Origin of the sequence: Nocardia sp. NPDC057227 (genome assembly GCF_042669725.1) — a bacterium.
Classification (GTDB): Bacteria; Actinomycetota; Actinomycetes; order Mycobacteriales; family Mycobacteriaceae; genus Nocardia; species Nocardia asteroides_A.
In genome coordinates this window covers 97,214-153,935 of record NZ_JBHUXA010000012.1, presented here as the reverse complement: position 1 = coordinate 153,935, position 56,722 = coordinate 97,214, and the positions used below count along the sequence as shown (strand labels likewise).

The 56,722-nt window shown below is 69.3% G+C and carries 56 protein-coding genes and 1 pseudogene (1 of these 57 only partly in view); 33 read left to right on the top strand and 24 right to left on the bottom strand.

Going from position 1 to position 56,722, the window contains the following annotated elements:
* Together ACFUJ1_RS18725 and ACFUJ1_RS18720 are read left to right on the top strand one after the other, a co-directional pair.
* Nucleotides 1-197, top strand: partial view of an alpha/beta hydrolase family esterase gene (locus ACFUJ1_RS18725; protein WP_378647188.1) — the 3' end only. The gene continues 823 nt to the left of window position 1, outside the view; only the last 197 of its 1,020 coding nucleotides appear in the window; its start codon lies off the left edge, out of view; its stop codon occupies nt 195-197.
* A 57-nt stretch (nt 198-254) separates the two neighbouring features.
* A complete protein-coding gene (locus tag ACFUJ1_RS18720) occupies nt 255-1,643 on the top strand; it encodes a PucR family transcriptional regulator (protein WP_378647186.1) in 1,389 nt (462 codons plus the stop codon).
* Here ACFUJ1_RS18720 and ACFUJ1_RS18715 read toward each other — a convergent pair.
* On the bottom strand, nt 1,594-2,013 hold the full coding sequence (locus tag ACFUJ1_RS18715; protein WP_378647184.1) for a hypothetical protein: 420 nt from the start codon (nt 2,011-2,013) through the stop codon (nt 1,594-1,596). The genes ACFUJ1_RS18720 and ACFUJ1_RS18715 overlap by 50 nt on opposite strands.
* 669 nt (nt 2,014-2,682) lie before the next feature.
* On the opposite strand from ACFUJ1_RS18715, the gene ACFUJ1_RS18710 reads away from it, so the two are divergent.
* The 3 genes from ACFUJ1_RS18710 (at nt 2,683) to ACFUJ1_RS18700 (ending at nt 7,365) form a co-directional block, all read left to right on the top strand.
* The gene (locus tag ACFUJ1_RS18710; protein WP_378647182.1) at nt 2,683-4,722 is read left to right on the top strand and encodes a copper-translocating P-type ATPase; all 2,040 of its coding nucleotides are present in this window, start codon (nt 2,683-2,685) and stop codon (nt 4,720-4,722) included.
* Nucleotides 4,723-4,986: 264 nt separating this feature from the next.
* Nucleotides 4,987-5,349 carry a cupin domain-containing protein gene (locus ACFUJ1_RS18705; RefSeq protein WP_378647180.1) on the top strand — a complete coding sequence of 121 codons (363 nt, stop codon included), beginning with the start codon at nt 4,987-4,989 and terminating at the stop codon, nt 5,347-5,349.
* Between the two features lie 210 nt (nt 5,350-5,559).
* On the top strand, nt 5,560-7,365 hold the full coding sequence (locus ACFUJ1_RS18700; RefSeq protein ID WP_378647178.1) for an alkyl/aryl-sulfatase: 1,806 nt from the start codon (nt 5,560-5,562) through the stop codon (nt 7,363-7,365).
* Nucleotides 7,366-7,419: 54 nt separating this feature from the next.
* Here ACFUJ1_RS18700 and ACFUJ1_RS18695 read toward each other — a convergent pair whose 3' ends face one another.
* Together ACFUJ1_RS18695 and ACFUJ1_RS18690 are read right to left on the bottom strand one after the other, a co-directional pair.
* Complete coding sequence (locus ACFUJ1_RS18695) at nt 7,420-8,442, bottom strand: hypothetical protein (RefSeq protein ID WP_378647176.1); 1,023 nt, start codon at nt 8,440-8,442, stop codon at nt 7,420-7,422.
* A gap of 216 nt (nt 8,443-8,658) precedes the next feature.
* The gene (locus ACFUJ1_RS18690; RefSeq protein WP_378647304.1) at nt 8,659-9,138 is read right to left on the bottom strand and encodes a winged helix-turn-helix transcriptional regulator; all 480 of its coding nucleotides are present in this window, start codon (nt 9,136-9,138) and stop codon (nt 8,659-8,661) included.
* Here ACFUJ1_RS18690 and ACFUJ1_RS18685 point away from each other — a divergent pair.
* Complete coding sequence (locus ACFUJ1_RS18685; RefSeq protein WP_378647317.1) at nt 9,040-9,324, top strand: hypothetical protein; 285 nt, start codon at nt 9,040-9,042, stop codon at nt 9,322-9,324. The two genes, ACFUJ1_RS18690 and ACFUJ1_RS18685, sit on opposite strands and share 99 nt — an antisense overlap.
* A complete protein-coding gene (locus tag ACFUJ1_RS18680; RefSeq protein ID WP_378647174.1) occupies nt 9,297-9,482 on the top strand; it encodes a hypothetical protein in 186 nt (61 codons plus the stop codon). Before ACFUJ1_RS18685 ends, ACFUJ1_RS18680 begins: the two co-directional genes overlap by 28 nt.
* Nucleotides 9,483-9,495: 13 nt before the next feature.
* On the opposite strand, the gene ACFUJ1_RS18675 is transcribed toward ACFUJ1_RS18680, so the two are convergent.
* Nucleotides 9,496-10,059, bottom strand: a complete 564-nt coding sequence (locus ACFUJ1_RS18675) for a TetR/AcrR family transcriptional regulator (protein WP_378647172.1) — start codon at nt 10,057-10,059, stop codon at nt 9,496-9,498.
* 102 nt (nt 10,060-10,161) lie between these two features.
* Here ACFUJ1_RS18675 and ACFUJ1_RS18670 point away from each other — a divergent pair, with 102 nt between their 5' ends.
* The 4 genes from ACFUJ1_RS18670 to ACFUJ1_RS18655 all read left to right on the top strand — a co-directional run bounded on the left by ACFUJ1_RS18670 (nt 10,162) and on the right by ACFUJ1_RS18655 (nt 12,515).
* On the top strand, nt 10,162-11,070 hold the full coding sequence (locus tag ACFUJ1_RS18670; RefSeq protein WP_378647170.1) for an oxidoreductase: 909 nt from the start codon (nt 10,162-10,164) through the stop codon (nt 11,068-11,070).
* Between the two features lie 147 nt (nt 11,071-11,217).
* Nucleotides 11,218-11,541 carry a putative quinol monooxygenase gene (locus ACFUJ1_RS18665; protein ID WP_378647168.1) on the top strand — a complete coding sequence of 108 codons (324 nt, stop codon included), beginning with the start codon at nt 11,218-11,220 and terminating at the stop codon, nt 11,539-11,541.
* An 83-nt stretch (nt 11,542-11,624) separates the two neighbouring features.
* On the top strand, nt 11,625-12,056 hold the full coding sequence (locus ACFUJ1_RS18660; protein ID WP_378647166.1) for a MarR family winged helix-turn-helix transcriptional regulator: 432 nt from the start codon (nt 11,625-11,627) through the stop codon (nt 12,054-12,056).
* Between the two features lie 36 nt (nt 12,057-12,092).
* Entirely contained in the window at nt 12,093-12,515 is a 423-nt protein-coding gene (locus tag ACFUJ1_RS18655; protein WP_378647164.1) for an organic hydroperoxide resistance protein, read from the top strand.
* Between the two features lie 294 nt (nt 12,516-12,809).
* Here ACFUJ1_RS18655 and ACFUJ1_RS18650 read toward each other — a convergent pair whose 3' ends face one another.
* The 3 genes from ACFUJ1_RS18650 to ACFUJ1_RS18640 form a co-directional block, all read right to left on the bottom strand.
* The gene (locus ACFUJ1_RS18650) at nt 12,810-13,319 is read right to left on the bottom strand and encodes a DUF1269 domain-containing protein (RefSeq protein WP_378647162.1); all 510 of its coding nucleotides are present in this window, start codon (nt 13,317-13,319) and stop codon (nt 12,810-12,812) included.
* A gap of 191 nt (nt 13,320-13,510) precedes the next feature.
* A complete protein-coding gene (locus tag ACFUJ1_RS18645; protein ID WP_378647160.1) occupies nt 13,511-14,527 on the bottom strand; it encodes an aldo/keto reductase in 1,017 nt (338 codons plus the stop codon).
* A 41-nt stretch (nt 14,528-14,568) separates the two neighbouring features.
* Nucleotides 14,569-15,468 (bottom strand): helix-turn-helix transcriptional regulator, encoded by a 900-nt coding sequence (locus tag ACFUJ1_RS18640; protein WP_378647158.1) that lies wholly within the window; start codon nt 15,466-15,468, stop codon nt 14,569-14,571.
* Nucleotides 15,469-15,569: 101 nt separating this feature from the next.
* Between ACFUJ1_RS18640 and ACFUJ1_RS18635 the strand changes: the two genes are divergently transcribed.
* The 3 genes from ACFUJ1_RS18635 to ACFUJ1_RS18625 are packed head-to-tail and all read left to right on the top strand — an operon-like array spanning nt 15,570 to nt 18,969.
* The gene (locus ACFUJ1_RS18635) at nt 15,570-16,616 is read left to right on the top strand and encodes an alcohol dehydrogenase catalytic domain-containing protein (protein ID WP_378647156.1); all 1,047 of its coding nucleotides are present in this window, start codon (nt 15,570-15,572) and stop codon (nt 16,614-16,616) included.
* Entirely contained in the window at nt 16,613-18,019 is a 1,407-nt protein-coding gene (locus ACFUJ1_RS18630) for an MFS transporter (protein WP_378647154.1), read from the top strand. Before ACFUJ1_RS18635 ends, ACFUJ1_RS18630 begins: the two co-directional genes overlap by 4 nt.
* 56 nt (nt 18,020-18,075) lie before the next feature.
* Nucleotides 18,076-18,969: an aldo/keto reductase gene (locus ACFUJ1_RS18625; protein WP_378647152.1), complete on the top strand. Its 894-nt coding sequence runs from the start codon at nt 18,076-18,078 to the stop codon at nt 18,967-18,969.
* Nucleotides 18,970-19,026: 57 nt separating this feature from the next.
* Here ACFUJ1_RS18625 and ACFUJ1_RS18620 read toward each other — a convergent pair whose 3' ends face one another.
* The 4 genes from ACFUJ1_RS18620 to ACFUJ1_RS18605 all read right to left on the bottom strand — a co-directional run bounded on the left by ACFUJ1_RS18620 (nt 19,027) and on the right by ACFUJ1_RS18605 (nt 21,497).
* The gene (locus ACFUJ1_RS18620) at nt 19,027-20,133 is read right to left on the bottom strand and encodes a phosphotransferase (RefSeq protein ID WP_378647150.1); all 1,107 of its coding nucleotides are present in this window, start codon (nt 20,131-20,133) and stop codon (nt 19,027-19,029) included.
* A gap of 107 nt (nt 20,134-20,240) precedes the next feature.
* Nucleotides 20,241-20,447, bottom strand: a complete 207-nt coding sequence (locus ACFUJ1_RS18615) for a hypothetical protein (RefSeq protein WP_378647148.1) — start codon at nt 20,445-20,447, stop codon at nt 20,241-20,243.
* A gap of 148 nt (nt 20,448-20,595) precedes the next feature.
* Entirely contained in the window at nt 20,596-21,189 is a 594-nt protein-coding gene (locus ACFUJ1_RS18610) for a hypothetical protein (protein ID WP_378647146.1), read from the bottom strand.
* A complete protein-coding gene (locus tag ACFUJ1_RS18605) occupies nt 21,150-21,497 on the bottom strand; it encodes a hypothetical protein (RefSeq protein WP_378647144.1) in 348 nt (115 codons plus the stop codon). The genes ACFUJ1_RS18610 and ACFUJ1_RS18605 overlap by 40 nt, the downstream gene beginning before the upstream one ends.
* Nucleotides 21,498-21,793: 296 nt before the next feature.
* Between ACFUJ1_RS18605 and ACFUJ1_RS18600 the strand changes: the two genes are divergently transcribed.
* Together ACFUJ1_RS18600 and ACFUJ1_RS18595 are read left to right on the top strand one after the other, a co-directional pair.
* Nucleotides 21,794-23,458 (top strand): SMI1/KNR4 family protein, encoded by a 1,665-nt coding sequence (locus ACFUJ1_RS18600; RefSeq protein WP_378647142.1) that lies wholly within the window; start codon nt 21,794-21,796, stop codon nt 23,456-23,458.
* A gap of 33 nt (nt 23,459-23,491) precedes the next feature.
* Nucleotides 23,492-23,809, top strand: a complete 318-nt coding sequence (locus ACFUJ1_RS18595) for a hypothetical protein (RefSeq protein ID WP_378647140.1) — start codon at nt 23,492-23,494, stop codon at nt 23,807-23,809.
* 85 nt (nt 23,810-23,894) lie between these two features.
* Here ACFUJ1_RS18595 and ACFUJ1_RS18590 read toward each other — a convergent pair whose 3' ends face one another.
* From ACFUJ1_RS18590 to ACFUJ1_RS18580, 3 genes are all read right to left on the bottom strand, one after another.
* On the bottom strand, nt 23,895-24,638 hold the full coding sequence (locus ACFUJ1_RS18590; RefSeq protein ID WP_378647138.1) for an alpha/beta fold hydrolase: 744 nt from the start codon (nt 24,636-24,638) through the stop codon (nt 23,895-23,897).
* Between the two features lie 171 nt (nt 24,639-24,809).
* The gene (locus ACFUJ1_RS18585; protein WP_378647136.1) at nt 24,810-25,460 is read right to left on the bottom strand and encodes a methyltransferase domain-containing protein; all 651 of its coding nucleotides are present in this window, start codon (nt 25,458-25,460) and stop codon (nt 24,810-24,812) included.
* A gap of 219 nt (nt 25,461-25,679) precedes the next feature.
* The gene (locus tag ACFUJ1_RS18580) at nt 25,680-26,084 is read right to left on the bottom strand and encodes a hypothetical protein (protein ID WP_378647134.1); all 405 of its coding nucleotides are present in this window, start codon (nt 26,082-26,084) and stop codon (nt 25,680-25,682) included.
* Between the two features lie 67 nt (nt 26,085-26,151).
* Here ACFUJ1_RS18580 and ACFUJ1_RS18575 point away from each other — a divergent pair, with 67 nt between their 5' ends.
* Together ACFUJ1_RS18575 and ACFUJ1_RS18570 are read left to right on the top strand one after the other, a co-directional pair.
* Nucleotides 26,152-26,349 carry a hypothetical protein gene (locus tag ACFUJ1_RS18575; protein WP_378647132.1) on the top strand — a complete coding sequence of 66 codons (198 nt, stop codon included), beginning with the start codon at nt 26,152-26,154 and terminating at the stop codon, nt 26,347-26,349.
* 716 nt (nt 26,350-27,065) lie between these two features.
* On the top strand, nt 27,066-27,485 hold the full coding sequence (locus ACFUJ1_RS18570) for an IPT/TIG domain-containing protein (RefSeq protein ID WP_378647130.1): 420 nt from the start codon (nt 27,066-27,068) through the stop codon (nt 27,483-27,485).
* 56 nt (nt 27,486-27,541) lie between these two features.
* On the opposite strand, the gene ACFUJ1_RS18565 is transcribed toward ACFUJ1_RS18570, so the two are convergent.
* The gene (locus ACFUJ1_RS18565; RefSeq protein ID WP_378647128.1) at nt 27,542-27,877 is read right to left on the bottom strand and encodes an integrase core domain-containing protein; all 336 of its coding nucleotides are present in this window, start codon (nt 27,875-27,877) and stop codon (nt 27,542-27,544) included.
* Nucleotides 27,878-28,017: 140 nt separating this feature from the next.
* Entirely contained in the window at nt 28,018-29,019 is a 1,002-nt protein-coding gene (locus ACFUJ1_RS18560; protein WP_378647126.1) for an LLM class flavin-dependent oxidoreductase, read from the bottom strand.
* Nucleotides 29,020-29,106: 87 nt separating this feature from the next.
* Between ACFUJ1_RS18560 and ACFUJ1_RS18555 the strand changes: the two genes are divergently transcribed.
* Nucleotides 29,107-29,685 (top strand): TetR/AcrR family transcriptional regulator, encoded by a 579-nt coding sequence (locus ACFUJ1_RS18555; protein ID WP_378647123.1) that lies wholly within the window; start codon nt 29,107-29,109, stop codon nt 29,683-29,685.
* Between the two features lie 580 nt (nt 29,686-30,265).
* Nucleotides 30,266-30,790, top strand: a complete 525-nt coding sequence (locus ACFUJ1_RS18550) for a DUF3592 domain-containing protein (protein ID WP_378647121.1) — start codon at nt 30,266-30,268, stop codon at nt 30,788-30,790.
* Between the two features lie 110 nt (nt 30,791-30,900).
* On the opposite strand, the gene ACFUJ1_RS18545 is transcribed toward ACFUJ1_RS18550, so the two are convergent.
* Nucleotides 30,901-31,800: an alpha/beta hydrolase gene (locus ACFUJ1_RS18545; protein WP_378647119.1), complete on the bottom strand. Its 900-nt coding sequence runs from the start codon at nt 31,798-31,800 to the stop codon at nt 30,901-30,903.
* Nucleotides 31,801-32,089: 289 nt separating this feature from the next.
* Between ACFUJ1_RS18545 and ACFUJ1_RS18540 the strand changes: the two genes are divergently transcribed.
* Entirely contained in the window at nt 32,090-33,961 is a 1,872-nt protein-coding gene (locus ACFUJ1_RS18540) for a hypothetical protein (protein WP_378647117.1), read from the top strand.
* 678 nt (nt 33,962-34,639) lie between these two features.
* On the opposite strand, the gene ACFUJ1_RS18535 is transcribed toward ACFUJ1_RS18540, so the two are convergent.
* Nucleotides 34,640-35,680 carry a TolB family protein gene (locus ACFUJ1_RS18535; protein ID WP_378647115.1) on the bottom strand — a complete coding sequence of 347 codons (1,041 nt, stop codon included), beginning with the start codon at nt 35,678-35,680 and terminating at the stop codon, nt 34,640-34,642.
* A 212-nt stretch (nt 35,681-35,892) separates the two neighbouring features.
* A complete protein-coding gene (locus ACFUJ1_RS18530) occupies nt 35,893-36,456 on the bottom strand; it encodes a hypothetical protein (protein WP_378647113.1) in 564 nt (187 codons plus the stop codon).
* A gap of 583 nt (nt 36,457-37,039) precedes the next feature.
* Between ACFUJ1_RS18530 and ACFUJ1_RS18525 the strand changes: the two genes are divergently transcribed.
* The 3 genes from ACFUJ1_RS18525 (at nt 37,040) to ACFUJ1_RS18515 (ending at nt 41,181) form a co-directional block, all read left to right on the top strand.
* Nucleotides 37,040-37,567: a hypothetical protein gene (locus ACFUJ1_RS18525; RefSeq protein WP_378647111.1), complete on the top strand. Its 528-nt coding sequence runs from the start codon at nt 37,040-37,042 to the stop codon at nt 37,565-37,567.
* Nucleotides 37,568-38,230: 663 nt separating this feature from the next.
* Nucleotides 38,231-38,689, top strand: a complete 459-nt coding sequence (locus ACFUJ1_RS18520) for a hypothetical protein (protein ID WP_378647109.1) — start codon at nt 38,231-38,233, stop codon at nt 38,687-38,689.
* Between the two features lie 221 nt (nt 38,690-38,910).
* On the top strand, nt 38,911-41,181 hold the full coding sequence (locus ACFUJ1_RS18515) for an ATP-binding protein (protein ID WP_378647107.1): 2,271 nt from the start codon (nt 38,911-38,913) through the stop codon (nt 41,179-41,181).
* A 61-nt stretch (nt 41,182-41,242) separates the two neighbouring features.
* Here the strand turns inward: ACFUJ1_RS18515 and ACFUJ1_RS18510 are convergent.
* Nucleotides 41,243-41,374: pseudogene (locus ACFUJ1_RS18510) on the bottom strand (hypothetical protein); the annotation flags it as partial.
* 236 nt (nt 41,375-41,610) lie between these two features.
* Here ACFUJ1_RS18510 and ACFUJ1_RS18505 point away from each other — a divergent pair.
* From ACFUJ1_RS18505 to ACFUJ1_RS18495, 3 genes are all read left to right on the top strand, one after another.
* On the top strand, nt 41,611-41,784 hold the full coding sequence (locus ACFUJ1_RS18505) for a hypothetical protein (protein ID WP_378647105.1): 174 nt from the start codon (nt 41,611-41,613) through the stop codon (nt 41,782-41,784).
* A 390-nt stretch (nt 41,785-42,174) separates the two neighbouring features.
* A complete protein-coding gene (locus ACFUJ1_RS18500) occupies nt 42,175-42,639 on the top strand; it encodes a hypothetical protein (RefSeq protein ID WP_378647103.1) in 465 nt (154 codons plus the stop codon).
* A 140-nt stretch (nt 42,640-42,779) separates the two neighbouring features.
* Nucleotides 42,780-43,295, top strand: coding sequence for a hypothetical protein (locus tag ACFUJ1_RS18495; protein ID WP_378647101.1), 516 nt, complete (start codon nt 42,780-42,782; stop codon nt 43,293-43,295).
* Here ACFUJ1_RS18495 and ACFUJ1_RS18490 read toward each other — a convergent pair whose 3' ends face one another.
* The 3 genes from ACFUJ1_RS18490 to ACFUJ1_RS18480 are packed head-to-tail and all read right to left on the bottom strand — an operon-like array spanning nt 43,296 to nt 46,963.
* On the bottom strand, nt 43,296-43,652 hold the full coding sequence (locus ACFUJ1_RS18490; RefSeq protein ID WP_378647099.1) for a hypothetical protein: 357 nt from the start codon (nt 43,650-43,652) through the stop codon (nt 43,296-43,298).
* Nucleotides 43,653-43,685: 33 nt separating this feature from the next.
* Nucleotides 43,686-46,607: an FxSxx-COOH system tetratricopeptide repeat protein gene (gene fxsT, locus ACFUJ1_RS18485; protein WP_378647097.1), complete on the bottom strand. Its 2,922-nt coding sequence runs from the start codon at nt 46,605-46,607 to the stop codon at nt 43,686-43,688.
* Nucleotides 46,604-46,963, bottom strand: coding sequence for a hypothetical protein (locus ACFUJ1_RS18480; RefSeq protein ID WP_378647095.1), 360 nt, complete (start codon nt 46,961-46,963; stop codon nt 46,604-46,606). Before ACFUJ1_RS18480 ends, fxsT begins: the two co-directional genes overlap by 4 nt.
* A 406-nt stretch (nt 46,964-47,369) precedes the next feature.
* On the opposite strand from ACFUJ1_RS18480, the gene ACFUJ1_RS18475 reads away from it, so the two are divergent.
* From ACFUJ1_RS18475 to ACFUJ1_RS18450, 6 genes are all read left to right on the top strand, one after another.
* Nucleotides 47,370-47,840: a hypothetical protein gene (locus tag ACFUJ1_RS18475; protein ID WP_378647093.1), complete on the top strand. Its 471-nt coding sequence runs from the start codon at nt 47,370-47,372 to the stop codon at nt 47,838-47,840.
* Nucleotides 47,841-47,935: 95 nt separating this feature from the next.
* Nucleotides 47,936-49,576 (top strand): tetratricopeptide repeat protein, encoded by a 1,641-nt coding sequence (locus ACFUJ1_RS18470; protein WP_378647092.1) that lies wholly within the window; start codon nt 47,936-47,938, stop codon nt 49,574-49,576.
* Between the two features lie 293 nt (nt 49,577-49,869).
* A complete protein-coding gene (locus tag ACFUJ1_RS18465) occupies nt 49,870-50,211 on the top strand; it encodes a hypothetical protein (RefSeq protein ID WP_378647091.1) in 342 nt (113 codons plus the stop codon).
* 35 nt (nt 50,212-50,246) lie between these two features.
* Nucleotides 50,247-52,625: a tetratricopeptide repeat protein gene (locus ACFUJ1_RS18460; RefSeq protein ID WP_378647089.1), complete on the top strand. Its 2,379-nt coding sequence runs from the start codon at nt 50,247-50,249 to the stop codon at nt 52,623-52,625.
* Nucleotides 52,626-52,924: 299 nt separating this feature from the next.
* A complete protein-coding gene (locus ACFUJ1_RS18455; protein ID WP_378647087.1) occupies nt 52,925-54,103 on the top strand; it encodes an IS30 family transposase in 1,179 nt (392 codons plus the stop codon).
* Between the two features lie 118 nt (nt 54,104-54,221).
* Nucleotides 54,222-55,385: a recombinase family protein gene (locus ACFUJ1_RS18450; protein WP_378647085.1), complete on the top strand. Its 1,164-nt coding sequence runs from the start codon at nt 54,222-54,224 to the stop codon at nt 55,383-55,385.
* A gap of 59 nt (nt 55,386-55,444) precedes the next feature.
* On the opposite strand, the gene ACFUJ1_RS18445 is transcribed toward ACFUJ1_RS18450, so the two are convergent.
* The coding region (locus ACFUJ1_RS18445; protein ID WP_378647083.1) for a tetratricopeptide repeat protein at nt 55,445-56,722 on the bottom strand (1,278 nt) is incomplete at its 5' end.

Genomic DNA, 56,722 nt, shown 5'->3' with positions numbered 1-56,722 from the left:
CCGACGTGGTCGTGGATCGGTACACCTGCCCGGCCGGAGTCGATGTCCACCTGTACTCGATCCTCGGCGGCGGCCACATCTGGCCGGGCACCTCCTCGTCGCTCTATCCGTCCTTCATCGTCGGCAACAACACCACGTCGATCGATGCCACCGCTTCGATCTGGGAATTCTTCCGCACCCACCCCGCGGGCAGCTGACGGAGCACGCGCCGCGAGGTCGCCCCACCCGATTGCCCGCCGAGGAAGGCCACTGCCATGCGAGCCGATCATCATCAGCGGCGGCCGATCGTCGTCGACGGCCACCCGCTCTCGGCTCCGCTGCACGAAACCGACGAGGTGGCCGACGAAACCGTCGGCCGCCTCGTGGAACTCTTCGTGCCGCTGCCCGCAGGCGTGAGCCGTGCGGACACCGCCGCCGTGGTCAGTCGCTGCCTGGCCGGGCTCGTCGGCCTGCTCGACGGCACCGCAGCCCCCGATCAACTGCTCTGGCTGGAACGGGCCGCGATCCAATGGCGGAACACCGGGCTGCCCCTGGAAACCGTGCTGCACGCGGTACACACCGGATTCCGGCTCCTGATCGACCGGCTCGACCACGCCTTCGTCCGGACGGTGCGCCCACCGGCGCAGGGCGTCGACCCCGGTTCCCTCGGCGCGAGTATCGCGCTCGCCCTGGACTGGATGTCGGCCATCACCACCACGATCACCAGCGTCTACACCGCTGCGATGCTGGCTGCCGCACAGGACCTGCTTCCCCGGCCGGTCCGAGCCACCGAGGGAGTCGGCGCGGGCACCCCGACCGGTGACGGCGCGATGCGCTATGCCGTCCTCGCCCTCCACGTCGGACCCGCCACCCCGGATTCCGACCATCCGGAGCGGGCTCGCCGCTGGCTGCGACGTTGCCGCTCCGAGCTGGCGGCGCACTGCTCCGGGCGGGAACGGATCGCGCTCAGCCCCGCCGGGGGCACCGTCATGCTGCCCGAGCGGGTCTTCACCGACGGCAAGGTCGAGTCCCTGCTGGTTTCGCTCGCCCGCGAGTCCGATGTCGAACTCACCGGCTGCGTGCTGGTCGCCGGTTCGGCCGCGACCGGCAAGGCCGCTGATCACGCGCACGATTCTCTGGACGTGCTGATCGAGCTCGGGTGCGGGCCAGGGATCTATTCCTACGAGCGCATGGCGATGGAGATCCAGCTGTCGCGGCCGGGTCCCGTGCGCGAGCGCCTGGCCGCGATCCTCGGCCCGCTCGGTGACCAGCCGCACCTGCTTGAACTGCTGCACGCCTACCTGATAAGCGACTGCGGCAGGCAGCGCACCGCCGCCGCGCTGCGTATCCACGCCAATACCGTCGACCGCCGCCTCGCGCACATCGCCGCACTGACCGGCTGCGATCCCAAGACCGGATACGGAGCGTGGAAACTGCGAGCGGCCCTGATCGCCCGCGGCAACGGGCACCCGATCGCACACGCGGACGACCCCGGCTCCGCAGCACTCGGCGATCGAGCGGAATCCGGGCGGGGCGCGGTTCCCTCGCTCGCAGCGGGAGCGGGACCGGCCGATGATCATCGCGGAGCAGGCCGAGCGTCGAAGCGCCCGCGCGTTATCGCTCGGAGCGCTCCGGGCGGTCCAGCAGCGCGGCTCGGCGGGTGAGGTCGGCGATCCGCTCGTCCGCCTCGCGGGTCGCCGCTTCGGCGGCAACCCTGGCCGCGTCGATTTCCGGGAGGACAACGCGGACGTAGTCGTCGTTCGTCGCGTCGATGGCCAGGTCGATCGCGGCCACGATCATCTCCAGGGCGTGCTCCGGGACGTGGGCGTAGATGCTGTACCGCCCGCCACCGGAGGTGTCGATACCGACGCCGCTCGCCTCGTCCTGCTGCGTCCGCAGATGACCGGTGAAGCGGTTCTTCCACTCGCCTGTCCGATCGGTTCCCGCGACCTTCACCCGGACCAGGATCCGATCCCCCGGCTCAGGTTTCACGTCCACGGCCCCGGCGCGTTCGAACCTCTGCCATTCAGCCATTGTCAACTCGCTCCTGTGCTGGCCGGCTCGGATCGGGTGGCGGTTCTCGTCTGCCACCGAGCGCGGCGGTCGCTGTCACAGCCCTGAGCGGGCCGGATCGTCGAATCCGGCGACGACGCCACCTCGAGTGGTCAGCGCACGGGTTGCCCCCGGATACCTTCGAGCCTACGCCGTGCGCCCGGTCGGCCTCGCGCAGCAGGACGCCTGTCGCCTGTTCGATGGTGATGCGGTTGTCGAGCGCCGGTTCACCACATCGTGAACCGACCCCGAAGCCGTTCCGGCGCGGTTGGGTTCGCTTCAACCGCCGAGGTGCACCGGCATGGCTGCGAGCGACGATTCGATACCGTCGTCGGGGGACTTCGAAGTTCGTGGCGCGCCCATCGGCGAGCGTGATCTCGGTGGAATTGTCGAACGTGCCTCCAGAAATCTCCGCTGACATCGAATTCGTAGGTCTTCCCGTCTTCGGTGGCCGGGGCAGTCCCTGTGACGCCGCAGCCGTACACCGTTCCGGTTCGCGAGATCGGGGTGGGACCTTCGAGCGAACTCCATGAAAAAGATTCCCGAAAGGATAGATCAGCTGCCGACCGGGTTACCGTCCGGCCGGCTCCGCGCCCAGAGCCCGGCTGCCACTCCCTTTACAGGTACCCCCATGGGGTATATGGTCCGCTTATGTCCAGCGATCCCACCACTGTCGGCGGCCACGACCAACACGGCCACGACGCACATGCCGGTCACGGCGGGCACGCCGGCCACGATCCGGCGGTGTTCCGGCGCCTGTTCTGGGTGATGGTGGTGCTGGCGATCCCGGTGGTCGCGGCGTCGACGATGTTCGCCGACCTGCTCGGTTACACCGTGCCGGACTCGCTGTCGTCGGTATCCCCGCTCGGCGGCACGCTCATGTTCTTCTGGGGCGGGCGCCCGTTCCTGACCGGCGCGGTCACCGAGATCCGGGCTCGCCGGCCCGGGATGATGCTGCTGATCTCGCTGGCCATCACCGTCGCCTTCACCGCCTCCTGGGGCGCGACCCTCGGCATCCTGGCCCACGACCTCGACTTCTGGTGGGAACTCGCGCTGCTCATCGTCATCATGCTGCTCGGCCACTGGATCGAGATGCGTTCGCTCGGAAAGGCATCCAGCGCTCTGGAGTCGCTGGCGGCGCTGCTTCCCGACGAGGCCGAACGCCTCGACGACACCGGCGCGACGACCACGGTGCCCACCGGCGACCTGCGGGCCGGGGACCTGGTCGTGGTCCGCCCCGGTGCGCGCGTGCCCGCCGACGGCACCGTCGAGACCGGCACCGCCGATGTCGACGAATCCATGATCACCGGCGAATCCACCCCCGTGCGCCGCGCCCCCGGCGACAAGGTGGTGGCCGGAACCGTCACCACCGACTCCGCCCTGCGCGTGCGGATCACCGCCGTCGGCGCCGATACCGCCCTGGCCGGTATCCAGCGTTTGGTCACCGAAGCCAGGAACTCGAGTTCCCGCGCTCAGGCACTGGCCGACCGTGCCGCCGCACTGCTGTTCTGGTTCGCCTCGATCGCCGCGATCATCACCGCGGCGACCTGGCTGATCCTGGGCGAACCCGAATCCGCGATCGCGCGCACCATCACCGTGCTCGTCATCGCCTGCCCGCACGCCCTCGGCCTGGCCATCCCGCTGGTCATCGCCATCGCGACCGAGCGCGCCGCCGAAGCGGGCGTCCTCATCACCGACCGCCGCGCGCTGGAAGCCATGCGCAGTGTCGACGCGGTGCTGTTCGACAAGACCGGCACCCTCACCCGCGGCGAACCCGCCCTGCACCGGGCCACCGGCTCCGGCGCGATCACCGCCGAGGAAGTCATCGCCCTGGCCGCCGCCGTGGAAGCCGACAGTGAACACCCACTCGGGCGCGCCATCGTCACCGCCGCCACCGACCGCGGGCTCGGCGTCGTACCGGCGACCGGCTTCACCGCCCGCAACGGCATCGGCGTCACCGCCACCGTCGACGGTGCCACCGTCTCCGTGGGCGGACCCACCCTGCTCGCCGAATACGGCTCGGCGCCCCTCTCCGAGACCGCGGGGTGGGCCGAAGCGGGCTCCACCGTGCTGCACGTACTGCGCGACGGCACCGTTGCCGGTGCACTCGCCCTCGCCGACGAGATCCGCCCCGAATCCGCCCAGGCCATCCGAGCTCTGCACGCGCACGGCATCCACGTCGCGATGATCACCGGCGATGCCGAACCCGTCGCCCGCACCGTCGCCGCCCGTCTGGAAATCGACGAGGTCTTCGCCGGTGTCCTGCCCGAAGAGAAAGGCGCACGGGTCCAGGCCCTCCAGAACGCCGGACGCAAGGTCGCGATGGTCGGCGACGGCGTCAACGATGCCCCCGCGCTGGCCCGCGCCGACGTCGGCATCGCCATCGGCGCGGGCACCGACGTCGCCATCGCCTCGGCCGGAGTCGTCCTGGCCGGCGACGACCCCCGTGCGGTGCTGTCGATCATCGACCTGTCGAAGGCCACCTATCGCAAGATGATCCAAAATCTCACCTGGGCCGCGGGCTACAACATCGTCGCCGTCCCGCTGGCCGCCGGGCTCCTCGCCCGCTGGAACATCACCCTGCCCATGGAGATCGGCGCCCTGCTCATGTCCGCCTCCACCATCGTCGTCGCCGTCAACGCCCAGCTGCTGCGGCGGCTCGACCTGCGGCCCGACGCGATCGTTCGCTGACCGTAGGCGCTCGGCTTGCTCAGGTCGGCCGTCTCGACGGTGGGGGCGGAGACCGGAGCGTCGCCGGGGTGGCCCGGTCCGCCGCCGTAAGATATGATCTCTATCACATTTTTGTGTTGAGGTGCTGGTCGGTAGCGGCGCGGGTGGAGGCGGATCGCACCGACGCAACTCGACGCGACGCGTTCACGCGTCGGCCGAGTTCGCAGACCTGTCGGCCGTCGGTCGCGACGAAGCGGGGGGCCACTGGTACCGAGGAGAGCGGCGATGTCCCGTTTGGTACGCAAGAATTTCGATTCACCCGAAGAGACCCGCCCCTTCGACGGGGACACGGGCCGGCTCGATCTCGTCAATCTCGACGGCGGCCCGGTGGGCCGGGCGATCTTCCAGCCCGGCTGGCAGTGGTCGGAACATGTCGCGCCGATCGCGGGCACCGACAGTTGCCAGGCGCCGCACATGGGCTACTGCGTCTCGGGGCACCTGGCGGTGGTCATGGACGACGGCGAGAAACAGGAGTACGGGCCCGGCGATTTCATGATCGTCCCGCCCGGGCACGATGCCTGGACCGTCGGGGACGAACCCTGCGTCATGATCGATTGGCAGGGGGTCGCCGACTACGCCAAGCGGTGATCCCGACCTGGGTCGTGCGGCTCTGCGAGAACCGGGCCTCGTCCGACGTAGCTCCGACGCCGCCCGCCCGGCCGCCGCCGCCCGCTGTCGCGCCGCACTCACTCCGGGTGAGACCGGCGACTTCACCCCTTTCGGGTGAGGGAACCGGGACCGAGCTGCCGAAGGATGGACCGCGCGGGAACCTGCTCGTTCACTTCTCGAGGAGCTGAGATGGCGCTGGATTTCACCGACCGTACCGACTTCGACGACGCCGGGCGGGGCTTCATCGCCACCCTGGAGCACTGGCCCATCGAGACCGCGGCCGGCGCGGTCGTCTTCGACTTGACGCCCTACGGCTTCCTCGACGGCGAGGCGCCGGGCACCGTCGACCCCAGCCTGTTCCGGCAGAGCCAGCTCTGCGCCCGCAACGGCCTGTTCCAGGTCACCGAGGGGATCTACCAGATCCGCGGCTTCGACATCTCGAACATGACCCTGGTCGAGGGCGACACCGGTGTCATCGTGATCGACCCGCTCGTCTCGGCCGAGTGCGCGGCCGCCGGGCTGGCGCTGTATCGCGAACACCGCGGCGAGCGCCCGGTCACCGCCGTCATCTACACGCACTCGCACGGCGACCACTTCGGCGGGGTGTACGGGGTGCTGCCCGACGGCGCGGGCGAGGTCCCGATCCTGGCACCGGCGGGGTTCATGGCCGAGGCGGTCGCCGAGAACGTCTACGCCGGACCCGCCATGAACCGCCGCGGCGGCTACATGTACGGCCTCGGCCTGCCCGTCGGACCGGAGGGGCACGTCGGCAACGGCCTCGGAGTCCGGGTCTCCCAGGGCTCGCTCGGACTGATTCCGCCCACCCGCGACATCACCCACACCGGCCAGCGCGAAACCCTCGACGGGGTGCCGATCGACTTCCAGATCACCCCCGGCACCGAGGCGCCTGCGGAGATGAACTTCCACTTCCCCCGCCACCGGGCACTGTGCCTGGCCGAGAACGCCTCGCACAACCTGCACAATCTGCTGACCCTGCGCGGCGCGCTGGTCCGCGACCCGCGCATGTGGTCGCACTACCTCGACGAGGCCATCGAACTGTTCGCCGCCGACTCCGACCTCGCCTTCGGCTCACACCACTGGCCGACGTGGGGCACCGAGAACCTGACCCGGTTCATCGCCCAGCAGCGCGACCTCTACCTCTACCTGCACGACCAGACCCTGCGCATGATGAACCAGGGGCTGACCGGCATCGAGATCGCCGAGGAGATCACCCTGCCACCGGCCCTGGAGAACGCCTGGCACGCCCGCGGCTACTACGGCTCGGTCAGCCACAATGTCAAAGCCATCTACCAGCGCTATCTCGGCTGGTTCGACGGCCACCCCAGCTCGCTGTGGCAGCACCCGCCGGTCGCGGCGGCCGAGCGCTACGTTTCCCTGCTCGGCGGCGTCGACGCCGCGGTCGAGCACGGCCGCCGCTATGCCGCCGACGGCGATCTGCGCTTCGCCGCCGAACTGCTCAAACACGCCGTCTTCGCGGCACCCGAACACAGCGGGGCGAAAGCGGCGCTCGCCGAGGTGTTCACGAGTCTCGGATACGGTGCCGAGAACGCCACCTGGCGCGGCTTCTACCTCTCCGGCGCCAAGGAACTCCGTGAGGGCGTCGGCCCAGCGCCCCTGGACACCAGCGGGGGAATGGCCGCCGCGCTCAGCGTCGAGCAGCTGTTCGACACCATCGCCATCCGCGTCGACGGCCCCCGCGCCGCAGGCGAATCTCTCGTCCTGGACTGGCATTTCACCGATCCCGCGCTCACGCTGCGCACCACGCTGTCCAACGGGGCGCTCATCCGCACCGTCGACCCGCGCAGCGCCGCCACCGTCGACCTCACCATCACCCTCACCAAGAACGACCTGCTCGGCGTGCTCGCCGGAGCGGGCGTCGACGGACTCGCCTTCGACGGCGACCCGGCCACCCTGCACCGGCTGCTGGACCTGCTCGACCAGCCCGACCCCACCTTCCCGATCGTCACCCCCTGACCGGCTCCGACAGCCTCCGTCCTGGGTTCGCCCCGGGAAACGGAGCCGGGTGCGTCAGTCTGTGCGGTCGAATCGCTGGCGTTGCCGGGCACCGTAGGTCGCCGCCTTGACGGCCTCGTCGTCCTCCATGCCCGATCCCAGCGCGCCGCCGAGGGTGGCGACGGCGGCGACCAGCCAGGCCATCAGCACCAGCGTCACCGGGCCCATGGGTCGTCCGGTGTTCTCGGTGACCAGCTGCGGCGGGATCGTCCACCAGGCGGTCAGCAACAGGAGGACGAACAGCGCGGCGTGGAAGACGACGACGCCGATCGTCAGGGTGATGACCGTCGACGCGTTGTAGAGCACCGCGCGTTCCCGTTCGCTGCCCGGCCGCGGGCGTTCCCAGAGGCGGTGTTCGACGATGAGCCAGGCGATCATCGCCGCGGTGGCCAGGACGGTGACCGCGCTCAATCGCCACGGCCCCATCGTGGCGGAGAGTTGCCACATCGTCGGATAGGCCAGGCTCACCACGCCAGTGGCGAAGGCCGCCATCATCACCTTCGACATGCCGGTCACCAACCGCCACGGCCGGTTGGCGTAGACCATGCCTGCGAGCAGCCGCAGCCGGGAAAGGGCCGACGGTGCCAGGTAGTGGACGACATCGTCGTCCTGGACGCGCCGCAGCCGCTCAGCCGGAGTCCCTGGCCGGCGCGCCACCTCGGCAAGGACGGTGCGCGCCACGTCCCGCACCCGGCGCTGGATGAACGCGCCGCCCATTCCGGGAATGGAGATCACCGCGAAGCGCTCCGGCACGCTCACGTCGGCCAGCACCGGTGTCGTGCCCTGGCGCCGGGGCAGATCGGTCAGGTAGATGACGACGTCCTCGGTCTCGCCACCCGGGTCGATGGTGTCGACGACCTCGGAGAATTCGGTGCGCTCGTCGATCGGGTACGCCCGGCACCGCACCGAGACGTCCCAGCTGTCGGATGCGGGCCCGTCGGTAGGGGTATCCGAGAGCGAATCGGACAGATGTCCGGCGATCACCTCCGGGGCGCCGGGATCGGCGATCAGCAGAATTGTGGACTTCTCACCAACCATTGTGGCCGCCTACCCTCGCCCCGAGCGGGCAAACGGTCGAAGCCGTGTGCAAGGTCGGCGGCGGTTCGCGACTTCGCCGTGGTGACGCAGTCCAGTGCTCACATCGCCGCCACGGCCCCTCGGTGACCTTCTGCGGGCTGTCACGGAAGCCGTTGTGCAGCAACAGTAGTCCGACTCCGGACTATCCCCACCACCGAGGATGGGCGTCCGCGCCGGTCACCGCCGGTCCTGATCGTGGCGGTCCTGCGCCGACGCCACGTCGGGCAGGTGCCGATAGATCCAGTCCGGGAACGGGTGCAGCGAGTCGGTGAGGCCGTGGCCGAGTTCGCTGAGCGCGTAGCTGACGCGCGGTGGCGTCGCGGGCTCGACGGTGCGGATCAGCCCGTCGCGCACGAGGACGCGCAGGGTCTGCGACAGCATCTTCTCGCTGATTCCCTCGATCAGCCGGTGCAGCTCGGCGAAGCGCAGCGGCCCGCGTGCCAGGGCGGTCAGGACGAGCTTCGTCGCCGCGGCCCGATCCGCCGGGGTGCGGCACGTGGTCCTGCTCTCGTCCGGGGCCGTCGTGATGGACGAGGCTGGACATTCATCCGTCCCGGCATGTTCGCGACGAACGCGCTGTGGTGGTGGCAGAGGTCCGTCCGCGAGCGGGGCACCGTTCGCCTGCCCTATCCCGGGGCGCGGACGGTACCGGTCCACGAGAAGGACGTGGCGGCGCTCGCGGTGACGGCGCTGACCGAGCGGGGCCACCGCGGCCGGGCCTACTTCGTGACCGGCCCCGAGGCGTTGACCCTGCGCAGGCAGGTGGGGCTCATCGGCGCGGCGATCGGCCGCGACATACCATCGAGCCGACGACCGTGGACGAGGCCCGTGCGGAGTTGCTGAAGACCGTTCCGCCCTTCGCCGCCGACGGCATTCTGGCGGGCTGGAAGGCAGGCACCGCCGCGTCGCCGCCGGTGCCCGCCGCCGTCGCCGCCCTCGTCGGACGGCCCGCTCTGACCTTCGCGCAGTGGGTACAGGACCACGCCGCCGACTTCGCGTGAGCCGCTACGAGAGTTACGACCGCGGTCGAAGCCCGTCGAGGATGATCGCGGTGACCCGGTCCGCGACATCGGGGGTATGGCTCTGCGCCGCCTGGCAGGCCACGATGATCGCCTTGACCTCCCGCGGAGTGAGATCCGCGCGCACGGTCCCGGCCCGCTGCGCGGCGGCCAGCAGTTCGGCGAGCAACCCCATGAACTGTTCCTCGGCCTGCGGCACGACGTCGTCCCGGGTGCCGGCACCGGCGATGGCCTGGGCCAGCCCCTGATCGGCCGCGCCCAGGTCAAGGGCCATGGCGCGGATGAAACCGGCCAGGGCGGCGCCCGGTGGTCCGGTGTCGAGCAGGGCCCGCCCGGCGGCGACGACCTGGCCGAGGCGATGGTCGATCACGGCCGCGAAGAGCGCGTTCTTGGTCGGGAAGTGCCGGTAGACGGTGCCCGCGCCGACGCCGGCGCGGCGGGCGATCTCGTCGATCGGCACCGTCGGCCCCTCCTCGGCGAAGGCCCGATAGGCGCTCTCCAACACGATCTCCCGGTTCCGGGCGGCATCGGCACGCAGTGGTCTGGCGGTGTCCGCCACTCCGGTCTCACCTCCTGGCGCCTTGAAACGGGGCGCACGTTCCGTATAGTCGTGGATAAGCGGAGTCAACACTCCGTTTACCGATTCTACGGAGGAGAACGCATGGCGAAGTGGACCACCGCCGACATTCCCGACCAGACCGGCCGTACCGCGATCGTCACTGGCGCGAACTCCGGGCTCGGCTTCGAGACCGCCGCCGCGCTCGCCGCCGAGGGTGCCCGCGTGGTGCTGGCCGTCCGTGACCTGGACCGGGGCAGGGCCGCCGCCGAGCGCATCGTCGCCGCCACCCCGGCCGCGCGGGTCGAGCTGCAGCGACTGGATCTGGGCGCGCTGGCCGACGTCCGGGCCGCCGCCGAGGAGATCAGGGCAGCGCACCCGCGCATCGACCTGCTGGTCAACAACGCCGGGGTGATGTATCCGCCCAAGCAGCAGACCGCCGACGGCTTCGAGTTGCAGTTCGGCACGAACCATCTGGGCCACTTCGCGCTGACCGGGCTGTTGCTCGAGCACCTGCTGTCGGTCCCCGGCTCGCGCGTGGTCACCATCAGCAGCGTCGGGCACCGGCTCCGCGCCGCCATCCACTTCGACGACCTGAACCTCGATCGGAAGTACACCCGGATGGAAGCCTACGGGCAGTCCAAGCTGGCCAACCTGCTGTTCACCTACGAACTGCAGCGCCGCCTGACCGCCGCGGGACAGGACGCGGCCGCGCTCGCCGCCCACCCCGGTGGCTCCAATACCGAGCTGGGCAGGCATCTGCCCGCGGTCATCCGGGTGCCGGGGATGCGGTTGCTGTCCCAGTCCGCCGCGATGGGTGCGCTGCCGACGCTGCGCGCCGCCACCGACCCGGCCGCCCGCGGCGGTCAGTACTACGGCCCCGGCGGCCCCGGTGGCCTGCGCGGCTACCCGGTGCTCGCCGAATCGAGCAAGCAGTCCCACGACACCGAGATCGCGCGACGGCTGTGGGAGGTCTCCGAGGAGCTCACCGGCGTCTCCTACAGCCTGAGCTGACGAGAAACGGGAGCACGAAGCGCCGAGCCGCCGCGCGTGGCCTGCGGAGTGCGGCTCGAATTGCCCCGCGCCGAGCACCGATCCGGCCCTAGGCTCGGGTACGTCTCCCGCGCCGCTGCGGCGCGGGGCGCTGAAAAAGGAGTGCTCATGGCCGATTCCGAACCCGTCGTGGTCGTCGCCGATCTCGTCCCGCTGCCCGGAAAGGAGGACGCGGTGGAGGCCGCGCTGCGCCGGGCCGTCGCGGCCACGCACGAGCAGGACGCGGGGTGCGAGCTCTACGCCGCGCACCGCGGCCGGAAGGGTTTCGTGGTCATCGAGAAGTGGAGCTCGGCGGAGGACCTGCAGAAACACGGCGGCGGAGCGGCGTTCGCCGCCCTGAGTGCGGAGCTCGACGGTCTGCTCGCGGAGTCCATCGAGGTGGGCCTGCTGCAGCCGCTTCCTGCGGGCGACAGCGAACTCGGCGCCCTGTAGACCGGATCGAGCGTCGCCACTGTCACCGTTTGATCGCAGGCAACTAGATTGTGCTCAATTCAAATGTGCGCTACGTTGTGGGAGTGGATGTCCTCGCGCTCGACCAGCAGCTGTGCTTCGCGCTGTACAAGGCGTCGCGCGCGCTGACATCCGTGTATCGGCCCGCGCTCGCCGAGCTCGACCTCACCTACCCGCAGTACCTGGTGATGCTGGCGCTGTGGGAGCGGGACGGCCGCGAGGTGCGCGACCTCGGTCGCGAGCTGGAGCTGGACACCGGCACGCTCTCGCCGCTGCTGCGCCGCCTGGAGCGCGGGCGGCTGGTGCGCCGCGAGCGGCAGGCCGCCGACGAGCGGCGGGTCGCGGTGCATCTCACCGCGGCCGGTGCGGCGCTGCGGGAGCGCGCGATCGCGGTGCCGATGCTGCTGGCCTCGCGCACCGGGCTCACCGTCGGTGAGATGGCCGAGCTCCGCTCGACCCTCGACCGGCTGACCCGCACCGTGCACCGGGCGGCGTGACACCGCACCTCCACACATCCGACGACAGGAGAACAGATGAAAGCCATCTACACCGCCGAGGCCATCGTCAGTGGCGACGGCCGCAACGGCGCCGGACGCACGTCGGACGGCAAGCTCGATGTGACGCTGGCGATCCCCACCGAGATGGGCGGTTCGGGCGAGGGGACCAACCCCGAGCAGCTCTTCGCCATCGGCTACGCGGCGTGCTACCACTCCGCCCTGCGCTTGGTAGCCAAGCAGGCGGGCGCGAACGTCGACGACTCCTCGGTCGGCGCGCAGGTCGGCATCGGCGCACTCGACGGCGGTGCCTTCGGGCTCGAGGTCACCCTGGAGGTGACGCTGCCCCATCTCGACCACGCCACGGCGCAGAGCCTGGCCGACAAGGCCCACCAGGTGTGCCCGTACTCGAACGCCACCCGCGGCAATATCGACGTCACGATCACCGTCTCCGACGACTGATCGCCCCGCTTGCGAGGTCTCCGGCATCTCGGCCGACTCCGGTCGCCGAACCGCCGGAGACCTCGTCGCGTTCCCGGTCGCCAGACTCCGGAGGTGGAAACGTAGGCCGGGCGTGCGTACTCCAACGCAGCGGCAATCGGGCCGACCCGTTTCGGACGGCCGGTGGAGAGAAGAGCTGTGGGGTTGCCCGCCGCTACGTGCCGTCACCGCAAACGATCCCACTACCGAGTGCCCGGGTCATCGCCCGGGCACTCGGTGATCACCTCACCTTCACCGCGGCGAGCGCGAGGCCGCTCACATGCCCTTCAGGGCCTCCTCGAGTGCCTTGTCGATATCCTCGGGTGCGACACCGAGCTCCTCGGCGGTCTCCTTCTCGGCCTTCGTCACGGCCCGCTCGATCGCTTCCTTGACCTTGAGTTCCCCGACGACGACCAGCCCCGCCTGGCCGGGATCGATGAAGTTGCCGAGCTCCTTGACCTTCGAGCGGGACATGCCCTTGGCGAGATGACCGCTCACGCCGCCGATGACGCCGCCGACCGCTGCCGAGGCGAGCACGGAGGGCGGGAAGATCAGGCCGATGATCGCGCCCGCGGCGATACCGCCCCACGCGCCGTGGCGGGTCGCCGTCTCGTCCTTGTTCTCGTGGACCTTGCCCTCGGAGTCCTTGGTGACCACGGCCGCGTCGTACGAGCCGACCAGACCTCCGGCGTGGAGGTCTTTGACGACCCGGTAGTCGTCGCGGGCCGCGGCCTCGCTCGGGTAGGTGGCGAGGTAGATGAAGGTTTCGTCGTCGATCTTCGGCATGGCATCTCCGTTTCGCCGTTCGGGTGGTCGGTCGACCACAGAGCCAGGCTCGTCAGCGGACCGCGGCGTGGCCTCACCCGTACCGGGTGAAATCGGGCGCGGGGCGGGTCGCGGTCATCGCGGCGGGCAACGACTCCGCGACGAGCCGCTGCCGCGGCTGCCGAGCGGCAAGCTGAGCCCGCGTCGCGTGGTCAGCGACGCCGGTTGGCGGTGAGCAGCTCGGTGGCTCCGTAGCTGTTGTCGTCGGGGTTGATGGTGACCCCCGGCGCGACGAGTTCGTCGATGCGGTCGAGCACGCCGGTGGACAGGGTGAGTTCGGCGGCGGGCAGGTAGGACCGCAGCTGCTCCATGGTGCGGGGGCCGACGATCGCGGCGGTGACGCCGGGGTGGTTGATCGCGAAGGCGATCGCCAGCTCGACGAGGGTCATGTCGTTCTGCTCGGTCAGTTGCGCCAAGTCTTCGACGATGTCGAGTTTGCGCTGGTTGGCGGGTGTGGACATGTCGAATCGGGCGGTGGGGCGGGCGGCGGAGGTGGGCGTCGGGGCGGCGTTCCTGCGCCACTTGCCCGACAGCCATCCCCCGGCCAGCGGGCTGTAGGTGAGGGTGCCCATGCGGTGTCGCAGCGTGGTGGGAAGCACGTCCTCCTCGATGCCGCGCACGAGGATCGAGTACGGCGGCTGCTCGGTGACGAAACGTTCGAGGCCGCGTTCGCGCGCGGCCCACTGCGCCTCGACGATCTGCGCCCCGGAGAAAGAGGAGGAGCCGAGGTAGCGGACCTTGCCCTGGCGCACCAGGTCGGTCAGGGCACCGAGGGTCTCCTCGATATCGGTGTCGGGGCTGGGCCGGTGCACCTGGTACAGGTCGATCCAGTCGGTGCCGAGCCGGCGCAGCGAGTTCTCGACCTCGCGGATGATCCACCGGCGCGAGCCGCCCCGGTGGTTGGGGTCCTTGCCCATGGGCATGAAGAACTTCGTGGCGAGGAAGACGTCGTCGCGGCGGCCGGCGAGGGCTTTGCGGGTGATCTCCTCGGAGACGCCTGCGGAGTAGACATCGGCGGTGTCGACGAAGTTGATGCCTGCGTCGAGGGCGGCGTGGATGATGCGGACGCTGTCGTCGACGTCCTTGTTGCCCCAGGGGCCGAACATCATCGTGCCGAGGCACAGCGGGCTGACCTGGACGCCGGTACGGGCGAGAGTGCGGTATTGCATGCGTGTTCGTCCCTTCCTGGGAGTTCGGCGGCGGCGGCGCGTCAACGGGTGCGGGTCGCGGGGTATTCGGTGGGCAGGTGCTCGTGGCCGGCGGCCCAGGAGGCCAGCAGCGCGAGGCCGTCGGCGGTGGGGGTGCCCGCGGGGGCGGTGTAGATGTTGAGCTGCAGACCGGGCTCGGAGGGGAGTTCGAGGGCTTCGAAGTCCAGGTCGAGCTGTCCCACGATGGGGTGGTGCAGGCGTTTGCGGCCGGTGCGGTGGAAGCGGACGTCCTGCGAGGCCCAGCGCTGCCGGAACAGCTCGCTGCGGGTGGAGAGCTCGCCGACGAGTTCGATCAGGGCTTTGTCGTGGGGGTTGCGCCCGGCTTCGGAGCGAAGCATGGCCGCGGCGTCGCGGGCGATCTGGTCGTAGTCGACGAAGAACTCCCGCGCGCGTTCGGGGTGCAGGTAGACGAAGCGGGTGGTGTTGGCGGGGCGGCGCGGGTCGGCGAGCACCGGGGAGTAGAGGGCGCGGGCGAGGTCGTTCATGGCCAGGATGTCGTGGCGGCCGTTGCGGATCCAGGCCGGTGCGGCGGTGACGGCGTCGAGGATCTGGTGCAGTGCGGGGCGGATGGTGGCCGTGGTGGTCCGGGCCCGGCGGGTGGGGCGGGTGCCGGATTCGCGGGCAAGGGCGTAGAGGTGTTCGCGTTCGGCATCGTCGAGTTGCAGGGCCGAGGCCAGGGCGTCGAGGACCGATTCCGAGGCGCCTGCCAGGCTGCCGCGTTCCATGCGCACGTAGTAGTCGACCGAGACCCCGGCCAGCAGCGCGACTTCTTCGCGGCGCAACCCGGCTACCCGCCGGTGGCCGCCGCCGTAGGCGGGGAGCCCGGCCTGGTCCGGGGTGATCCGGGCGCGGCGGGTGCGCAGGAATTCCCGGATCTCGGCGCGCGGGTCCATCGAGGTCATGGCTCCACGGTAGGACGGTGCGGGCGCGGGTGGGGGGTACTGGCGTTACCCGGAACAAGCGGCACTCCCGCGCCGGGGCGCGGGGGCGTGAACTGGGTGTCATGCGAGCCACCTACCTCTACGGCGCGGGCGATGTCCGCGTGATCGACGTTCCCGACCCGCGCATCGAGCAGCCCGGCGACGCCCTGGTGCGGGTGGTGCGGGCCTGTGTCTGCGGCAGCGACCTGCACCCCTACCACTCGATGGCGCACACCCACGACGGCGCGTCGATGGGGCACGAGTTCATCGGCGTGGTCGATGAGGTGGGCGCCGAGGTCACCGCGGTGCGCCCCGGTGACTTCGTGATCGCCCCGTTCGCGGTCTCCTGCGGGGTGTGCGAGTTCTGCCGGGCCGGGCTGCAGACCTCCTGCGTGCGCGGCGGATTCTGGAACGACGCCGGGCTCGGCACCGCGGGCGGGCAGGCCGAGGCGGTCCGGGTTCCCCTGGCCGACGGCACGCTGGTCCCGGTCCCGGTCGACGAGCACGCCGACGAGGCGCTGCTGGCCGCGCTGCTCACGCTCTCCGACGTCTACGGCACCGGATGGCACGCCGCCGTGCGCGGCGGGGTCACCCCGGGCAGCACGGTGACGGTGATCGGGGACGGCGCGGTCGGGCTGCTGGCGGTGCTCTCCGCCCGGCAGCTCGGCGCCGAGCGCATCGTGCTCATGGGCCGGCACACCGCCCGCACCGACCTGGGCCGGGAGTTCGGCGCCACCGACGTGGTCGCCGAGCGCGGCGACGCGGGGATCGCCGCGGTGCGGGAGCTCACCACCGGCGGCAGCCCGATCGTGCTGGAGGCCGTCGGGCACCTGCCCGCCTACGAGCAGGCCGTCGGGATCGTGCGCCCGGGCGGGGTGCTCAGCCGGGTCGGGGTGCCGCAGTACGAGGCCGCGCCGATCGGCTTCGGCAGCCTGTTCGGCCCGAACATCACCCTCACCGGCGGCCCCGCCCCGGTCCGCGCCTACCTCGAGCAGCTGCTGCCCGCTGTCCTGGCCGGCACGGTGCGGCCGGGCCGGGTCTTCGACCGCACCGTCGCACTCGACGACACCGCCAAGGGATACGCGGCCATGGACGACCGCGCGGCGCTCAAGGTGATGGTCCGCCCGTGACCACCCTGACCCGCCCGCCGCAGCCGGCGCCGGTGCGCCGGGGCCCGGTGCTTGCCATCGTGCTGATCAGCTACTTCATGATCCTGCTCGACAATTCGGTGGTCTTCACCGGCCTGCCGAGCATCCGCGCCGACCTGGAGCTGTCGGTGTCGCAGCTGTCCTGGGTGCAGGACGCCTACACCCTGGTCTTCGGCGGTTTGCTGCTGCTGGCCGCCAGGGCGGGCGACATCCTCGGCAGGCGCAGGTTGTTCGTGACGGGGCTGGCGATCTTCGGCGGCGCCTCGCTGCTGATCGGTCTCCCTCCGGCGGGCGGGTGGGTGATCGCGGCGCGGGCGTTGCAGGGCATCGGCGCGGCGATCGTCGCCCCGACCTCCCTGGCGCTGATCACCGCCCACTTCCACGGCGCGGCCCGGGCCCGCGCGATCGCCTGGTACGCGGCCACCGCAGGGATCGGGGCCAGCCTCGGGCTGCTGGTCGGGGGCGCGCTCACCGAGTGGATCTCCTGGCGGGCGGCGTTCCTGGTCAATGTCCCGATCGCGGTCGCGATGATCGTCGGCGCCCGCGCGGTGCTCGCCGAGACCCCGCGCCGCACCGGCCGGTTCGACCTGCCCGGCGCGATCCTCGCGACCACCGGCGTCGGCGCGCTCGTCTTCGGCATCATCGAATCCGGCGGCGCGGGCTGGGGCTCGGCGCGGGTGCTCACCGCCCTCGCGCTGGGGGTCCTGCTGCTGGGCGGGCTCGTCGCGCACGAGTCCCGCGCCGCGCAGCCGATCATGCCGCTGCGGCTCTTCGCCGACCGGGAGCGCAGCGGTGCCTACGCCGTCCGGCTGCTCTACCTGGGCGCCATGATCGGCTTCTTCTACTTCACCACCCAGCTCCTCCAGGACGGCTTCGGCTTCACCCCGCTGCAGGCCGGACTCGGTTTTCTGCCGATGACCCTGGTCAACTTCGCTGTCGCGCTCGCCGCGCCGCGCATCGGCGCCCGGATCCCGAACGCCGTCGTGCTCGTCGCCGGGATCGCGCTCACCCTGGCCGGGATGGTCTGGCTGAGCCGGGCCGGCGCCGACGGCTCCTACCTCACCGCCGTCGGGCTGCCGATGCTCCTCGTCGGCGCCGGCCAGGGGCTGGCCTTCGCGCCGCTGACCAGCTCCGGCATCGCCCGGGTCGACGCCGAGGACGCCGGAGCGGCCTCGGGGCTGCTCAACACCGCCCACCAGCTCGGCATGGCGCTCGGGCTCGGCATCCTGGTCACCGTCGCCGCCCGCACCGGCACCGGGCTCACCGGCCCGGCCGCGGTCACCGAACACGTCCGCGCCGCGCTCACCGCGGGCAGCGGCCTGCTCACCGCGGCGCTGCTGGTCGCCGTGGCCGTGATCCTCCCCGCGCACCACCGCACCGCGTGAGCAGCCGCAGGCCGGGTACGCCGGGCACGAACCCCCACCGATCGAAGGAGCAACCCGTGGCCGAGACCACCGTCCCCGACCTCGTGCTGAACAACGGCATCACCATCCCCGCGCTCGGTTTCGGGGTGTTCCAGACCCCGCCGGAGCAGACCATCACCGCCGTCGAGACGGCACTGGAGACCGGCTACCGCCACATCGACACCGCCGCCGCCTACGGCAACGAACGCGAGGTCGGCGAGGCGCTGCGCCGCTCCGGAATCGCGCGGTCGGAGGTGTTCGTCGAGACCAAGGTCTGGATCACCGACTTCGGCTACGACGCGACCCTGCACGCCTTCACCAAGGCCACCGGCAAGCTCGGCCTCGACCAGCTCGACCTGCTGATCCTGCACCAGGCCCTGCCCGGCGAGTTCGACCTCACCATCGCCGCCTACAAGGCGCTGGAGACCCTGCTCACCGACGGGAAGGTCCGCGCGATCGGGGTCTCGAACTTCATGCCCGAGCACCTGACCCGGCTGCTGGACGCCGTGACGGTGGTCCCCGCGGTCAACCAGATCGAGGTCCACCCCTACTTCCGCCAGCCCGAGGTGCTCGCCGCCGACACCGAGCACGGCATCCTCAGCCAGGCCTGGTCGCCGATCGGCGGCATCACCTTCTACCGCGACAGCGGCCACACCTCGACCCTGACCGACCCGGTCATCACCGAGATCGCCGACGGCCACGGCAAGACCCCGGCCCAGGTGATGCTGCGCTGGCACCTGCAGCAGGGTAGGCAGGTGATTCCGAAATCGGTTACCCCCAGCCGCATCCGGGAGAACTTCGCGATCTTCGACTTCGCCCTCACCGACGACGAACTCGCCGCGCTCGACGCCCTCGACACCGGTAAGCGCGGCGGCCCCGAACCCGAGCAGATCACCCGGGAGAACTTCGGCATGGCCATCCCCGAAGCCTGAACCGACGCACCCACCCCTCGACCCATCCGCAGGACACCGTTGCTGACGCCGCGTCGATCAGGCGAATAGCAGCTCGAAAGGATCGAGGTCGTCGATCGCCGCTGCGTAGCGCTCGGTCATCGCGGAGACGACTTCGGCGGGCTGCATGACGGTCGGGACGCACATCCAGGCGAAACCGTGCAGGATGTGCCTGCGGTACTCGCCCCATGCCTCGTCGGCGGGCACGGTCGGCCCACCGGCGGCGGCGAGCGCACGGGTGTAGTGCTGGAGCAGTTCGCGCTCATTGGCGCGGCGATCGTCGACGGTCAGCGCGGAGCCGAGGAAATAGGCGACGTCGTGACCCCACGGGGCGAGGCACGCGGTCTGCCAGTCCAGGAACGCCGGTGCGGCTCCCGGGATGCGGTACAGCTGGCCGAAGTGGGCATCGCCGTGATTGATCGTGTGCGGCGCGGAGTCGTCTTGTTCCCACAGCGCGCGGAAGGCGCGGCGGATGCGCTCGTCGTCCCGGAGTCCCGGCGAGAGATCGGGGACCTCGTCGCGGTTGATCAGTATGTGGAACTGCTCGGGGCTGAGCATCACGTCGAAAGCGCGCCGCGCCGCCTCCGCGCCGACCGGCAGCCAGGAGAATCGGCCGGGCCGGCTACCGGCCAGCGGGCCGTGCCAGCCGGCCATCACCTCCAGGGTGGCGGCGACGTCGTCGACCGACCACAGCGCGGTCGGCACCGCGAATTCGGCATTCCTGTCGTTGAGGTCCTCCAGAACGACAACGCCCTGGTCCGGTTCGGCGGCGGCGTAGAACGCAGCCGGGTGCTCGGCCTGCAGCACGGGGGACAGGTCGCGATAGAAACAGCCCTCCAGTTCGTAAGCGGGGCCGAGGCCGAAAGCGCGGCTGCGCTCGTCGAAGCCGCCCTTGACGCAGAGCCGCGCCGGAATGCCCGAGGGATTGTCGCCGTACGTCGCCTCGATGAAGACCTTGGTCGCCGAGCCCCAGATGATGCCCGTCTGCGTGACGGCCGTGACGGTGGTGCCGGGCCGGTCCACGCTCAGCGCGGCCTGCAGCCACTGCGCGGACAGTTCGTCGATCGAGCGCGGCAGGGCTGTTTCGGAGAGGGTGTCTGAAGTGTCCACACGGGGACCATACATTGTGTTCAGACGTGGCGTCAATCACATCGAGGGTGCACTGGGTCGGTGATCACGGCTCTGTCGCCGCTTCGGACCCGGCCGCCACCGCAGCTCCGTATTCTCTGATGAACCCGCGCAAGAGGCGCTCATCACCCGTCGAGCACACCCGCGTCATGCTCGAACGGGCACAGCCCGAGCATGCGCTCGGCGCGGAGGCCACCCGCCAGGGGACCGACCCGGCGCTGGTCGCCCAATGGACCGCGCAGGTGCAGCGGGAGCGCGATGGGGTCGCCGTCGAGCTCGCAACCCTCCGGCCGACCGAGCGTCAGCGGCTGAGCAAGGACGAGATCGGTCACGTCCTCGACGCGCTGGGCGGGATGGTCAGCGTATCGGGCAGGGCCGAAGCGGCCGAGAAGCTGGAGATCTACCGTCACCACGGTCGGTTAGGCATTCGAGTCCTTGCGACCGATGAAACAGACCGGGTCGGCGAATCAGCGCGAAGCGTCAGAACTTACCCGTGTGATGTTCGATATGGTGTCCGAGTTGCGCGCCGAACTCGGTGACGAAGTTCTCCGTGAGCGGCGGCCACCCCCAGAAGTCGAAAGCAAGCGCGCCGAGCGCGAAGCCCGACGGCCACCCCCACTCGGTGACCCCGGCGTCCTCGCCGCACCTGGTACAGGTGACACTGCCCGTACCGGTCTGCTTCCACGCTTCGATGCCGTCGTGGAACGGCCGCCAGACCTCGGGGTCGGCCTCCCACTGCTGCGGGTAATCGATGATGGTGGTCGTCGCCTGACAACGCGGGCATCGCGCGGACTCCGGTTCGATCTCGCCCTGGCCGCCGTGGTGATCGCCGCGCCCGAGAAGTACCGCGACCGGACCGGGAATCCAGTCCGCGCCCCACTCCGTGGTGACCCGCCGCCAATCAGGCCCCGCCACATAGCCTTTGTCGACACCGAGGCTGTACATCGCCTCGCCGGACATCTCCCGCGTGAGCAACCGCCGCGCGATCATCCAGTCCACCATCCGCGCACCGAGCGTGGCGGCCTGTTCCGCCGTCACCTCGACGTCGACGATCCGTTCGAAGAAATCACCCACGTTGTCTCCCTGGCACCACCGCTGGAAGTCTCCGCGAATCCGAACGCGCGCGCAAACTGCTGGTATCCAGCGGCGACGGCGGTGGCGATGCCCGATTCGAAGGTCGCCGCGACCGTACGGTCGACCCGGGTGCTCGCACTCGACACGGTGTGAATGTCGTCGCGAATTCGCAACCAGTGCCACAGCATTGCCTCCGACAGCGGCAGCGGCACCGGCTTCGCGCGATTGCGCCCCTCCGGCGCGGGCGCCGCACCGTGCACGGCCTGCGCTGTGGCGCGAGTCGCCGAACAGTTCAGCGACGCCGCCATGCCGGGTGCTCCGGGCCACGCGGGGCTCGTCACGGACCCGGGATCCCGCAACCTCTGTGACGGCCTCCAGCGCATTCACGCGGAACTTGCCGCGAAAACGCTACTGCCGTACGCACCGCAGCGGACCATCTTGCGCGACCCGGCGCGGCCATCGCACATCCCGCCACCGATCGTTTCCCGCACGCCGTAGTGCGGACGAAGCGACTGTTCCCCGCCTGGGTGTCTCGCGAAAGTGGTCGCCCGCCGGGACATTTCGGGGCAGGCTTCGGCATCACCGGACAGGCCATAATCGGGCGATGCCTGCTTCCCCCGTCGAGGATTCCTGGCGCCGGATCGACTCGTGGCTCGCCGCCCACGCGCCGGGGACCTTCGCCTCCCTGCGCATGCCCGCCGACCGGGAGGCCATCGACGGTGCGGCCGCCGAACTCGGCGTCGAACTCCCCGCTGACCTGGTCGCGTATCTACGCCACCACGACGGAGTCGCAGCCGGAGAGGGCGCTTTCGGCTTCCCCGGCTTCGAGCCCTACGGCCTAGCCGAGATCGTCCGCGGCACTCGGATGATGCGGGAGACAGCGGCGCAGTTCGATGACGATCTGCTCGAGGGCTTCTGGCACCACGATTTCGTGAAGATCGCCCGCAACGTCAGCGCGGACGGGCTGGTCGTGGACTGTCGCTGTGGCGCGGTCGGCGAGCAGGTGGAGGGCGCGGCCACGAGGTTCGGGACGTGGGGGAGTCTCGCTGCGTTCCTGGAACAGGTCGCCGACTGCCTGGAGAGCGGGGCCGCCATGCCGGTCGGGATGTCGTACGTGCCCGTCGCCGACGACGGCGTGCTGCTCTGGGTGCTCGCTCCCGAACCGCCACCCGACCCCCGATCCCTGCTCGACACCGCGCCCGCCGCAGCCGAACCGCGCGCCAGGATTCCCTACGGCGGGCCTGGAAAGAAGTGGCCGGACGTGCGCAAGAGTTTCTGCCTGACCTTCGCGCAGCGGCTGGACGAGGCCGAATTCCTGCATCGGTTCGGCGCGCTGCCCGAGGTCGGGCAGCCGCAGCCGAAGGGCCCGCGGGCGGACCGGGCGCTGTTGCCCGAGGTGCGCGTCGGGGTGCACGGCGAGTGGGCGTTCGGCATCGAGGACGCTCGCTCCGGCGCGGAGGGGGAGCGGAACGAGGTGCTGCGTCGGGTGTCGAGGGGCACAAGGGCGGTGTCGCTGCGGTTCTGGAGCGGGAACGGCGCGGTCAGGGTGTCGATGTTCGACGAGGGGGAGCTGGTGACGACATACGACACGCACTGGGCTGTGCTGCCCGACGGTGCGCGCGACCCGTTCGACGTCTTTCCCGGCCTGCCGCCCCACGACGCGGGCGCATCGCGCCGGGACCCGGACAGCCAGTGCATCGTCAGCGTCCTGTCCGATCGGGAACTCGCCCCCGAGCAGCGGCGTGCACGATTGCTCGCGGTGTGCGCGGCCGTCGTCCGCCGCTGCGGAGTGCCGCTGCCACCGCCCGGCCTCGACCGAGGACTCGCGAGGGTGGTGATCCTGCCCGTGCTCCCGGACGACGACCAGGCGATACCCGTACCCGGCACCTTCGCCGCCCTGCTCGGCGCCGCACCTCCCGAGCGGCTGCGTCGCGTCCTCGCCAGGCAGATGTCGTCCCTGGCCGCCGAGACCGGACTCGACAGCTACGGCGAGGTCACCGCGGCGCTCGCGCTGCTGAGCGCACAGGACCGGCCGGGCGTCACCGACGATTCCGCGCTCGGTGTGCGATTGCGGCGGGTGCATGCCGAGGCCCGCGCGGTGTACGTCGCCCAGGACGATCGGTTCGCCTGGCAGGATCGCGCCATGGCCGCCCGCGCGCTGACCGGCGCGCTGCGCGAGCCGGTCCGGGACGCGCTCGGGCTGGTCGTGGCCCTGCGCCGGAACCCGCAGTGGCGGCGGGAGTTCCGCGGTCAGCTCTCCGGCGACTGATGCCGGCACCGGCTGCGGACTCCGGTCCGGCTCGTGAAGATCCGTCGGCGCATCGAGCGTGACCTGCACGCCAGCCCCGGCCGGCATCGGGGCCCGCGCGAGACCGACCGGGCCGCGATCGTGGACACGATGCAGGTGGGCTGGGTGATGCTCCCCGGGTTTGCTGGAGATGACGATGGTCCCGTGATCCGAACCCTGGTCGCCGGACGTGAGCGTAGCCAATCGACTGCGCGGTTGTTGCAGGATTCCAGGCATTTGCGTTGTGTCCGGAAGGGTATGGATCACTACGCCGACGTGCTATCGGCCAGTGCACTCTACGACTTCGATTCGCTGTCGTTCAGATCGACTTGAATGCGATAACCGCGACCGGCTGGTCCGCTGTCGAAACATGCCGTGAAAAGGTCTTGTAGGCCGCAGGGGTTGACCCTCACCTGGTTCAGCTCGCACCGGCTCGAGCGAGGAAGGGTAGGAGCACCTCGAGGTACGTGTCGGGGTCGCGGCTCCAGAGATCGTGTCCGGCCTCGGCGATGATCGCGATCTCGACTGTAGGCAACGCCTGCCGCCATTGTCGGGCGATGTCGTCGGTGACCACGGCGCCGCGCCTACCGCCGCGGATCACGAGGACCGGGCAGCGCAGCTCGGAGAGCCGGTCCCAGAGCGGTACTTCCCGGCTCTCGGCGAGCACTGCGCGGACGGCGGTTTCGGACATCCGCTCCGCGACCGGGACGCCCCGGATCATCATCGCGAGCTGCGTGTCGAGGAACTCTTCCGGCAGGCCGGCGTGGCGGGCGTGGTAGTCCCCGATGACGAGTCCCGCGACGCGGTCCGGGAATTGGAGCGCGTAGCCGAGCGCGTAGGAGGATCCCCGGGAGAAGGCGACCAGGATCGGGCGATCGAGCGCGCGGGCGTCGGCCACCGCGCGCAGATCGCCGATGTGGTCCTGCCAGGTATAGCCGGTGCGCGGGGTGTCGCTGCGCCCCCGGCCGCGGACGTCGACCGCCAGGGCTCGACGGTCGGTGAGCCGGTCGAGCAGCCAGGCGTACTCGGTCGCGTGTTCGCCCATGCCCGGCACGACGAGCACCGGTGGTTGGTCGTCCGCGTGGTGGCCGTTGTCGAGGACGTGCAGGCGGACCCTGTCGTTGCCGATGAATATCGAGCGTGCACCGTCACCGTCGATCACCGGGTAAATCTACGCCGACCGGGGCACGTCCCACCTCGCTGGTCTGGCCGTCGCCGTCGGTGAGCTGGGCGTCGAGGGAGTCGGAGTGGTAGCCGTGAGCATGGCACATGCACCGCCAGCGCCCCGATCCGCGCGGAGTCCTGCGGTCTGGGTTCGGGGGCGTCGGCGGGCTCATCGGCGGACCTTCGCAGGCGTCGTGCGGTCGAGCCGGGCGAGGTGGCGCCCGTTCACTTCGGTGGTCATCCGCACCCGGAACCCCGTGGCGTCGGCCAGCGGTGTGGCGCACTCGATTCCGACCCGCGCCCACCGGAACCACGGCCCCGCGGTCGTTCGGGTCTCGAGGCGAACCCACTGGTGCCGCATGCCGGTGCCGGGGCCGTCGAACTCCACGACGACGGCCCCGTCGCCGGAGAGCAGATGCCGGATGCGGGTCAGCAGCCGTATCGGGTCCGCGCCGATTCCGATGTTGCCGTCGGCGAGCAGCGCGTAGGACCAGCGGCCGGGCCCGGGCAGCGGTCCGAAGATGTCGCGCTGCAGTGCGGGTACTCCCCGTGCCCGCGTCAACGCCACCGCCAGCGGGGAGATGTCGACTCCGAGAGCGGTCACTCCGCAGCGCGCCACCGCGGCGACCAACCGGCCGGGACCGCAGCCGAGATCGATGGTCGGGCCGTCACACAGCCCGGCCATCGTGGTGTCGGCGGGATGCTCGGCTCGATCGGCGGTGCCCAGCCAGCGCCGGGTCGGCAGCGGGTGCCGCTGCCCGCCGTGGGTGCGAACCCAGCATTGCCCGCCGGTCAGGGCAGGATCGAAGGTGGTGCTCATCGTGGCCTCCGGTGGCGAATCCGGCGGCCGGTGCCCGCTGTCGGCCGTGAACAGCGTTGCCGGGCAAGTCATGTCAGCACCATCCCGGGATCGCGCACCAGCGGTGCCATGGACGACGGTTCCCCCCGCCACCGGCATCGGTCGTTCACCACGCTCCATCGAGTGATCACCGCCGAGCCTCCTGTCGCAGTCCGAGCACCGGGCTTCGGGAAGGCCCGTTCAGGCGGTGTTGAGGGTGATGGTGGCGATGCCGACGAGCAGTCCGGCCTTCACCGCGTCGGTCTTGAACGTGCTGTTCAGCAGCGCGGCCGCGTCCGCGGAGACCAGCACGCGGGTGCCCTGCAGAACGGCGGTGTTGTCGGCGCCGGTCTGCAGCGGCTGCAGGGTGCTGCCGTCGAGGTCGAACAGCAGCGCATCCGTCGCGGCGGGCGCGCCGTTGACGCTCACGTCGCCGTAGAGCACCGAGGTGCCGGGGTCGATGTCGAAGTTGGTCAACTCGACCACGGTGGGCCCGGCCGCCAGCGACAGCCCGCTGCCGGTGTGCTGGATCTCGCCCTGAACATAGGGGTTCACGCTGCCGGGCGGGTAGTACTTCACGTTGCCGCCGGTGATCGGGAAGCTCACCGATCCGTTCTCGAGTGCAGCGCCCCCCACGATCCCCGGGGTCAGGCCCAGCGAGGTCAGGGCGCCGGTGAATCCGCTGTCCAAGGCCACCGCGGTGGTCCTTCCGGTCAGGGCGTCGATCTGTGCCACCGGCTGGGGATCGGCGGTCGTCGTCATCGCGGCGCTGCTGGAGCTCGACGTGCTCGCACTGTCCTCGCTCGAACACGCGGCCAACGGGGTGACGGCCAACGCGGCGATAGCAGCGATCATCGTGGTTCTTCGGTAATCGACCATGAGTCTCAACCCTTAGTGGTTTGTCGGATTGTTCGTGCCAGAGATTCGCCCAGATCAGTGATGCGGATTGGGTATCAATCCATGTTTAGGCAGGTAATCCGCTCGACCACCACCTGCGGGGCGGGTTTGCGGCCACCTGGGCGCTGATCGCGCGCTACCCCTGCCAGGCGCCTCGGTCGAGGTGGGCCGGTACCGCGAAGACGGTGAGGGCAAAGATCCGATGCCGAAGCACGTCGCCGCCCCGGATCAGGGTTCCGAAGACGCCATCAAGGATCGGTCACTGCTCGCAGCCTTGCGGGAACAGGATCGGCAGCTGCGGGTACGCAATCATCTGGTGCCTACGCCCTGCGCCCCCGGACCGCACCGCACCACCGGGACCGAAGCGCGCCGACGGCGATCCGGCTCGACCCGGCTGCGTTCGTAACGGACTTGCAGGGCGAGCAGCCAGGCACGCCGAGCCGTCGGTGCCCGGAACTCTATCGGCTGAATTGCGTCAGGGTAGTGGGACGCAGCGTGGTCGTGGAGTGGCGGCTGTAGCCCGAGGGGATTCCCAGAGCCGCGCGCGATTCTCGGCGAACGCGAGGACTCCCTAGTGTGATCAGGCGGGCTCGACACGCTCCGACACCTCCACTTCCTTGCGATAGCCGAACGCTATCGGGCTCCCTCGGCTTGCGGGTCGAGCGCGCCCCCGACGAGGGAGAATCTTCGATGGCAAAAGTCACCGGCATCAGCCCCAAGAGCGCCAAGTACACCGGCGGTGAGCAGGTGGTCGTGTCCGGATCCGGTTTCACCGGCGCCACCCGGGTGTTCTTCGAGGACGTGAACTCCAAGGCCTACGACGCGCAGTTCACCGTGGACAGCGACAGCCGGATCACGGTGACCACCCCGGCGATGGAACGCGACCGCAAAACGCACCTGTTCGTCATCGTCGGCGGGCAGGAATCCAACGTCGCTCAGGTGCGCGTCGAGGATCCCGACGGTCAGGGCATCATCAACAGCTCGGGGCAGATCGCACACGCCTCGACCATGGGGGCCGGCAACGCCCACGAGTTTCATTTCACCCAGCACACAGCGGCAGAAGCGAACGCGCAGCTCAATCAGATGCTGTCGGGGGGCCTGCAGGGCTGATCGGGGGTCGGCTGTTCTGATCTTCCCCCGGTTTCGTGGAGTCGCGACACTGGACTTCAGGCCACGGGTTGGATGGGTGGTGGGATCATCTCGTAGTCGATCGGAGTGCGCATACCCGGAGCGGAGTGACGGCGGCGCCGGTTGTGGAAGATCTCGAGGTATTCGAAGAGCTCGATCCGGGTCCGCCATCGTTGCCGGTTCAAGAGCTCGGTTCGCATTCTGCCCCAGAAGGATTCGATGACGGCGTTGTCGTAGCAGTCGCCGATCGACCCCATCGATGGCACCAGCCCGGACTTGCGTGCCCGCTCGGTGAACGCCCACGAGGTGACCTGCTCCTGCTCGTCCTGAGCAACAACCTGTGACCCATGGCGACCTGCGCAACACTTGCGCAAGGCCGCCTCATCCGGTGCCGGTCGTCGCGGACGCCGGGGAGCCGGATCCGGGACTCGTGACGAGGCCTGGGCCGCCGACGGGATTCGCAGCGTGTTCGCGGCGTCGGACCGATCCCGGTGGCCTCGACGCCGAGCTGCGATCAGGTTCTGGCTGTCGATGGATTGATGAGCGATGGTGCGAGGCGGTGCAGGACGTCGACGATCTCGTCCAGGCCGGGTGCGACGACGTGGGCGAGGACGCTGTCCGCGCCGGCCCGCAGGTGCGCTCGGAGCCGTTCCGCGATGGCTTTCTCGTCGCCGAGGGCGAATCGGGCGGCGAGCAGGCGATCCGAGCCGCCGTCGGCGAAGTCCCGATCGGTGAAGCCGAGCCGGCGCAGATTCCGCACATACGGTGAGCCCGCGACATTGCCAAGGCTCAGGTAGGCGCGGGCTGTCGCGTGAGCGGTCTCCGGCGAGCGGTCGAAGACGACCGCCTGCTCGGGGATCAGCAGTTTGCCGGGGCCGAGAACGGCGCGAGCCCGTTCGGTGTGCTCGACCGGCGCCGAGAACGGATGGGCACCGTCGGCGAAATCCCGCGCTACCGCCAGCATCCTGGGGCCGAGCGCGCCCAGCACCCGGACGTAGGACGGCGCCCACGCGGGATCGCTGTCCGCCGCCGCGTCCATTGCCGTCAGGTAGGTCCGGGTCCGGTCGGCCAGCGACACCGACGGGTCGGCGCCTGCGGCGTCGAGGTGAGCGGCCGGGCTCGCCGTCGCTTCGCCCCTGGTCGCGCCGTGGCGAGCGATCGCGGCGAGAGCTCCCGCGCCGATGCCGAGGACGACGCGCCCCGGATACGCCTCGGCCAGGGTGCTCGCGCCCGCGTGCATCACCCCGGCGTCGCGGGCGCCGATGACCGCGACGCCGGAGCCGATGGTGATCGTCTCGGTGGCGGCCAGCAGCGCCGCCATGTGCGCGAAGATCTCGCGCGACCCGCCCACGCCTTCACCGATCCACACCGATCCGTACCCGAGTTCCTCGATCCGGGCGACCGCGCGCTGTACCTCCGAGATCGGTCTCGCGCGCAGGATGGGGGCCGAAGCCAGCCACACCCCGATCGGCCCGAGGGCATCGCGCGCTGCTGTCAGGACTGGTCCCGATGTCATCGAGTCTCCTTGGGCGAGGAAGTGGAATCGCATTCCGCTTTCGTGCGATGGTACGGAACGGCATTCCGTTTCTGCAATACTGGGACCGTGCCCCGAACCGACGCGAGGAAGAATCGGGAGCGGATTCTGACCGCCGCCGCCGATGCCCTGGCCGAGGGCAGCCTGCTGCGCCCCGCCGAAGTCGCCGAACGTGCGGGAGTCGGGGTGGGGACCTTCTATCGCAACTTCCCCGACCGCGACAGCCTCTTGGCGGCGGTCGCCCACGAGCGCTACGAGGAACTGCGGGCCGAGGCGCAGCGGCTGCTGCGAACGGAGCCCTCCGTCGAGGCCATCGGGCAGTGGCTGATGATGTTCAGCGAGCTCATGTCGGCGTTCCCGGTGCTACCGGAGGCGGTCCGCCGCACCCTGCGCGCGCACCGCTCCGACCCCGAATCCGGGTGCAGGCGCATGCTCGCCGCCTGGGACGGCCTGTTCCTCCGTGCGCAGCGCGCAGGCCTGCTGCGCGACGATGTCGATTCCCGCGACGTCCTGCAGGCGGTCACCGCGATCATGATGTCGGCGCACGACGACGTGGACGGGTCCCCTGGCAGCGGTCCTTCCGCCGCCCGGATGACAGCCGTGCTGATCGACGGCCTCGGTAGACGCCGGTTGCGCTCGGAGGTGTGACCTGCCCGCGAATGCGGCATCGGCGGCGCAACCGATGTTCACTCCGGGGCGGGTGTTCGCTTGCGGTAGGCGCTGTGGGTGTGCCCGGTGCATGCGGCCGCGGGTGAGGTAGTCGCGCCAGGTCGGCCCGGCGGCCGCGGCGAAGCGGCGGCGCAATGTCCGCTCCGACACCGCGACCGCGGCGCAGACCGCGCGCAGGGTGACGGTGTCGAGATGGGAAGAACGGTCCGGCCGCCGGTTCGGTGCCGGTCCGGTCGATCGGCCGGCGCGCGCCGTAGCCGATCATCTCGCGCAGCACCGGCGACACCGCCGGCCCGCGCTCGCCCCGCGGTGTCGGCGGTTTCGCGGCGATCCCGCACAGCTCCCGCCGGGGTTCGGGGTGCCGGGCGCCAACGGCAAGACCTCCACCACCTTCCTGCTCGACGCGGGCTCGGCCGGTGCCGGTATCCCGCTGGCGGTGTCTCTGCGCGGCGGTCGACGGGAGCGGCCGCCTCCTCTGTTCAGGTGATCGCCGTTCGCGGGATCTATCGCCGTGGCTTCCGGTCCATAGTCTGTTGTCGTGCAGGGTTTCTGGAACTACATGGGCGCGGTGCTGGTGGTCTTGTTCGGGCGGGCGCAGCTGTTCATCGGGTTCGACCTCCTCCGCCAGACCGTCGAGCGCGCGGCGCTGTGGCTGCGGGGACACCGGGCGCGCGGCGTCATCGACTCGGTCGGCGAGGAACGCGATTCCGACAGCCATCGCGTCTACCGGCCCACCGTGGAATTCGCCACGGCGACCGGCGAACTCCGGCGCGCCACCCTGGCCGACACGGTGACCGGCCGCCCCCGCGTCGGTACGCGGATCACCGTGGTCTACCGGCCGGACGACCCCGAGCACGTGGATGCCGTCGGCATCGCCAAGGGCATCGGAAGTCTGATCGTGTTCCCGATTGTCGTGGTCGTGGGAGCGGCGGCCGTCGTCCTGCCCATCGCGTACCTGCTCGGCCTCGACGGCGTGCGCTCGTGGGGTGAACAAGCCATCGGTGCCACGATCGACTGGCTCGAAAAGACCCTCGGCGCCCCGCTGGGGTGGGTGCGGGACGTCCTGCTGGACCGGTTCGGCTGACCGACGATGCCGCGAGATAGCCCGGCCGCGCGGGCTACGCCAGCGGCTCGACGACCACCGCCCCTCCGGCGAAGGCTTGCCGTCCCCGCAGGAGCGCCCGCGCACAGCCGTCAACGAGAAGGCGTATCGGCTACGGGGGGCGAGCGCCGCGCGCCGACGTGCCGGTCGAGGAAGTCGAGCTGGTCGGCGACGAGTGCCTGGTGTTCGGGGCCGTCATAGATGTCGAAGTGGTCGACGCCGGGGTAGATCCGCAGTTCGGCGTGCGGCGCGCGGCGCGCCGCCCGGATCGCGGGGCCGGGCGCGGCGACCTGATCGGCTCCGCCCACGCAGACCAGCCAGGGGCAGTGCAGGGTGCGGGCCGCGCGGATCGGGCGGAAGGGGCGTCGCAGCAGCCAGCGCGCGCTGACCCGATTGCGCCAGCGCGAGTCCTCGCCGATCGCCACCACGTGCCGCCAGCCGCGTTCGCCGTCGGGAGCGTTGATGAACGCCGCTTCGTGCGGTTGCCCGACCGCGGGCAGGTGGCCGCCGCGCAGCGCGGCGCTCAGCATACGCAGCCGGACCGGCAGCGGGGCGCGGTGCGCCTGGGTGTGGATGTCGAGAAACGGCACCTGGCTGATGGCGGCCGCGACCCGGCGGTCCGCAGCGGCGGCCGCCAGGGCGTTGCCGCCGCCCATGGAAGAGCCGAAGGTGACGATCCGGTCCGGATCGGTGCCTGGTAGCGAGCGCGTGTACGCGATCGCCGCCGCCCAGTCCTCGAGCTGGCGGGCGGGGGAGAAGAGGTCCGGCTCGCCACCGCTGTCGCCGAAGCCGCGGTGGTCGAAGACCAGCGCGGCGAAACCCGCCGCGGCGAAGCGTTCGGCGAAGGCGCCGAGCCGGTCGCGCCGGGTGCCGCTCAGGCCGTGCGCCAGCACGACGACCGGACCGGGCGGTGTGGAACCGTTGGCCGGGTACCACCAGGCGGCGCACTGCTCGCCACCCGCGGTGAAGGTAGCTTCTTCTCGTTCGTTCATGACGTCGAGCATCGTCTGCGGATCCGGATGGAGCTGGCGGGAAAAGGTCGCGGCACTGCGGATTTCGGCCGCGCATCGGTCCTCACGCGATGTTGTGATGCCGGAGTGTCGTGAAGCGACCGAGAAGCTGGAGATCTACCGCCAGATGGGCTTGAAACCCATGGAAAAAAGACAAACGGATACTGTGCCCGAAGCTCGGCCGCAACCCCCGCGGGCGTAGTAATAGTAATTGTGTCCGGAGGGGGACACCCAAGTTGACCACAGAGATCTTGCTGCCCGCAAAGAAGTAGTGGAGGTCGACGAGGGCCTCTACTCTCCTATCGGCGTGCTGGCCGGAGCGTTCTTCCTTCGACGCCGCAATCGAGCGAATAGACGACTGCGCACAGGATGCCGGGGCGATTACGGTCTTGGGGTGGGCAAGCCTTGGTTTCCGATGCGGACGTGGCAGCCACGAGCAGGCACGTTGTCGTGGCTGCGGGCTGTGGTAGTGATCGGGATGGCTGCAGTGTGTGTCGTCGCCTGTTCGTCATCGGCCGACTCACCGCGCGAGACCGAGCGGCCGGCATCGACGGTGACGGCCGATGGTTTCGTTGTCGAATCGGCCGCGATTACGGTGTCCGGAAGTGCCGGGGTCGCGCCGGTCGGCACGCAGGTATCGGTGGCGCAGGAGTCGATGTCCTCGCCGGTCGGCACCGCGATGTTCCGGCCATTCGACGGCAGCGCCTTCGATGTGCGTCTGGCGGGTGGTGACCTGCAGCCGCAATCACCCATCCACCTGCAGTTCTCACTCGATGCCGGAAATGTCGAGGACCGGCTGCGCGAAGGTGCGACCCTGGTAGTGCTGGCGCGCAGCGCCACCGGCGAACTGGATCTGCTGCCCGCCCACTGGGACGGGGCTTCGGCGACGCTGAATACGAACACGACCCATCTGTCCGGGTTCTGGCCGGGATGGCTCGACGTCGGCGCGGTGCGGCAGGGCCTCGCGGACGGGATCGCCGCCGCGATGGGGTTGCGGTCCGCGAAGCCGGAATGTCTCGGCGAACCGGCCGAGACCGCGTCGGTGATGCTGTCGGTGTCGCCGGTGGAGCGGGATGTGGCGTGGCCGTGTGTGGACGTGAGCGGCGGCAAGGTCACCGTCGGTCTGCATTCGAGCTCGCCGTGGGTGTGGCTGGTGAAGACCAGCCCTGCGGTGAGTGCCTTCGAAGTCCACGGCAAGGACCTGGCGGGCGCGGTCGCGGCTGGAATCTTCTACGAGGCCGAAATCGGGAAGGCGCAGGGCGCGTCGGTGCTGGTACCCGGAGATACGACGACGTTTCCCTTCGAAGCCTCCGCCCCTCCTGCCTACGGGCAGATGCAGGTCGAGGCAGGACTGTCCCTGGTCTCCGTCGTGCTCGCCGAGATCTCGGCCGCCGCCGATCTGTTCGGCGTGAAACTCGGGCTCGTCGATGACCTCATCGACAACAGTGGCAAGTTGATCTGCCTGGCGACGGTCGCCGAGACGTTGAACGGTGTGTCGGAGGCCGACTTCGCCGCGCGCGCGGGGGCGCTCGGTCGCGCAACGCTCGACTGCGTCGGCTCGATCGGCGGTGTCGCCGGCGCGGTATTCCTCGGCGCCGTCACCGGAGTCGTCTCGGCGTTGTTCGCTAGCCTCGGTGGTTTGTGGAACGCGCTCACCGGTCAGGATCGCGCCTCGTTCACCGTCACCGCGACCACGAAGACCACCGTCGTGTCCGACCACGGGTTCGGTGCGATCGAACTCGGGATGACCGCCGACGAAGCCAAGGCCCGACTGTCCCCGGTGGTCCGCGATGTGACCTACTACGGGCGCTGCCGAGTGATGTCGAACAAGCCCGACACGATCTGGGATCTGTCGGTGTGGATCAACACCACCACAGGACGGGTCACCGGCATCGAGACCCCACGCGGCACCGTGACCGACCGCAACGTCGGCGACGGCTCCACCGCGGCCCAGGTGCGCCAGGCATACCAGCGCGACCACACCATCGAGGAAGGCAATATCGGTGGACAGGGATCGTCGGCCATCATCGTGCGCCCGAAGAACTCCCCGGGCCTCGGCCGCTACATCTGCTTCCCGATCACGTCCGACGGCTCCATCGGGCCACCCAGTGTCGGGCGACCCTATGCCTCGGAAGGATGCTGAGGGCTTGCGTGCGGGTGTGCCGGGGGCAACCGGACGGAGCGTGATGCGCAGTGTGCGGTCGCCGATCCGGTACGGGTGGCTGCAGAAGCATCGGTCCGACTACACCATCGATCCCGACCTGGCGTTGCTGGCGAAGAGCAGGAACGAGGCGATCCATGCCGGCGGCCTGATCTCCGCTCCCGACGCCTTCACCTGCTGTCGAGGTCGCGATGCGTACCGTGGATGCCTACGGACGGTCGCGAGATCTGCGGCGACCGGTCGCGGTCCGCTGACAGCGTTCGACACGCAGCGGGGGGCGCTACAACCGAACAGTGACATGACCCACTGTCCGCCCTGGACGGGTGTCGGAACGTGGGCCCGTGCGGGGCTCGGCGTCGCCCGTCGCTACTTTCTGTGCGGGCGACTTGGCGTCGAACCATCGTGTCGAGAAGCGCTTCATCACCGGCCCCATCGAGATGGAGGCCGCCGACGCCCTGCCGATCGAGGAGATCGCCGAGCGCTGGGATCGTGGTCAGGGACCTGGACGAGGGCGTCGAGCGGATCAAGCCCTACCTCGCCACCAGCCTGAACCGCTGGTCTTCCACGCCCCCGGCCACGACCGGCGCCGCTTGCTCGACCTCTTCCAGCGGCATCTCGGGTCGTGGCTACGCAAGCTGGGCTCAACTCGGCCGGTACGGGTCAGCGCCACGCCGGAAACACGTACTCGACGTCTGCGCGCTCGGGCGAGAGCCGACGTAGGTCGGTGCCGTCGGCGTCCATGACGAAGACCGCGGAGGGCGCTTGCTGCCCCTCGAAACTGCCTGAGAAGGCGATCTGGTTCCCGTTCGGCGACCAGGCCGCGAAAATGCGGTCAGCGGTGCCCGTCGAGCCCCAGTCGGTGATCCGGTGGGGATCGGTGCCGTCGGCGTCGACGGCGAACAGTGCGGTGTCCCGATCGCCGTCGGACGCCTTCTGCTGCTCGTAGTCCTGGACGCTGTAGATGATGGTGCTGCCGTCGGGTGAGAGGGCGGGCATCAGGGGCTCGACGCTCGCGGTGCTGAGGAGCATCGCGGGCTTGCCGCCCTTCGTATCGGCGGCGTAGAGGTCGTAATGTCTGCCATCGGTCGGATGCGAGAACACGACGGTGGCACCATCCGGGGAGAAGGCCACCCGATCTGCCTCTTGCTCCGAGTTGGACAGCACCGCGAGCCGTCGAAGATTCGAACCGTCGACCCCGACGATGTGGTACTCCGAGCCCCTGCGGTCGATGGACGAGACTGTGAAGGCCACCTCGGTGCCATCAGGGGAGAAGACCGGGAAAGACAGGCGGCGGGAATCGTCGGCGATCTCGAATGCCGGGTCGCGCGGACGGGCGATCGCCACCGGATCGGATCCATCGGTCTTCATGACGTACACGATGTTGTCCGCCATCGAATCCGTCCCAGCAGGCACCGCGATGAAGGCTACCTCGGCGCCGCTCGACGAGAAGGCCGGGGTGATCGACCGGAACCCTTTCGGGGTAGAAAGCTCCTCCGGGTCCGCCGCGTCGAGCGGCTGCTGAACGATGCGGACCTCGTCTTCGCTGCGCACTTCCATGAAGGCGATGACATCAGCAGCCGACGGCCCGGAATCCGCTCCGCAACCCGTTACCAGCAGGGCACCGCATACCGCGATCGTCCAAGCCTGTGACCACACGATTCGGTGCCGCATGGAAGTCACCGTATCGAGCCGGGCATGCACCGGGAATCCATCGAACAGAGGACAACTCGCGATCTCACATCAGCGACGTTCCGGCTTCAGCCGCTCCATCACCAACGCGTGTGGGCACGGGTCAGCCCTGACTGTTCATCAGCACGTGGCGCGTCTCGCCGAACTTGCCGAGACGGGGATCACCGCCGCCGTCGGTGCCGTGTACGGCCATCAGCGGTCGATCGTCGGTGCCGTGGAGATCCCTATTCGGCTTCTTCGGGCGTGGACTGTGTTTGCCTGGGGTGGGTGAGTGCTCGGCTCAGCACGGTGCCGTCGGTGACGTTGTCGCCGGTGAATCGGAAGATGGTGGTGCGGGTGTCGAGCAGGCGGATACGAACCTCGTGGTCGTCGATGGATTTGACGACGCCGTCGATCACGCCCGCGTATTGGCAGGCGTGGACGCTGTGGTCGCCGAGTTCGATGTCGAGGTCGCGGATCAGGCAGAAGTGGTAGGTCTGGTCGGGTGCCAGGCGTGGCTCGCCCTCGTGGAGGTTGACCGTGATCTGGCTCGTGGGCCAGGTTCCGCGGATTGGCTGGCCTTCGAGCAGTCGGGCGGCCCAGTCGAGGCGCCGTGCTTGGTCGGCGGTGAGTCCTGCTGGCATGAGCAGCCGGTGGGGGAGGTGGGGTTGGACGATGTTCAGGGCGTTGGCGGTGCGGGCCATGGCGGTGATTTCGCGGTCCGGTTCGCCGTTGATGGCCGCGACCGGTGCGATCGTGCGCGGCCTGTAGCCGGGGGCCAGGTAGAGCTGGGGCGCGCATGCTGGCACAGAGTTGGAGCGTTGCGGCGAGGTCGCCGGGGCGGCGTCCGTTGACCTGGAGATTCTTGTTCATGTCGATCGACGCCAGTCGTGTGCCCTGCTGCAGCAGTTCGAGGGTGACGGTGTTGGAGGGATCGCACCAGACGGTGCGGTGCCCGGCGACGCCGTCGGTCGCCTCGCGGCGGGTGAAGAGGACCTCAGCGAGTACATGGTCGTCGGCGCCGAGTACTCCGACTCTGATCTCCTCGTCGACGTCGGCGATGTCGCCCTCGGTAGCCCGCATCGTCACTCCGGGGATCCGAACGCTGCCTCCTTGGTAGGTGCCGCCGAGCCCGCCGGGTAGGTCGAAGGTTGCGTCGACGGTGCCGGCGGGCAGTTTCAGCCGTGCGCCGTAGTCGATGAACCGGGTCAGCCGGTCGCGGAGGTCGGGCCGGTCGTCGGGGACGTTGAATCGCAGCTCGATCGGGATCGGCCGCTCGTTCAGGCTCTCGCGTGCGCGGGCGAAGATCTTGGTGATCAGCCATACCGACTCGACCATCATCGCGCTGATCACGACCAGGCCGGGGGTTGCCGGGGGTTCGTCCGGCGGGATATGGCTCATCTCGATGCTGTACCGGTAGTGCGGGCGGTGGGCGTTGACGGCTTTGTAGATGGCTGCGAGATCGGTGTGCAGGTCGAGCACTGTCAAGGGCTGTCCGAGATCGAGACGGTCGCGACGGGCGATGATCGCGGCCAGAGGCTCCAGCGCTGCCGCGAGCCGGTCGCGGCCATCGTGGAGGTAGTAGTCGATGACCTCGGGGAAGCGACTCGCGAGATTGTTCAGGTGATCGAGTCCGTGCCAGTGGCAGGCGAATCCAGCCTCGGATGTCATTGCCTGAAACCAGGCGAAATCGCTGGGAGTCGGCAGCAGCGGGCACACCAGGTTCCAGGCGGTGATTTTCCAGCCCTCGGCAGCGCTGGTCTGCTGGACGCGCTCGAACGATCGTGTGATCTGGCGTTTGCGGCTGCTGGTGAGTTTATCGGCGAACTTCTTTACCTGGTATACCTCGCGCTCGGCTGTGGCACCGTCCGGAGCGGCCAGAAACAGGTCGACACCCCTGTCGCCTTGGCCGGGGCGTAACCGCACCGCATCCGGGTTCTGCCGGCACAGCAGCATCGCGACGACGGTCTCGACTTCCTCGCCCGATCGCAAGGTCCATTCCACCGAGGCTGCTGCACGGGTAGGTGACGGTGGTTAGGTAGCCTGTCGGGCTGCCGGGGTCATGATTGCTTCGTACTCGATCGGGGGCAACATGCCGAGCCGGTCCTGGCGCCGACGCCGGTGGTAACTATCCCGGCGGACCAGGCCCGCGGTCACTGACAGCGAAATGGGGAAAAGGCCACCGACACTCAGTGGAAAATCGCACGACACTAGAATGTCAGTGCGCTGAACTGGGGATGTGACACTCGTGTCAGTAGCAGGCGACACGAGAGATGTCAGTGGCGGCCGAAGAGGATTTCGGCTTGCCGACCGGAAGGTTTCAAGACATAGACACCTGTGCTCTGTCAGATGGAGCGGGCTCGAATCTCGCGCATCGCACGACCCCACGAAGTCGTGCTCGACCACGTCAGTTCGGCAATCTCCTCCAGGAGAGGTGCCGTTTGCTGGAGGGATTTGTATGTAGTTTGTTCGATGCCGGTAGGGGTTTGGGAGGTTCTAGGATGACGGGGCCACCTCGAGTGCGGGGGCGCGCGCGCCGAGGGCGCGATTGTTTCGATGGAGGGGGTCGGTGGGGTGGAGCCGGTGTCGATGGTGGCCGCGGCGATCGCGGCCGGAGCGGCTGCGGGGTTGACGGACACGACCAAGAAAGCGGTCGCTGACGCGTATGCGGCGGTGAAGAAACTGCTCGCCGTCCGGCACGAGTCGGTGGATGTCGGGTCGGTGGAACGAGATCCGGGGTCACTGGCGCGCCGCGCGGTGCTGGTCGAGGACCTACAGCAAGCCGAGGCGGGTGCCGACGAGGAGCTGGCGGCTGCGGCCTGGCAGTTGCTGGTGGTGGTGCATCAGCACGCCCCGCAAGTCGCGCAGATCATCGGGGTACGGCTGAGGGAAGTACGCGCCGGGGAGCTCGAGGTCACCGACGTCGCCTCCACTGGCAGCGGTGTGGACATCGACAACGCCACCGTGACCGGGTCGATGAAGATCGCCGGTGTCCGCGCTGGTGCCCAGGAGCCGCCGGACCCTCCCATGGCGCGGTCCTGAACCCTGCTGGCACCGCGCCACCTCCCACTCGATCGGCGCCCGCAGTTTCGATATCGAACGCCTCCATCGGTCGTGACCAGAATATTCAAGTCACCCAGGAAGCGCCCGCACCGCCGCGGCCGCGGATCGCATTCGGTCTTCCCGCCGATCCGCGGGCATTCCTGGGCCGTGACCGCGAGTTACGGCAGATCCTGGACGCCGCCACGGCGGGGCTGGGTCGGGTGGTGTCGATCCGCGCGATCGACGGCATGCCCGGGGTCGGGAAGACAACGCTGGCCCTGCACGCTGCGCACCTGCTGGCCGACCGGTTCCCCGACGGCCGCTACATGGTCGAACTGCACGCCCACACCCCCGGCCAACCGGCGGCGGATCCCTCGGAGGTGTTGGCCGGGTTGCTGATCGAGCTGGGCATCGACCCCCGCAACATTCCCGACAGCCTGGTCGGGCGCCGTGATCTGTGGCGCGACCGGCTCGCCGACAGGAAAGTCCTGGTGATCCTCGACGACGCCGCCGATCACGCGCAGATCACGCCACTGCTGCCCAGTGGAGCCGAGTGCCTGACGCTGGTCACCAGCCGACGGCGTCTGGTCGCGCTCGATGACGCGGTCCCGCTGCCGCTGGACGTGCTCGACCCCGACACTGCCGCCACCCTGTTCACCACCCTGGCCCACCGCGAACTTACTGGGCCCGATCTCGGCGCGGTCGCCGAGATCGTCCGGTTGTGCGGGTACCTGCCCCTGGCGATCGTGCTGCTGGCCGGGCGCCTGGCCCATCACCCCACCTGGACGGTCACCGGGCTGGCCACCGACTTCGCCGCCACCCGCGACCGGCTGACCCACCTGCACGGCGGGCACCGCGAAGTCCGCGCCGCCTTCGACATGTCCTACCACGACCTGCCCCAGCGCCGAGCTCGCCTTCTGCGATACCTGGGCTTGCATCCCGGCCCCGACATCGACACCGACGCCACTGCCGCGCTGGCCGGCATCACCACCGACACCGCACTGACCGAACTCGACGCCCTTTACACCGACCACCTCGTCGAGGAAACCCGACCCGGTCGCTACCGGTTGCACGACCTCGTGGGCGAGTACGCCCGCAATCTGGCCCGCACCGATCCGCCCGAGCCCGTAGGCAACACAGTAGCTGTCGATCGGCTGTTCGATTACTACCAAGCTACCGCGACCGCCGCCAACCGGCGGGTCGCCCGCCGGTCCACACCCATCGCCGACACCCCGCCCCGCGGATCGGTCCGGGATTTCGAGGGCGAGGTGGCGGCGTTGGCGTGGCTGCGGGTCGAGCGCGCGAACCTGCTGGCCTGCTTCGCCCACTCCACCACCGCCGTCGCGCCGCATACGGTCGCACTCACCAACTCGCTGTCCGGTCTGCTCGATCGCGACGGCCCCTGGACTCTGGCCGCCGAACTCTACGGCCAGGCCCTCACCACCGCCCGCCGGATCACCGACCGACTCGGCGAAGCGAACACCCTTACCGATCTCGGCGTCGTGCGCGAGAGGACGGGGGACTATGCCGCGGCCACCGATCTCCAGCAGCAGGCGCAGGCCTTGTACCGGGAGATCGGCAACAGACTCGGCGAAGCCAACACCCTCGGCAACCTCGGCATCGTGCGTGAGAAGACCGGGGACTATGCCGCGGCCACCGATCTCCAGCAGCAGGCGCAGGCCTTGTACCGGGAGATCGGCAACAGACTCGGCGAAGCCAGCACCCTCACCAACCTTGGCATCGTGCATATGTATACCGGGGACTACGCCGAGGCCACCGACCTCCACCAGCAGGCACTGACCCTGAACCGGGAGATCGGATACCGACTCGGCGAAGCCAACACCCTCGGCAACCTCGGCAACGTGTGCAACTGGACCGGGGACTACGCCGAGGCCACCGACCTCCAGCAGCAGGCACTGACCCTGTTCCGGGAGATCGGATACCGACTCGGCGAAGCCAACACCCTCGGCAACCTCGGCATCGTGCGCGAGAACATCGGGGACTACGGCCAGGCCACCGACCTCCAGCGGCAGGCACTGACTCTGCACCGGGATCTCGGCAACAGACTCGGCGAAGCCAACACCCTCACCAACCTCGGCAACGTGCGTAAGTGGACCGGGGACTACGCCGAGGCCACCGACCTGTACCAGCAGGCACTGACTCTGCACCGGGAGATCGGCAACAGACTCGGCGAAGCCGAGGTGCTGACCTCGATCGGGACGCTGCTACTGGAAACCGACCAACCGGGGCAGGCGTTGGACAGATTCACCGAGGCAGTCGAGGTGGCGCGGGCGATCAACAGCCAACGTGAGCAGGCGCGTGCGCTGGAAGGAGCCGCCCGCTGCAGGGTGGCCCTTGGCGCACCGGACGCGGCCGTGGTCGAGCTGCGGGAAGCGGTCGAAATCTACCGGCGCCTCGTTGCACCCGAAGCCGCAGCCGCATCCGCCTATCTCGCGACACTGGACGACCCCAACCCACCCCCACAGCAGTGAAATGTGTCCGGTTGGCCGATCGCAGCGACCAAACCTTGATCGACTGGACCGCCGCGAGCACGTCGTGGGTGACGCCATGGCGCAGGTAGACCAGCGTAACCAGTAGACGATCGAGGAAGACCAGCCGATACCGGGCACCCGCACCCGGGGCCCGGACTCGCGCAATCTGCCGGGCTTCCTGACGTGCTCGCATACCGGCTCCATCTCGGCCGCCAGCCTGGCTAGTACCTCCACCGGCAACCCTGTCACCCGCCGCCGCGACAACACGGCCCACGACCCACACCAAGATCATCTCAGCCCACGACGCCAACCATGCACGAGGTCGTTAGGCCCGGGGCGCTCGGTGTCGGTGGGGCGAAAAAATTCGGAGAATGTCGGTCCGGGGGCGTAGCTTTGTCCGGATTTGTTCGTTCGACATGGAGGATGGGCATGGCCGAGTTTGTGATCAGCACCGTCGCCGGTGGCTCGAAGACTGTCGAGGCGCACCACTTCCACGAGGAGGGGTCGCTCGTCGTCTTCAAGAGCAGTGCAACCGGGCGGGGGACCAGGGTCTATGCGGTCCCGACCTTTCAGGTGAAGTCGATCGAGCGCACGGAAGGGTAGTAGCACCTGGCGAGCCGGTTCGGCTCCGGTGAGGTTGGGAGTGCCTCCCGGGTCATCGGGGCCGATACCGCGATCGCCGAGCTCGAAGCCGCACTCGGGCACGACCCGGCAACGGCGAACGAACTCCCCCTACGTCACCGCAGTTCGTGTGCGAGCAGTTTGCGAAACTCGGCAAGGTAGTACGGGGTTGGGTCGCACCGGTCGGGGCTGGCCGCGCGGTGGAGGCGAGTTGGTGGCGGCGGCTGTCGTAGACGTAGAGGTACTCAGTCCCTGTCCGGATCCTGGCCGCTTCGATGATGTCGGTGGGCTCACGTAAGGTTCATCGCTGCCAGGGATTTGCCCTGACTAACGAGAACCACTCACATGAGCTTTCGTTCAGGAGGTCCGTAGATGGATCCGGTGACGCTGATCGTCGCAGCAGTAGCGACTGGCGCGGCGGCAGGGGTAGGGGATCTGGTCAAGCAAACGATCGTCGACTCGTACAACGGTGTGCGAAGGATCATCTCCAACCGTTACGAGGTCATCGAAGCCGATGTGGTGAGTGTGGCCGCCGAGCCGGAGGAGCCGTTACGACGCCAGCTATTGGCCAAACAGCTCATCAAGGTCGGTGCTGGCGAGGACACCGAGCTGGTGTCGGCCGCGCAGGAGTTGCTTCGCCTGATCGCCGATCAGGCCCCTCAAGCCGCGGAAATTGTTGGCGTTCAGCTGAATCGTGTCGAGGCGGATGGCGACATCGAAGTTACCGATGTGGCTGTGCAGGGTGGTATCGGTGTGCAGGCCACCGATGTCGCCACTGGCGGATCCATGAAGATCAGCGGGGTACGGGCGATCCAGGAGCCGCCCCACCCTCATTAGGCGCGACGGCAATTGGGATACCCGCCGCCGCGCTCACCGCAAATACCAGCGGAACGAATATCGGTCGAGATTTCAACATCCACCTCGGAGAGCACTCCTCGGGAAGCAACGCTGGTCGGGTCCGTGCGGTCACCACCTCGGTGGAGGCGGTCCCGATCAGCGAGAATCTGTGGACCGTCAAGGTGCACAACGGCACCAACGGCCCGATCACCGATCTAATTGTGGATGTCTACATGGTCGACGCACTCGGTAACCGGACCGCGGCCGAATGTGTGCCCGCGAAGGAACGGATGTCGATCGCGGACCTGTTCGGGAAGCTCGTGACGCAGCTGCTGCCGGGTGCCCTCGGAGCAGCCGCGAGCCAGGCGGGAATGATGCCTGGAGCATTCATGCTGCCGCGTGGGGCGCTGGAATCCCTGCCGAATTATGCAAGCATGATGGCACCGCAAATGGGGTCGATGGCTGCGCCGCGGCTGAATCAAATGCAGGCGATGATGGCCGATTCCTTCCCGGCTGTGCTGCCGGCGAATGAAGCTGCCCCGGTGCTGTTCTTCACTGACGGTGAGGGACAACTGCAGGCCGACATCCGGTTCGCCGACGAAGATGGGAATCACTGGTTCCGTCCCTTCGGTCTGCTCCCTCGGTCGACCGAGTAGCTAGCGCAGTTCGTGTGCGAGCAGTTTGCGGAACTCGGCGAGGTAGTATGGGGTCGGGTCGCACCGGTCGGGGTCGGCCGCGGTGGAGGCCAGGGCGTGGCGGCGGCCGTCGTAGACGTAGAAGTACTCCCAGTCTCCGTCCGGGGCGATGTAGAGCGCCATCTCCGGATCGATGCGCCAGCCACGCATCGGCAGCCGCCAGCGCTTGCGGACCAGCCCGCGCAGGGGCAGGCCCCGCTCGGTGGCCGCCGGGATGAACTCGCGCACGAGCCGGTTCATCTCGGCCCAGGTCTCCTGGGCCCGCACGGCCAGCTCCGCTGCCGCCGCTGCACCGCCATGCGGGGGCGAATCGAGCATCCTGACCTCCGATAACCCAGATCTGCGCACCCTTCAATACTTTTCGGCTTCGGATCTCCGCGCCCGCGCGAGGTCGTCACGAAAGGTGACGGTACGAGAGTCGTCAGCACCGCGGACCCGTTCGGAGTCGGCGAGGGTGCGCTCGTGCAGGGCGATCGCCTCACTGACTCGACCCACCGTCTGGTAGGCGTTGGCGAGATTATTGCGCGAGCGCAGGGTGGCGGGGTGATCAACACCAAGGACCCGCTCTCGGTCGGCGAGGGTCCGCTCGTGCAGGGCGACAGCCTCCCCGTCCCGACCTACCGTCTGGTAGGCGTTGGCGAGGTCGTTGCGCGAGCGTAGGGTCTCGGGGTGATCATCACCGAGGACCTGTTCTCGGTCGGCGAGACTGCGCTCGTGCAGGGCGATCGCCTCACTGACTCGACCCACCGTCCGGTAGGCGTTGGCGAGATTGTTGCGCGAGGTCAGTGTCTCGGGGTGATCATCGCCGCGGACTCGTTCGGAGTCGGCGAGGGTGCGCTCGTGTAGGGCGACGGCCTCACTGTTCCGACCCACCGTCTGGTAGGTGTTGGCGAGATTGTTGCGTGAGGTCAGAGTGTCGGGGTGATCAACACTGAGGACTCGCTCTCGGTCGGCGAGGGTCCGCTCGTGCAGGGCGACGGCCTCCTCATCCCGACCTACCGTCTGGTAGGCGTTGGCGAGATTGTTGCGCGAGGTCAGAGTGTCGGGGTGGTCAACACCGAGGATCCGTTCTCGGTCGGCGAGGGTCCGTTCGTGCAGGGCGATCGCCTCACCGACTCGACCCACCACCCGGTATGCGTTGGCGAAGTTGTTGCGCGAACTCAGGGTGGCTGGATGATCATCACCGAGGACCCGCTCGGAGTCGGCGAGGGTCCGCTCGTGCAGGGCGACGGCCTCCTCATCCCGACCTACCGTCTGGTAGGCGTTGGCGAGATTGTTGCGCGAGCCCAGGGTCTCGGGGTGGTCAACACCGAGGACTCGCTCTCGGTCGGCGAGGGTCCGCTCGTGCAGGGCGACGGCCTCCTCATCCCGACCTACCGTCTGGTAGGCGTTGGCGAGATTGTTGCGCGAGGTCAGAGTGTCGGGGTGGTCAACACCGAGGATCCGTTCTCGGTCGGCGAGGGTCCGTTCGTGCAGGGCGATCGCCTCACCGACTCGACCCACCACCCGGTATGCGTTGGCGAAGTTGTTGCGCGAACTCAGGGTGGCTGGATGATCATCACCGAGGACCCGCTCGGAGTCGGCGAGGGTCCGCTCGTGCAGGGCGACGGCCTCCTCATCCCGACCTACCGTCTGGTAGGCGTTGGCGAGGTCGTTGCGCGAGATCAGGGTCTCGGGGTGATCAACACCGAGGACTCGCTCTCGGTCGGCGAGGGTCCGCTCGTGCAGGGCGACGGCCTCCTCATCCCGACCTACCGTCTGGTAGGCGTTGGCGAGGTCGTTGCGCGAACTCAGGGTCTCGGGGTGATCAACACCAAGGATCCTCTCGGAGTCGGCGAGGGTGCGCTCGTGCAGGGCGATGGCGCGGCCGGATACACCTTGGTCGTTGAGGAACAACGCGGTGAGGTTGAGGATTTCGGTGCTGGTGATGTCGGGACCGGTGTGGGTGGCGAAGGCGTCGATGTGGGGGAGTAGCGCCCGCCAGACCGGCCAGGTAAAGGGGTCCTGCCGGTCAGGCAGGGCCGCTCGCAGGGTGGTGGTGGCGCGGGTGCGGGCGCGTTCGATCGCTTCGGATGTGCGGTGCGGGTCAGTGGGATCGGAGCTGCGGTTCACGGCCTGGACCAGTCGGTGGATCGAGAGGGTGCCGCTGTCGGGGTCAGGAGTGATGAGGCCGTAGGCGGCCAGGGTGCCGAGCGCGGCGCCGAGCGTGAGCGGGTCGGCCAGTCCTTGGCACAGCGACAATGGGATGTCGTCGGGCGCATACCAGGCCAGACTGTGCAACAGGTCCGCGGCTGCGGGTGTAGTGGTGGCGACTTGGTCCAGGGTGATACGCCAGATCCGGGCGATGGTGCGCTGCGGGCCGATACCGACTGAACCCTGCTCGTACATCTGTGTTGGGTACTGGGCAAACATGTGGAGATATTCCCGCGGGGTGATGAACCGGTTCTGCGCCAGATACGCACCGGCCTGCTCCACCGCCAGCGGCAGGTGTCCCAACTCTTGGCACAACTCCGTGCCCCCGTCGCAGTTGCGGGACCCGTCAGCGGTGATGATCCCGATCAGCAGCCGCAGCGACTCCTCCGGTTCGAGGACGTCCACGCGCAGCGTGCTCGCGCCAGGTGCCCAGCCGGTCGCCAGGCGGCTGGTCACGATTACACGTCCAGTGAGGGCGCGGGCAAGGACGGCGGTGATGTCTCTGGGGTCGTTGACGTTGTCGAGGATCAGCAGCCAACCGGTGTGGGAGGCCAGCCACTGCAGCGCCCGCTCGGTCAGGTCCTCTACAGACAGATCTCGCGCGAGCCCGGATTGCAGCGCGGCCGCGAACTTTGCCAGACCCTGCTCGAGAGCCGGGGCGGTATCGGCGGTGATCCATAGGATCGGAGAGTGCCCATGGGGGCGGGTCGCGGCCCAATAGGCGACCAGGGAGCTCTTGCCGATCCCGCCGAGCCCGTGCACGGCCGACACCACCACCTGCCCCGCATCGCTGGACAAGAGGGTGTCAAGGCGGTCGAGTTCGTGTTCGCGGCCCACGAACCGGCCCGGCACCACCGGCAGGTTGTCGATCCCGGGTGGGGCGTCGACCTGCGCGGCCGGCCGCAACGTCTCCGGCGGCATGTTCACGATCACCGAGTTCGCGCCGGTCTGGATCGCCCCGACGTGACCACCGGCTGCATTGACCGCGACCGATCCCACACCCGACGCCGTCACCGGACCCGCGACCGGCGATGTCGATGAGGTCGCGGCCAGCTCACGCTTGGACCCGAACCACTTCACGTCGGTGGCTGCCCGATTTGGTGCCCGGTGGAGATATCGCCGGCATTGCCGCTGAGCGCGACCGACCCCGCACCCGAGGCCGTCACCGCGCCCGGTGCAGGCGCAACGACCGGCTCATGCCCACCTGGTGCTGGTGGCGACACACCAGCAGCACCGGCGCCACTGGTGTTGATGTTGCCGACCGTGCCGTGCGCGGCCACGCTTCCCGCGCCGGACGCGGCGACGGAGGGCCCGGCGGACGGACCGGATTGCCGTTGATACAGCCACAGCGAGGCGCCGCACCCAGCCGCGGTCAACACCACGACCGCGACCCACAGCCACCATGGCCCGCCCCCGGTGGCCAGATTCACCACCACTGCCAACCCGGTACTGACCAACGCCCCCGCCACTGCGGGCGCGATCACCCGCACCGGAGGGCCAGAACCCGCACCCATACTGTCCCCTCGCTGTCGAAACCGATTGCCAGGAAGTCACACCTGACAATCACATCATCAAGGATGTCAGTAACCCGCATCCACGCAATCGCGGTTCTCTCATGACCGGAATGACAGGCTCTAATTCTTACGCCGCAGTTCCCTTCACCTGCCCGCCGAAGCGACGTATGTGTTCGGAAAACGGTCGATTTACGAACGCGCGGCATCTGCTGGCTTGAGGAGTGTCGATCGGTCGAACGACGGTGCGAGGCCGGAGTTTCGGCTACCTTGTGCGGGTTCACCGTCCGGCGTTCCGTGCCGGGTCGTTGCGGGAGATGGGGTGGTTCGGGTGGGTCCGGAGGTCATGGCGGCGGCGATGGCTGCGGCGTCGGCGGTATCGGCCGGGCTGGCGGCGGGGGTGAGCGAGACCGCGAAGGTGGCGGTAGGCGATGCCTATCGGAAGGTGAAGGAGCTGCTGGGGCGCCGGTATTCGGCGGTGGATGTGGAGGTCGTGGAGGCGCGCCCGCAGGTGCCGGCTCGGCAGGTGGTGCTGGCCGGGGAGCTCGAAGCCGCCGGTGCGCGCGCTGACAGTGAGCTTGCGGCTGCGGTGCAGGTGTTGCTGGAGGTGATCGCCCAGCATTCCCCGAAGGCTGCTGAGGTGGTGGGGGTGCGGCTGGAGCGGGTGGAGGCCGGCCGGGTCGAGGTCCGCGGTATCCGTGCTGCTGGTGCCAGTGGCGTCGTCGCCCGGGATGTGAAGGCTGCGGGGGATTTCTCGGTGACCGATGTGCAGGTGAGTTCGGAGCCGCCGCACCCTCGCTGAGCGCGGCGGCACCCCAGTCCGCGCCTGCCGCGCGCACGACGGTCTCGATCAACGATGTTGAGGTCGGCGGCGATCTCGGGGTCAACACCCGGGTGGTGAATCTGCCGGCGGAGGCTTTTCGGCCGATCGCCGAGGTCGAAGCACCGTTGGGGATCGACAACCTGGAGCCGTGGCCGGACGGGTTCGTCGGCCGCGAAGCCGAGCTGGCCCGCCTCGATGCCGCGGTCAGCGGCGGCGGCCCGGTGGTGGTGGCCGCGGTGCACGGGTTGGGCGGGGTCGGCAAGTCCAGCCTGGCCGCCTACTGGGCCGGCACTCGCGAGCACGGGTGCGCACCGATCATCTGGATCCGCGCCGACTCCCTCACCGCGGTCGAGCAGGGCTTGGCCGCGTTCGCGACCCGGCTGCAGCCCGCTCTGGCCGAAGCGCTGCCGGTCGAAGAGCTCGCTGAGCGTGGTCTGCAGTGGCTGGCCAGCCACACCGGGTGGTTGCTGATCCTCGACAACGTCGAGCACCCCGCTGACATTGCCAAGGTCCGGGCGCGAGCTCGCGGGGGGCGGGTGCTGATCACGGGCCGGTTGGCGGTGCCGTGGCAGGCCGAAGCGACCGTGATCTGCCTCGACGTGCTGCTCCCGGGCGAGGCCGAGCAGCTGCTGACCGGGCTCGCCACCGCGACCGGGCCACGGGATCTGGACGGGGTACCCGAGTTGTGCGCCGCGCTGGGCTACCTGCCGCTGGCCATCGAGCAGGCCGGCGCCTACCTGGCGCACCAGCGGTTCACCACCCCGGCCGCCTACCTGCGCCTGCTCACCGAGAACCTCGACCGGGCCGCCGCCGGCGCCGACCCGCACCGAACGATCGCCCGGATCTGGCGGGTGACCCTGGACCGGATCGCTGAGACCGAACCCGCCGCGGTGGAGTTGTTGGCCACTCTGGCCTGGTACGCCCCCGACGCCATTCCGCTCTCGCTCTGCCGCGGTCCCGACGAGACCGACCAGGCCGGTACCGATGCCGCCCTCGGGGCGTTGGCGGCCTACAGCATGATCACCCTCGACCCGAGCACGCACACGGTATCGATTCACCGGCTCGTGCAAGCTGTCTCCCGCACCCCCGACCCCACCGATCCACACCGGAGCGCCGAGACGATCGAGCTTGCCCACACCCGCGCCTGTCTCCACCTGGATGCGAACCTGCCGGACTACACAGACCCGCGCACCTGGCCGAGCTGGCGGACCCTGCTCCCCCACATCGAAGCCCTCACCAGCCACACCCCCTCCGGCGCAAACCACGACACCACCGTCCGCATCGCATCGATCCGCAACCGCGCCGGACAGTTCCTGTCCGACCAAGGCCTGCACACCAACGCCCTCGATCACCTCCGCAAGGCCCTCACCGACTTCGAGCGGGTCCTCGGCACCGACCACCCTGACACTCTGATCTCCCGCAACAACCTCGCCGCCGCCTATGACACGGCGGGTCGGACCACCGAGGCGATCCCGCTCTACGAGGCCACCCTCGCCGACCGCCGCCGGGTCCTCGACGACGACCACCCCGACACTCTGCTCTCCCGCAACAACCTCGCCGTCGCCTATGACGCGGTGGGTCGGACCGCCGAGGCGATCCCGCTCTACGAGGCCACCCTCACCGACTCGGAGCGGGTCCTCGGCACCAACCACCCCCATACGGAGGCCTTCCGTGACAAACTCGCGATCGCGCGGGAGCGGCAGGCTTCTCGATGAACCAGGCTCGGCGTGCTCCGTCGGGCCGGGAAGATTCTCCCTGGGTCGTTCAGAAATCGTTCGTTTTACGAACGCTCGCGGGATCAGTGAGGAACGGTGGCCGGGTGCTTGTTCTGAGCGACCGACCGGAATGTGAGAGGGCTTGTGCTGCATCAGGTGTAGCAATCAGGGGTCGGTGATCGACGTTCTGGTTGCGCTGGCTTTCCTGGGCGTGGTGCTGTGAGGATTGGTGTACTTGTCGGTTCCGAAGTGGGGGGTCTGGTGTGGCGGTTTCGTGGCAGGCGGTACGTAAGGTGGCGGTGCCCACCGCGGCAACCGCTCTGGTGACGACGGGGCTGGCGGTGGCGGTGAACTACGCGACCGGCGGCGGCGCGGTGTGGGTGTGGATGGCGGTGGCGGTGTTGACCGTCGCGGCGTTCGGCGCGTCGTTGTGGTTGCAGTTCGCCGCTCCGGCGGCCGGCGCTGTCGAGCCGGTCGCGGGTGTAGATCTGCGGAACGTGAAATCCGGTGGGCGGATGGGCTTCGAGAAGATCCGCGCGCCCGGGGTGGGCGTGCGCGCGCGCAGGGTCCGGTCCAAGGGGGACATGTCCTTCGAGGACATCGAGGCCGGTCGCGGTGATGCCTCACACCCGTGAGCAGTTGGCGTAGGCCCGCCGGTCCGGGATCAGCGGTGTCTCTGCACAGGGTGTCGGCGGGGGGCAACGTCGAGATCACCAACAACTACGGCCCCGGGGTGCATGCGGGCGCGGAGCGTTCCTCGCTGGCGGGCTCCGGGGTGGGAGTCCTGGGGCTGGTCCCGCAAGAGCCGGATCACTTCGTGGAGCGAGCGCAGGTCGATGAGTTGGAGGCGGGCCTGGGCGGGCAGCGGGTCGCGGTGGTCGTGACCGGGATGCGTGGGGCGGGCAAGACCCACCTGGCCGCAGCATATGCCCGCCGGATCCTGGCGAGGCGGGAGGGGCTGGTGGCCTGGGTCAACGCCGAAACCCCCGAAACCCTCTATACCGGGCTAGCCGAGATCGCCGACCGGCTACGTGTCGCCGCGACCGACGGCGCCCCTCGGGCATCGGCCCGGCTGCTCCGCGATCACCTCGGCTCCAGCACTGACCGGCATCTGCTGGTGCTCGACAACGCCGAGAACGCCGAGCTATTGCGAGAGCTGCTCCCGGTCCACGGCGGCACCCGCGTAGTGATCACCACGACTGATCATGCGTTGACCGCGCTGACTCCGCTCGTCGTGGATGCCGGTACCGGCTACACCCCCGACCAGGCCCACATGTTCCTGCGCGAGGCCACCGGCATCATCGACGACCCGCTCGGCGAGGCGACTCTGGCCGAGGAGCTCGGGTATCTGCCGCTGGCGCTGGCCACCGCGGCCGCTGCTATCCGTCCCCCGAGCGGGCCCGGGCTCACCTACCCGGTATACCTGCTGCGGCTACGCGAGCAGCCGCTCCCGCGGGCACTGCGGCACCGGGAAGGCCAGGAGTACCGCTGGAGCGTGGACCGAGCCCTGCTGCTCGCGATCGAGGCAGCCGAAGCACCCACCGGTAACCCCAGGCGGGCCGAAGCGGTCACCTGGCTGCTCGGGTTGTTCGCGGTCCTGGCGGCTTCCGGTGTCGACCGCGGTCTGCTCGTGCACCGAAACTCGAAGCTGAACGAGCACGTCGACGATGCGATCGAGTATTGCGTGCGCCGCTCGCTGCTGACCTGGTCCACCACCGGGGAAACGCTGCTCGCCCATCGGCTCACCGCTCGTGTACTGCTCGAACGGGCCCGAGCGCATGGCGGTACCGACGCCCTTGTTCGGCACGCGCTCGATGTGATCGAACCGCGCCTTTTCGACCCGGCCGAAGGATGGGCGCAACGAGCACCGGGCGCGCACCTGGTGAATCAGATCGAGGCAATCTGCGATGCGAACCTGATCGCGTTCACCCCGGCTAGTCGCCGACGATGGATACCGCTTCGCCGACAGCGGCTACAGATCCGGATGCTGACCGCCCTCGTCTGGGCGACACGCCAGCTGACCGAGGCCATGGACTTGTCACACGCTGCTGTTCTGGCCCACCGCACCCTCAGCTACTACGAATCGGTCATGGGCAGAGACCACTCCGAAACCTTGATCGCTCGCGACGACGTCGCCGACGCCTACCGAGAAGCCGGTCAGACCACTGAAGCAATTCCGCTCTACGAGGCCACTCTCACCGACTCCGAGCGGACCTTTGGCGTCGACCACCCCCACACCCTGACCTCCCGCCACAAACTCGCTGGCGCCTATTGGTCGGCAGACCGGACCGCTGAGGCGATCGAGCTGTACGAGCACACCCTCACTGACCGGGAGCGGATCCTGGGCACCGGCCATCCCCAGACCCTGCTCACCCGTCACAACCTCGCCACCGCCTACCAGCAGGGGAGGCGAGTCGAGGAGGCGATCGAGCTGTACGAGCAGGTGCTCACCGACCAGCGGCGAGTCCTCGGCGACGACCACCCCGACACCCTGACCACCCGCCACAACCTCGCCACTGCCTACGAGGAGGTGCTGGGAGTTGGCGAGGCGGTGCCCTTGCTGGAACAGGCCCTTGCCGACCGGGAGCGGATCCTCGGCCCCGACCACCCCCGCACCCTGAACTCCCGCAACAACCTCGCCAGCGCCTACGATTCGGAGGGGCGGTTCGGCGAGGCGATTCTATTGCGGGAGCAGGTTGTTGCCGACCAGGAGCGGATCCTCGGCCCCGACCACCCCGACCACCTGAGCTCCCGCAACAAACTCGCCAACGCCTACCACGCGGCGGGTCGGGTCGACGAAGCGATCGAGCTGTACGAGCAGGTGCTCACCGACGAGCAGCGAGTCCTCGGCGACGACCACCCCGACACCCTGATCACCCGCCATAACCTCGCCGCTGCCTACCGGAAGGCGGGAAAAATCAGCGAGGCAATCCTGCTGTTCGAGGCCGTCCTCGTTGACTCCGAGCGAACTTTGGGTCCTGACCACCCCGGTACTCTGTCGACTCGCAATCACCTCAAGGCTGCGCGAGCGCAACAGCCCCTTCAGTGAGCTGAGTGGCGGGGCTGCGGATTCGGCTTCTACCCGTTCGGTTCCGAACGCCTGCTGAAGCGTGAACTGCGGCAGCTGCTCGCGGCGTAGATCGTCGAGTTGCGGACGAGGCGGTCCATGGAGTGCGCCAGCACAGGTCGCCCTTGCGCGTGAACGGCAGCATCTGTTCGAGTGCCGAGTGTTCTGAGTGGTTCCGGAGAGATAACGCGACCGCCACTCTCGGATGTGCGTGTGCACTGTGTCGGAAATGGATGGTGGGTTCAACTGGTCGATGCATCACGGCTCCGGATGATCATGTCGTGGTGGAGGTTTGGGTGCGGGACTACGGGTTGTCGGCGGCGCAGCAGGACGAGTTGTGGCGGCGGTGGCGGGCTGGGGAGTCGTTCGGGTCGATCGGCCGGGAGATGGCGGTCCCGTTTCAGCACGTTCGCCGATTCCTCGCTCAGAGCGGCGGGGTTCAGTTTCCGATGCGGCGCCGCAGTGCCCGGCATCTGAGCCTCGTCGAGCGGGAGGAGATCTCGCGTGGGATCGCTGCCGGTGAGTCGGCTCGATCTATCGCGCGGCGCCTGCAGCGACCGGCTTCCACGATCGCCCGCGAGATCGCCCGCAACGGCGGACGCAGCCGATACCGCGCCGCCAGCGCGGATGCCGAAGCCGATAGACGTGCCCGCAGGTCCAAGCCCTGCAAACTGGCTGCCAGCCCGGTCCTGCGGGCGGTGGTCGAGCAGAGACTGACGGCGCGGTGGTCACCGCAGCAGATCGCCGGCTGGTTGCGCCTGCAGTCCCCGGTGGATCCGGCCATGCAGATCTCGCACGAAGCGATCTACCGGACGCTGTTCGACCCGCGTCGCAGAGGGATCGACCGGACGCTTACGCGGCAGCTGCGCACCGCCCGGTTGATGCGGCACCCGAAACGAGCACGTCGCCCCGACGGCCGCGGTGTGATCGCCGACCTGGTCCCGATCAGCCAGCGGCCCGCCGAGGTCGAGGACCGTCGCATTCCTGGGCACTGGGAAGGTGACCTGGTCATGGGCCGGCGTCCGTCGGCGATCGCAACTCTGGTCGAACGCACCTCCCGGCTCACCGTCCTGGTCGCTCTGCCCGACGGGATCAAAGCCGCGCAAGTCACGCCACACTTGGTCCGGCACTTGCTCGGACTACCGACCTCGATACGGCGAACCTTGACCTGGGACCGGGGACGAGAGATCGCCGGGCACAGACTGATCACCGCGGCGACCGGGATGCCGATCTATCTGTGCCGGGCGCGCAGTCCGTGGCAGCGCGGGACCAACGAGAACACGAACCGGCTGCTGCGCCAGTACCTGGCCAAGAACGCCGACCTGCGCCAGTTCAACCAGACCGACCTCGACGCCATCGCCGCCGAGCTCAACCAACGCCCTCGCCGTATCCATGGCTACCGCAGCCCGGCCGAGGTCTACGCTGAGCACCTCAACAGCGGTGACGCGTTGACCACATGAACCCGCCATCGTTTTCCGACACCCACCACCCGGTCACCGTCGGCCCTGGTGGTGAGTGTCGGCAACTCGCGTCGGAAATCAACGTCGCAAAACCTGTGCAGGCCGGTATTTTCGACGCATGTTGATCGGGTACGGGCGGATCTCCACCGCCGAGCAGAACGCCGACCACCAACGCGACGCGCTCATCCGCGCCGGTGTTGGCGAGCGCGACGTCCACATCGACGTCGCCTCCGGCGCCAAGGCCACCCGCCCCCAGCTCGACCTCGTGCTGCGGATCGCCCGCGAAGGCGACACCCTGGTCATCACCCGCCTGGACCGGCTCGGGCGGTCGATGCTGCACCTGGTCACCCTCGGCGCCGAGCTCCGTGAGCGCGGGATCGGGTTGAAGGTGATCGAGCAGGGCATCGACACCGACACCCCCGAAGGCCGGGCCATGTTCGGGATGCTGTCGGTGCTCGCGGAGTTCCAGCGCGAACTCATCGTCGCCAACACCCACGACGGACTCGCCGCCGCCCGGGCCCGCGGCCGCCGCGGCGGGCGCCCGCCGAAGCTCTCGGCGGATCAGGCCGCGCTGGCCCAGCGGCTCTACGACGAGGGCAACCACACCGTGCAGCAGATCGCCGACATCGTCGGCGCCGGGCGCACCACCGTCTACGGCCACCTCACCAAGAACACTGGTGGCACCCGGCCCCGCGCCGGTGCGAAGCCAGGTAGCACCGCGAGCCCGGATAGCGTGCGCGGCGCCGGGCCGCGGATCGCGGTGGAGGCCGCCGCCGCTCCGCCGGAGCCGATCGCCGCGGCGCCTGCGGCAGAAGTGGTGCAGGAGGTGGTCGACGTCGAGGCGATCACCGCACCAGCGGTGGCCGCTCCGGAGCCCGCGACGGCACCGCGAGCGATGGCGGAGATCGTGCAGCCGCCGCGCGGGCGTGGTCGGGGACGGCGTGCCGATCCGTGCCCGACCTGCGGGACCGAGCCCAGCCAGGCCTACGGACCGCTGCAGCTGGCCGCGGACGTGGCGTTCCGCTGGTACGAGCTCGACACCTCCGCCGACAACCATGGCGGGCTCATCGCCACCCGTCACTGCGCCGAATGCCAGCCTGCCCAGCGGTTCCCGATCGCCTGCGCTCACCCGCATTGCGAGGAGGGACCCCTGCTCGGCGGGGAACTCGCCGCCGAGGCCCGCGCGGCCGGCGGGCGGGTGCCCGAGGTCGTGCTGCGGCTGCTCAACGGGCGAGGCTGGACCACCGCCGATGGTGCTCTGCTCTGCCCGGACCACGGCTGACGCTGTTCGCTGTAACGGCAACCGCTGACCTGCGCACTACGACCGACAGGCCCACGGATTCACCAGGTGTCACCCGACTCTTCCGTCCCTTCGCCGGAAAGCCAGGCAGCTACCCGTCGAGACCGGCTCAACGCGGCTTGGTATACCTCGGGGCGTTGGGCGGCCAGCGCCTGTCGGATCCGGACGGCCTCCTCGATTGCGGCCAGGGCGTCTTCGGGGCGGCCGAGCTCGCCGAGCTGGACCGCAAGGTTGTTCAGGCTCAAGGCGAGGTCGGGCTGGTATACCTCGGGGCGTTGGGCGGCCAGCGCCTGTCGGATCCGGACGGCTTCCTCGATCGCGGTCAGCGAGTCCTCGGGGCGGCCGATCCCGGCGAGCCGGTTCGCGAGGTTGTTGAGGCTTCCCGCGAAGTCGGGCTGGTAGGTGTCGGGGCGTTGGGCGGCCAGCGCCCGGTAGAGCCCGGTGGCTTCCTCGTTCGCGGTCAGGGCTTCTTCGGGCCGACCGAGCTCGGCGAGCCGGTTCGCGAGGTTGTTCAGGCTCAAGGCGAGGTCGGGCTGGTATACCTCGGGGCGTTGGGCGGCCAGCGCCTGTCGGATCCGGACGGCCTCCTCGATCGCGGCCAGCGCCTCCTCGGGCCGCCCCAGCGCGGCGAGCAGGACCGCGAGGTTGTTCAGGCTCAAGGCGAGGTCGGGCTGGTATACCTCGGGGCGTTGGGCGGCCAGCGCCTGTCGGATCCGGACGGCCTCCTCGATTGCGGCCAGGGCGTCTTCGGGGCGGCCGAGCTCGCCGAGCTGGATCGCGAGGTTGTTCAGGTTCAAGGCGAGGTCGGGCTGGTATACCTCGGGGCGTTGGGCGGCCAGCGCCTGTCGGATCCGGACGGCTTCCTCGATCGCGGTCAGGGCTTCTTCGGGGCGGCCGATCCCGGCGAGCTGGTTCGCGAGGTTGTTCAGGCTGGAGGCGAGGTCGGGCTGGTAGGTGTCGGGGCGTTGGGCGGCCAGCGCCCGGTAGAGCCGGTTGGCTTCCTCGATTGCGGTCAGGGCTTCTTCGGGGCGGCCGAGCTCGGCGAGCCGGTTCGCGAGGTTGTTCAGGCTCAAGGCGAGGTCGGGCTGGTATACCTCGGGGCGTTGGGCGGCCAGCGCCTGTCGGATCCGGACGGCCTCCTCGATTGCGGCCAGCGCCTCCTCGGGCCGCCCCAGCGCGGCGAGCCGGTTCGCGAGGTTGTTCAGGCTCAAGGCGAGGTCGGGCTGGTATACCTCGGGGCGTTGGGCGGCCAGCGCCTGTCGGATCCGGACGGCCTCCTCGATTGCGGCCAGGGCTTCTTCGGGGCGGCCGAGCTCGCC

Coding starts and splice junctions, on each gene's coding strand:
- ACFUJ1_RS18720 (WP_378647186.1), top strand. CDS start 255: ATGCGAGCCGATCATCATCAGCGGCGGCCGATCGTCGTCGACGGCCAC.
- ACFUJ1_RS18715 (WP_378647184.1), bottom strand. CDS start 2,013: ATGGCTGAATGGCAGAGGTTCGAACGCGCCGGGGCCGTGGACGTGAAA.
- ACFUJ1_RS18710 (WP_378647182.1), top strand. CDS start 2,683: ATGTCCAGCGATCCCACCACTGTCGGCGGCCACGACCAACACGGCCAC.
- ACFUJ1_RS18705 (WP_378647180.1), top strand. CDS start 4,987: ATGTCCCGTTTGGTACGCAAGAATTTCGATTCACCCGAAGAGACCCGC.
- ACFUJ1_RS18700 (WP_378647178.1), top strand. CDS start 5,560: ATGGCGCTGGATTTCACCGACCGTACCGACTTCGACGACGCCGGGCGG.
- ACFUJ1_RS18695 (WP_378647176.1), bottom strand. CDS start 8,442: ATGGTTGGTGAGAAGTCCACAATTCTGCTGATCGCCGATCCCGGCGCC.
- ACFUJ1_RS18685 (WP_378647317.1), top strand. CDS start 9,040: ATGTTCGCGACGAACGCGCTGTGGTGGTGGCAGAGGTCCGTCCGCGAG.
- ACFUJ1_RS18670 (WP_378647170.1), top strand. CDS start 10,162: ATGGCGAAGTGGACCACCGCCGACATTCCCGACCAGACCGGCCGTACC.
- ACFUJ1_RS18665 (WP_378647168.1), top strand. CDS start 11,218: ATGGCCGATTCCGAACCCGTCGTGGTCGTCGCCGATCTCGTCCCGCTG.
- ACFUJ1_RS18655 (WP_378647164.1), top strand. CDS start 12,093: ATGAAAGCCATCTACACCGCCGAGGCCATCGTCAGTGGCGACGGCCGC.
- ACFUJ1_RS18650 (WP_378647162.1), bottom strand. CDS start 13,319: ATGCCGAAGATCGACGACGAAACCTTCATCTACCTCGCCACCTACCCG.
- ACFUJ1_RS18645 (WP_378647160.1), bottom strand. CDS start 14,527: ATGCAATACCGCACTCTCGCCCGTACCGGCGTCCAGGTCAGCCCGCTG.
- ACFUJ1_RS18640 (WP_378647158.1), bottom strand. CDS start 15,468: ATGACCTCGATGGACCCGCGCGCCGAGATCCGGGAATTCCTGCGCACC.
- ACFUJ1_RS18635 (WP_378647156.1), top strand. CDS start 15,570: ATGCGAGCCACCTACCTCTACGGCGCGGGCGATGTCCGCGTGATCGAC.
- ACFUJ1_RS18605 (WP_378647144.1), bottom strand. CDS start 21,497: ATGGCGGCGTCGCTGAACTGTTCGGCGACTCGCGCCACAGCGCAGGCC.
- ACFUJ1_RS18600 (WP_378647142.1), top strand. CDS start 21,794: ATGCCTGCTTCCCCCGTCGAGGATTCCTGGCGCCGGATCGACTCGTGG.
- ACFUJ1_RS18585 (WP_378647136.1), bottom strand. CDS start 25,460: ATGAGCACCACCTTCGATCCTGCCCTGACCGGCGGGCAATGCTGGGTT.
- ACFUJ1_RS18570 (WP_378647130.1), top strand. CDS start 27,066: ATGGCAAAAGTCACCGGCATCAGCCCCAAGAGCGCCAAGTACACCGGC.
- ACFUJ1_RS18560 (WP_378647126.1), bottom strand. CDS start 29,019: ATGACATCGGGACCAGTCCTGACAGCAGCGCGCGATGCCCTCGGGCCG.
- ACFUJ1_RS18550 (WP_378647121.1), top strand. CDS start 30,266: ATGGGCGCGGTGCTGGTGGTCTTGTTCGGGCGGGCGCAGCTGTTCATC.
- ACFUJ1_RS18545 (WP_378647119.1), bottom strand. CDS start 31,800: ATGAACGAACGAGAAGAAGCTACCTTCACCGCGGGTGGCGAGCAGTGC.
- ACFUJ1_RS18525 (WP_378647111.1), top strand. CDS start 37,040: ATGGCTCATCTCGATGCTGTACCGGTAGTGCGGGCGGTGGGCGTTGAC.
- ACFUJ1_RS18505 (WP_378647105.1), top strand. CDS start 41,611: ATGGCCGAGTTTGTGATCAGCACCGTCGCCGGTGGCTCGAAGACTGTC.
- ACFUJ1_RS18500 (WP_378647103.1), top strand. CDS start 42,175: ATGGATCCGGTGACGCTGATCGTCGCAGCAGTAGCGACTGGCGCGGCG.
- ACFUJ1_RS18490 (WP_378647099.1), bottom strand. CDS start 43,652: ATGCTCGATTCGCCCCCGCATGGCGGTGCAGCGGCGGCAGCGGAGCTG.
- ACFUJ1_RS18450 (WP_378647085.1), top strand. CDS start 54,222: ATGTTGATCGGGTACGGGCGGATCTCCACCGCCGAGCAGAACGCCGAC.